Annotated in this window: 32 protein-coding genes (1 of these 32 running past the window's edge); 17 read left to right on the top strand and 15 right to left on the bottom strand. The window is 42.1% G+C overall.

Annotated features, from left to right (window positions below):
- The 7 genes from N5O98_RS14465 to N5O98_RS14435 all read right to left on the bottom strand — a co-directional run.
- Positions 1-1,466 carry the 5' portion of a pectate lyase gene (locus N5O98_RS14465; RefSeq protein ID WP_004309412.1) on the bottom strand. Its footprint begins 31 nt before the window's first position, so 1,466 of the gene's 1,497 nt are visible here — the first part of the coding sequence; it begins with the start codon at positions 1,464-1,466; its stop codon lies beyond the left edge, outside the window.
- Between the two features lie 35 nt (positions 1,467-1,501).
- Positions 1,502-3,163 carry a pectate lyase gene (locus tag N5O98_RS14460; RefSeq protein WP_269495779.1) on the bottom strand — a complete coding sequence of 554 codons (1,662 nt, stop codon included), beginning with the start codon at positions 3,161-3,163 and terminating at the stop codon, positions 1,502-1,504.
- Between the two features lie 31 nt (positions 3,164-3,194).
- The gene (locus N5O98_RS14455; RefSeq protein ID WP_004309414.1) at positions 3,195-4,778 is read right to left on the bottom strand and encodes a hypothetical protein; all 1,584 of its coding nucleotides are present in this window, start codon (positions 4,776-4,778) and stop codon (positions 3,195-3,197) included.
- Between the two features lie 93 nt (positions 4,779-4,871).
- The gene (locus N5O98_RS14450; RefSeq protein ID WP_004305292.1) at positions 4,872-6,500 is read right to left on the bottom strand and encodes a pectinesterase family protein; all 1,629 of its coding nucleotides are present in this window, start codon (positions 6,498-6,500) and stop codon (positions 4,872-4,874) included.
- A gap of 84 nt (positions 6,501-6,584) precedes the next feature.
- The gene (locus N5O98_RS14445) at positions 6,585-8,462 is read right to left on the bottom strand and encodes a DUF5123 domain-containing protein (RefSeq protein ID WP_004309416.1); all 1,878 of its coding nucleotides are present in this window, start codon (positions 8,460-8,462) and stop codon (positions 6,585-6,587) included.
- A gap of 15 nt (positions 8,463-8,477) precedes the next feature.
- A complete protein-coding gene (locus N5O98_RS14440; RefSeq protein WP_004301514.1) occupies positions 8,478-10,385 on the bottom strand; it encodes a RagB/SusD family nutrient uptake outer membrane protein in 1,908 nt (635 codons plus the stop codon).
- Positions 10,386-10,410: 25 nt separating this feature from the next.
- Positions 10,411-13,668 carry a SusC/RagA family TonB-linked outer membrane protein gene (locus N5O98_RS14435; RefSeq protein WP_004301515.1) on the bottom strand — a complete coding sequence of 1,086 codons (3,258 nt, stop codon included), beginning with the start codon at positions 13,666-13,668 and terminating at the stop codon, positions 10,411-10,413.
- A 348-nt stretch (positions 13,669-14,016) separates the two neighbouring features.
- On the opposite strand from N5O98_RS14435, the gene N5O98_RS14430 reads away from it, so the two are divergent.
- The 11 genes from N5O98_RS14430 to N5O98_RS14380 all read left to right on the top strand — a co-directional run bounded on the left by N5O98_RS14430 (position 14,017) and on the right by N5O98_RS14380 (position 32,727).
- Entirely contained in the window at positions 14,017-14,811 is a 795-nt protein-coding gene (locus tag N5O98_RS14430; RefSeq protein WP_004301517.1) for a LiaF transmembrane domain-containing protein, read from the top strand.
- A gap of 3 nt (positions 14,812-14,814) precedes the next feature.
- Positions 14,815-15,633, top strand: a complete 819-nt coding sequence (locus N5O98_RS14425; RefSeq protein ID WP_004309417.1) for a LytTR family DNA-binding domain-containing protein — start codon at positions 14,815-14,817, stop codon at positions 15,631-15,633.
- Between the two features lie 118 nt (positions 15,634-15,751).
- Positions 15,752-17,281 carry a pectate lyase gene (locus N5O98_RS14420; protein ID WP_004320967.1) on the top strand — a complete coding sequence of 510 codons (1,530 nt, stop codon included), beginning with the start codon at positions 15,752-15,754 and terminating at the stop codon, positions 17,279-17,281.
- 397 nt (positions 17,282-17,678) lie between these two features.
- Entirely contained in the window at positions 17,679-18,560 is an 882-nt protein-coding gene (locus N5O98_RS14415) for a hypothetical protein (RefSeq protein ID WP_118161412.1), read from the top strand.
- 12 nt (positions 18,561-18,572) lie between these two features.
- Positions 18,573-20,378 carry a DUF5123 domain-containing protein gene (locus tag N5O98_RS14410; RefSeq protein ID WP_004309420.1) on the top strand — a complete coding sequence of 602 codons (1,806 nt, stop codon included), beginning with the start codon at positions 18,573-18,575 and terminating at the stop codon, positions 20,376-20,378.
- A gap of 34 nt (positions 20,379-20,412) precedes the next feature.
- Positions 20,413-22,788 (top strand): BACON domain-containing protein, encoded by a 2,376-nt coding sequence (locus N5O98_RS14405; protein WP_004309421.1) that lies wholly within the window; start codon positions 20,413-20,415, stop codon positions 22,786-22,788.
- A gap of 36 nt (positions 22,789-22,824) precedes the next feature.
- Positions 22,825-26,034, top strand: a complete 3,210-nt coding sequence (locus N5O98_RS14400; protein ID WP_004309422.1) for a SusC/RagA family TonB-linked outer membrane protein — start codon at positions 22,825-22,827, stop codon at positions 26,032-26,034.
- Positions 26,035-26,058: 24 nt separating this feature from the next.
- Entirely contained in the window at positions 26,059-27,960 is a 1,902-nt protein-coding gene (locus tag N5O98_RS14395; RefSeq protein WP_004309423.1) for a RagB/SusD family nutrient uptake outer membrane protein, read from the top strand.
- Between the two features lie 18 nt (positions 27,961-27,978).
- On the top strand, positions 27,979-29,622 hold the full coding sequence (locus N5O98_RS14390; RefSeq protein WP_004309424.1) for a DUF5123 domain-containing protein: 1,644 nt from the start codon (positions 27,979-27,981) through the stop codon (positions 29,620-29,622).
- A gap of 123 nt (positions 29,623-29,745) precedes the next feature.
- Positions 29,746-31,101 (top strand): pectinesterase family protein, encoded by a 1,356-nt coding sequence (locus tag N5O98_RS14385; protein WP_022199661.1) that lies wholly within the window; start codon positions 29,746-29,748, stop codon positions 31,099-31,101.
- A gap of 48 nt (positions 31,102-31,149) precedes the next feature.
- On the top strand, positions 31,150-32,727 hold the full coding sequence (locus N5O98_RS14380; protein WP_004309426.1) for a glycoside hydrolase family 28 protein: 1,578 nt from the start codon (positions 31,150-31,152) through the stop codon (positions 32,725-32,727).
- A gap of 866 nt (positions 32,728-33,593) precedes the next feature.
- On the opposite strand, the gene xyl3A is transcribed toward N5O98_RS14380, so the two are convergent.
- Positions 33,594-36,185 (bottom strand): xylan 1,4-beta-xylosidase, encoded by a 2,592-nt coding sequence (gene xyl3A / locus N5O98_RS14375; RefSeq protein ID WP_004309427.1) that lies wholly within the window; start codon positions 36,183-36,185, stop codon positions 33,594-33,596.
- Positions 36,186-36,595: 410 nt separating this feature from the next.
- On the opposite strand from xyl3A, the gene N5O98_RS14370 reads away from it, so the two are divergent.
- Positions 36,596-37,363, top strand: a complete 768-nt coding sequence (locus N5O98_RS14370; protein WP_004309429.1) for a class I SAM-dependent methyltransferase — start codon at positions 36,596-36,598, stop codon at positions 37,361-37,363.
- Positions 37,364-37,496: 133 nt separating this feature from the next.
- On the opposite strand, the gene N5O98_RS14365 is transcribed toward N5O98_RS14370, so the two are convergent.
- Positions 37,497-41,837 (bottom strand): hybrid sensor histidine kinase/response regulator transcription factor, encoded by a 4,341-nt coding sequence (locus N5O98_RS14365; protein WP_022199657.1) that lies wholly within the window; start codon positions 41,835-41,837, stop codon positions 37,497-37,499.
- A 476-nt stretch (positions 41,838-42,313) separates the two neighbouring features.
- Here N5O98_RS14365 and N5O98_RS14360 point away from each other — a divergent pair, with 476 nt between their 5' ends.
- Genes N5O98_RS14360 through nagB form a run of 3 tightly spaced genes read left to right on the top strand, consistent with a single transcriptional unit; the run spans position 42,314 to position 45,407 of the window.
- On the top strand, positions 42,314-43,291 hold the full coding sequence (locus N5O98_RS14360; RefSeq protein ID WP_004305273.1) for a TIGR01212 family radical SAM protein: 978 nt from the start codon (positions 42,314-42,316) through the stop codon (positions 43,289-43,291).
- A gap of 58 nt (positions 43,292-43,349) precedes the next feature.
- Complete coding sequence (locus N5O98_RS14355; RefSeq protein ID WP_004309431.1) at positions 43,350-44,546, top strand: FprA family A-type flavoprotein; 1,197 nt, start codon at positions 43,350-43,352, stop codon at positions 44,544-44,546.
- Between the two features lie 48 nt (positions 44,547-44,594).
- Positions 44,595-45,407 (top strand): glucosamine-6-phosphate deaminase, encoded by an 813-nt coding sequence (gene nagB / locus N5O98_RS14350; protein WP_004309432.1) that lies wholly within the window; start codon positions 44,595-44,597, stop codon positions 45,405-45,407.
- A gap of 102 nt (positions 45,408-45,509) precedes the next feature.
- On the opposite strand, the gene N5O98_RS14345 is transcribed toward nagB, so the two are convergent.
- The 6 genes from N5O98_RS14345 to N5O98_RS14320 form a co-directional block, all read right to left on the bottom strand.
- Complete coding sequence (locus N5O98_RS14345) at positions 45,510-47,636, bottom strand: GDSL-type esterase/lipase family protein (protein ID WP_022199656.1); 2,127 nt, start codon at positions 47,634-47,636, stop codon at positions 45,510-45,512.
- Between the two features lie 145 nt (positions 47,637-47,781).
- The gene (locus N5O98_RS14340; protein ID WP_004301542.1) at positions 47,782-48,396 is read right to left on the bottom strand and encodes an L-threonylcarbamoyladenylate synthase; all 615 of its coding nucleotides are present in this window, start codon (positions 48,394-48,396) and stop codon (positions 47,782-47,784) included.
- 19 nt (positions 48,397-48,415) lie between these two features.
- Entirely contained in the window at positions 48,416-50,944 is a 2,529-nt protein-coding gene (locus N5O98_RS14335) for an AsmA family protein (protein ID WP_004309434.1), read from the bottom strand.
- Positions 50,945-51,309: 365 nt separating this feature from the next.
- Positions 51,310-53,304 carry a tetratricopeptide repeat protein gene (locus N5O98_RS14330; protein WP_004309435.1) on the bottom strand — a complete coding sequence of 665 codons (1,995 nt, stop codon included), beginning with the start codon at positions 53,302-53,304 and terminating at the stop codon, positions 51,310-51,312.
- A 2-nt stretch (positions 53,305-53,306) separates the two neighbouring features.
- The gene (locus N5O98_RS14325) at positions 53,307-54,092 is read right to left on the bottom strand and encodes a Cof-type HAD-IIB family hydrolase (protein ID WP_004301545.1); all 786 of its coding nucleotides are present in this window, start codon (positions 54,090-54,092) and stop codon (positions 53,307-53,309) included.
- Positions 54,093-54,292: 200 nt separating this feature from the next.
- Positions 54,293-54,439: a hypothetical protein gene (locus tag N5O98_RS14320; RefSeq protein WP_004301546.1), complete on the bottom strand. Its 147-nt coding sequence runs from the start codon at positions 54,437-54,439 to the stop codon at positions 54,293-54,295.
- Positions 54,440-54,771: 332 nt separating this feature from the next.
- On the opposite strand from N5O98_RS14320, the gene N5O98_RS14315 reads away from it, so the two are divergent.
- Together N5O98_RS14315 and N5O98_RS14310 are read left to right on the top strand one after the other, a co-directional pair.
- On the top strand, positions 54,772-56,043 hold the full coding sequence (locus N5O98_RS14315) for a hypothetical protein (RefSeq protein ID WP_004309437.1): 1,272 nt from the start codon (positions 54,772-54,774) through the stop codon (positions 56,041-56,043).
- A 185-nt stretch (positions 56,044-56,228) separates the two neighbouring features.
- A complete protein-coding gene (locus tag N5O98_RS14310) occupies positions 56,229-57,401 on the top strand; it encodes a MalY/PatB family protein (protein WP_004309438.1) in 1,173 nt (390 codons plus the stop codon).
- The last annotated feature ends 270 nt before the right edge of the window (positions 57,402-57,671 follow it).

Genomic DNA, 57,671 nt, shown 5'->3' with positions numbered 1-57,671 from the left:
CTGTTCATATACATTTCCAGGTTTGTATATTCCGGGCTTAATGTATATTTGGCTCCGTCTGAAGGATCATTGGGATTAAGGTTGTGTTTCTTTTCCCATTCATCGGGAATACCATCACCATCTGTATCAACAAGTGCTGTTTCTGATTTATATTCCGGCCATCCTCCTACATCAGACGGTTGGTCAATCATTCCATTCGTGCTTCCGTGAGAACCTTCGTAAGTATAAGTGCCTTTGAGAGTTTCATCTACGATGCGTTGGTCTATGGCGTCACGGCGATATGAAGCACCGGCAAACTCGAGAACATCTTTGTAGGCTTTCTTGGCAGGTTGCAAAGAAGTATGTTCGGCTATGTCAAATGCTTTTTTAGACAGTACTTCCTTTTCTGTGGCAAAGTCCTTTTTGATAACCAGTCCGTAAGAGTTATCCATATTCACTTTATAAAGAGCCTCTTTCTGCTTATCGGTCAGTTTGGGACAGGTAGGATCCATATAGTTACCTTTGAAATAGAATACACCATGAACACCTGCTTTATTGTTGTTTTTGCCATCATCGGCATACGCTGTAAACAAGCGTTTGAAAGAACCTTTTGTCGCACTGAAAGGTCCCGGTTTATAGTAGTTATTGATAAAGTTGTAGGAACCTCCTTCACCGGCATAAGCACCGTCACTGCCATAATTATAAATCACATTATTGAATAATTCCACTTTTTCATCTTCCGGACGACCCGTATAACGGCTTCCGCAAAGACGGGGTGTGCGGTTAGTGTGATGGGCGAGTAAGTTATGGTGAAAAGTAGCAGGTTGTCCACCCCAGATACCCCCATAACCATGTGCTCCCTTTTCGTGGATAGAATTGGCGAGACTTTCACTGATGATGCACCACTGAAGTGTGAAATTACGGTTATCATAGAATGTGGCACATTCGTCCGTACACCAACTCATGGAGCAGTGGTCTATGATAATGTTTTGGTGCGCTTTAGTACCATTCATTGAGTCGTCACCTTTTTGTTTGATGTCGACTCCCATACGGGAACGGATGAAACGGACGATAACATTGTCTGCCTGAATAGAGAATGTATAGTTTTTCAGGCAAATGCCATCACCCGGAGCTGTCTGTCCTGCAATGGTCACATCACCATTGCTGAGTTTTAATGCTTTTTGTAATTCAATAATTCCGCTAACCGCAAAGATAATGGTGCGGGGACCTTTCTTGCTGATAGCCCAGCGAAGTGTCCCTTCCGAACCGTCGTCTGCCAGGGACGTAACAGTGTATACAGTACCTCCGGCACCACCGGTGGTATATTTTCCTGCTCCGTCGGCACCGGGGAAGGCGAGAACTTTGGAACGATCCGGGGTAGGATAGTCCTTTGATGTTTTTTCAACCGAAATGGCAGGTTGCATGGCTTGTCCCACTAGAGGAAAAGCCAATATCAAACTACAGATTGCTAATATATTCTTTTTCATTACTAATTTATCATTTGGGTTTGAATTTACTAAAATTATTCTATAACACTGCCACCTGTCGCACCATTTACCATGATTTCGTGCACCAGACTATTGAGATACATTTCCAGATTAGTGTACTTCCCGTTTTTGTCAATAGTCGTTTCTTTTCCATCAGCAGATTTCTTGGGATTCAAACCATATTCTTCTTCCCAGTAGTCGGGAATACCGTCACCGTCCGTATCTTTCACGTTTGCATTGGTTACAGATTTCAGAACATCGTAGGGATCACTTACTCCTAAGGCTGTGCAGACATCTTTCGGGTCGTTGATATATCCACTTTTGTTTTGTGAGTAGCCGGAAAGACCTTCCCATTTGCTGGCATCTCCCGTGCAACTTGCTTTTCTGTTTTTAACGTCGCTAATTATCAACTCGTCGACTTTATCACGATAGTTGCTGGCTCCTGCATAGCTCATCACACGTTCATAAGCCTCATCCGGCGTATGAGTTCTTACATTTCCTGTCTTAACTACCGGTGAACTTGATTTTATCTGGGTATGTTGGTTCCAAAGCTCCGTAGTTGCACAGTTTTTATTATCCATTTGTTCAAATACGCCTTTTGTCCAGTTATCATTGCTAACAGTCGTATTGCCTACCACTTTATTTCCGTCGATATAAAACTTCCCCCAAGTTTGAAGCCATTTTTTGTAAGCTTCGCCGGAGTAATTTTCCGCATATACATCCGGCTTGGCGATACGGTAAGCACGGTCTGCTTTACCGCTTTCATCGGTTCCGGGGCCTGGCTTGTAGTAGTTGTTAACGATATTCACGTGTTGCGCTTCACCACCGTAGCAGCCTTCGCCTCCCCAATTGTAGTAAACATTGTTGCGCATATCCACTCGCTCTCCATCGTTGTTGTTCAGTGCTAATGTAGTATATCGGGGACCAAGGCGTGGAACACGGCTTTCGCAATGGGCTATCAGGTTATGGTGGTAAGAGGCATAGTTTCCTCCCCAGTTACCGCCATATCCGTGAGAAGCGAATTTACCTGTGGCAGCATTGATCTTTACATCAGTCACACGTAAGGCTTGATAAGCTAAACACCATTGTACGGTAGAATTTTGCATACCATAGACAGAAAGACATTCATCGCTTCCCCAGCTTACTGAACAATGATCGATGATTACATTTTGTTTGTCACAACCTCCTAATCCGTCGCAGTCTACGTTAGAGTTTCCGGGGCGAAAACGGATGAAACGAATGATGATATTGCTGGAATTAATCGTAAATGGGTAATTGGCGATACAGATACCGCCCGGTGATGTTTGTCCGGCAATGGTCAGATCATCTTTCTGGGTTTTTAATTCCGATTTCAAATAGATGGTACCCGACACATCAAATACAATCGTTTTAGGACCGTCTTGTTTCATAGCCCAGCGCAGACTTCCGCTGATACTTCCACTGGTGTCGTCTTCAAGGCTAGTCACATGATAAACTTTTCCTCCGCGTCCTCCGGTGGTATTGCGACCGTGGCCTTCGGCGTATGGGAAAGCAAGAAGTTCTCCATAATCCAGTTGCTTGACATCAGAAGATGTCCCACCTGGATTATTTGTTCCTCCACCTGTATCATCTACAGGATCGTCGGAAGAGCATGAGGTACATAATCCTGCGATGCTGAATGCAATAGCTACATAAAATAGAGATATTTTCTGCTTCATTATCTTTTAACTGTTTGGGGATATAGACGATTTATTTGTTGGGATACAACGTTTCTACCAGACTGTTGAGGTAAACCTCCAGATTGGTATACGTTTTACTTAGAGTATATTTGGCACCGTCGGCCTTACTTTTGGGGTTCAAACCGTTGGCAGTCTCCCATTCATCAGGGATGCCGTCGCCGTCGGTGTCTTTTGGACCGGTTTCCTTTTTATATTCCGGCCAGCCACCTACATCGCTGGCTTTATCAATGAGTCCCTTTTCACTGCCATTGCTGCCGTCTGCCGTATAATCTCCGTTGCGAACGTTGGCTATGATGCGTTTATCGACATCATCATATTTTAAGGAAGCACCGGCATACTTTAATACTGATTCATAAGCTTCTTTTGCCGATTGAGTGAATTCGGATGCATCTTCGGAAATAGTAAATTCGTTACTTGACTGAAGTGCTTTTTCTCCTCCATCGGGTAAAGGAACGGCTTCTGTTGCATTGGGGTGTAACCCTTGCCAGTTGTCATTGTTTACAGAAGTAAGCAGAGATTGATATTCGGCTTTCAATTCAGGACATGTGCCATCAAAATAGTTTCCTTTCAGATAAAAAGTACCCCATATACCTTTGGTGTTTTTATTTGTACCGTCATCACCGTTAGGTTGGAAGATACGGTTTACAATATTTTTCTTGGTATTGGTAACTGGTCCGGGCTTGTAGTAGTTGTTCACGAAATTATAGCTTCCTCCTTCTCCTGCATAGCCACCATTGGTCGGTCCCCAGTTATAGAAAACATTATTTCGTAAATCGAGTTTTTCATTTTCCGGTTTCCCTGTATAGCGGCTACCGCATAAACGTGGTGTACGGCTGCTGTGGTGGGCTAATAAATTGTGGTGGAATGTAGCGGGTGATCCTCCCCATATTCCTCCGTAACCGTGATTACCTTTGGTGTGTACCGAACGATTCAAACTTTCGCTGATGATACACCATTGCATGGTAAAGTTAGTGTTATCGTAGAAAGAAGCACATTCATCAGTGCTCCAACTCATCGAACAATGGTCAATGATAATATTTTTATGTTGCTTTCCCCACAATGCATCACCGCTGTCGGCTTCTGCTTCTGTTGTAAAGTTGTCCGATCCCATGCGGAAACGCATGAAACGGATGATTACGTTGTCCGCCTGTACGGATACGGGATGTCCTTTCAGGCAAATACCGTCACCCGGTGCACTCTGGCCGGCAATCGTTACATCTCCGTTGGTTATCCTCAAGGGGCTTTTCAGTTCTATCAATCCACTTACTGCAAATACGATCGTGCGCTTTCCCGTGCGATTTAATGCGTAGCGTAATGTTCCTTGTGTTGTCTTATCGTTGTCTTCAAGCGAAGTTACTATATATACATCTCCGCCTGCTCCGCCGGTAGTATAACGACCTGCACCGTAAGCACCCGGAAAGGCATAACGCGTTTCGGCAGGTGTCTCTTCTTCACCACCTTCGTTCTCATTACCACCGTTACCGGTATTCTGTCCCGGTGTTTCATCGGTGATACTTGGGTCTTCGCTGCTGCAAGCAACCGATAGGTTGATTACACAGAAGCACAATAATCCCATTTTAATAGATTTGAGCATACAAATTATCTTTTAAAAAAATAGAGTTCTTTGTCTCATACATTATATTTGCTGATGATGTGACAAAGAACTCTTTATTAAATCTTATTGGTTTTATTCGCTTACTGTACCGTACTGGCTTACAGTTTTCACTGTATAAATATTGCTTTCGTCAGTGTTGGTCAGTGTAACGGTAGTGTCTGTCGTTTGCCCTGCATAGTTACCATTCATAAAGATGAGGTAGCCGGCAGCACCGGATACTGCATCCCATGTCAGAGTGTTTCCCGACAGATTGACATTGGTAGGTGCTGCAAGGGGAGTTTCCATATACTCTTTCGGGTTCCAGCTGTCAATAGTTATTATATTCTCATATGTATATTTAGCAGCTTCGGATGCTGTTAGCACTGAACTAGTGAAGGAAACGTTTCCGGAGGTGATTGTTTTACTTTCCGCAATCATATTTCCATTCTTGTCGATAGTGTTATATTCAGCATATAGTGTAGGTACTTGTCCACCATATCCCCAGTGTGAATCTATAATATCCATTTTCAACTTGGTGTTGATCCAGACAGTTTTCGTGGTTGTGGCTTGGGAACGTCCGAATGAGAATTTTGTATCATCACCGTTTACCGTACAATCTTTTATAACATATCCGTATTTATCGCTTTCACTGGTACGCGAAGCAGTTATAACGCTACCACCGTCATTGCCTGTATTATAGAATGTACTGTTTTCGATAAGTACATCGCCACTTCCCCAGATATAATCTGTATGACCTTCAATCCATGAGTTATAAACGTATGCACGATGAGGGGTTGTATTGTTCCAATAACGGGTCCACCATGTATCCTGGTAGGAGACAAGCAAACAGTTATTCAAAGCAAAGCGGTCTTCACGGTTTATCAAGGCTTCTGCCTGTCCGTTTTTACCTAAACCACCAGTGTGACGATTTGAGAATGCACCATAAAGATTGATGATTGAAATATTTTCAGCATAAAAGTCTGTGGCTTCAATCAACACTACTGTGTTTTGGTCTTCACTATATCCGGCTTTGCGGGCTGGTGAATTTTCGTTGAAAATAGAATAAGGCCATGAGGTAGCATTACTTGAATCATCTACACGGTTTACTGCAAACTGGATTTTAACACCATCACGGCTCTCACCGATTAAATGAACAAATGGTTTATTCTTATTGATCCGGACACATTCATTATAAGTTCCGTTGGCAATGAAGATTTTATAAGGACTGGTAGGTGGGGTAGTGATGGCGTTGATTGCAGCCTGGAGAGTAGTGTAATCACCATTCCCTTTTGAATCAACAATTGCATCGAATACTTTTCCACCGCCCGAAATTTCAGATTTGGCAGTAAAGCTTAAAAAGAAGTCTTCGTCGTAAGCTCTTCCCTGCATATCCGTTAATGCTCCGGCAGGAACTTCGAAAGTACATTCTTTGTTTTCCATACCAGAGAAGGTATAACGTACTTTTTCGTAGTTGATGGATACACGCACTACTCCTCCGTTGAAATAGATTTCTGTATCCGGAGCCTGACGCATAGCTTTGCTGAAAGTCAGTTCTACATATCCGCTCGGACCTACTACATCACCATCATTGATATTCTGTGAAATCAGAACAGGGATGCTTGTATCTTCTGCATCATCGTTGTCATTACAGGAAGCACCTGTAAGAATCAACAAGAACAGAAGTAAGTATTTACTTATTGTATTGATTGAATTTGTATTCATAATATCTGTTGCTTTTTAGAGAAGATTCTCCGTCAAGTAAATGCAAATTCCAGACTTGACGGAAAACCTTGTAGTTTTATTTAGTTATTTGTTCCAACGTTGGTCACCGACTCTGTATTCTTCAGGAACATCTGCTCCAAAAGTCAAATCTTCACTTGAACCATTAGGGAATAGCTGATCGGAAGTCAGAGGAAGACTAGTATAGTCTTTTCCCCAGTCGGGTGTAACAAATGAAAAGTCAGAAGCCTTATACAAGCCGTTTACGTTCAGGGTTGTAGCTACGGAACTTGTGTTGTAGAAAGGTTTAACTCCACCTTTGGCAAACAGGGTGTTTGATATAGTTATTGTCATGTCTTTTGTATCTCTGCAGAAAGCATCACTTGCTGACATATCATAGAATGTACAATCTTTGATTGTTATTGTACCGGGTTGTCCTGACTTGTGTCTTATGAATTGAGACGCAGAAGCTCCCTTGGATACAATAATAGAAGTGTTGGAAACCACTAAATTGAGAGTTGTTAATGTTACCTTGTCAGAAAGAAGTAATCCATAATGATTGGATGTTGCTGCTCTTCCCAATCCTTTGATGATACAGTCGTCAATAGTAACAGACATAGCATTACTTGTACTTGCATTCATACGAACGATACCACGGATATTGGTAATTGTACACGAGGTAACTTCTATTTCTTTGATGCAACCTGAAGCACCGTTTTGATAAATAAGGGTTGTATTTCCTTCATCGGTAATATTCAGATTATGGAATTCTACTTTATCACATATTCCGCTGGCACCTATGCCTTTTTTAATAGTCATATTAACCTGTCCGTCTTGACTGTCACCCCAGAAAATAAGGTGAGTCACGCCAGCAGCAATGCTTTCTTTTTCTTGTGCAAATCCTTCTGTTCCGGAAACATTGATTAATACTTTTCCTGAAAGATTATCCCAGTTGGCAAGGGCATCTTCCCATGTCATTTCAGTATACCCCGTCGGTTTACCTTTCTTAGTTGTAAAGGTGATACGAGAACATATAGAGCCGTTTGCGAAAGCATAAGCCGTATATTCCGTACTGGAAGCCAAACCTGTGATTGCCACCTTATGTGCAGCAATATCTGCTGGTGATAATTGGGTTCCTGATTCAGGTACTCCTTCGGTAGAAAGAACACAAGCATATTCATCTACATCCACCGTTTCTTCCCATGAGAATACAGCTGAATTTGCTGTTATATCACTGATGGTAGATTCTATTTCCAAACCAGGGATGGTAACAGTCTGTGAACCACGCGGATTATTTCCATTATAAATAGTAATCGTGTATTCAGTGAATGACTTCAAATTTTCAACCCATGCTTCACCTGCGGCAGCTTCTGTTGACGAAATAACACGTGAAGTTGCTTCTGTGGCACCCGTTTCCATGATTTCGAAATGATCGACTGCTAATCCGGCTTCCCATGACATACGTACTTTTCCTTGACCTTCAGGTAAGTCTTCAGTAGTTGGAATATTTAGGATAGCTTCTTCCTTAACTGAAGCAAAAGTCTTTTTATAATTTACCCAACGAGATTCCTTCTCTCCGGAAATAGACTTGATACGCATATAATAAGTCGTATTTACCGCCAGATTATCCATTGTGTAAGGTGACTGCTTGATCCGGTTGGCAGGATCATTTCCATAAACGATATTTCCATTTTCTTCTGATCCCATTGGAGTTTCGTCAGTCATCTCGTTAGGACTAATCTCGATAATGTAATAGTCGGTATTGGATGTTGAGCTCCAAGTTACTACCGCTCTGGCTACTTTACTGTCTGTTTCTATACTGATTCCGTTTTCATCAGTTCCGAAAGGACGGCTATAGGAAGAGTCAATATCCCAATCACTTTTCTCTGTACACGAAGATACAGCCAAAGAGGTCAGGAGCATGAAAGCTCCCATTCCCAATATATTTTTTATATTCTTCATCATTTTACGATTTTAAGATTAATCCGAATAACCATAAGAGTTATGTAATTTACCGTTTGAGGTAGAGATGGTTGTAGAAGCTATCGGCAATAAATAACGATTCTTCACAGCCTTGTTCAATCCGCCAGAAATACTAGGCAAGTTTACTTTCAGATTCTTTTGCTCCTTGTCACTGGTTTCAGCTCCGAAAAAGCTCTTGTTTTCATATTCTCCACCTACTTTAGCTCCAAATACGAGAGAAGTCATATCGATATACATCGGATTGTCCGTGCGATATTTATAGTTCACATACTGTGGATATGTACCATTATACACTGCATTTGTATATTCGTTTTTGAATTCGTCTATTTTTTCGCTCAACAGGTTCCAACGGATTAGGTCGAACTTACGAACACCTTCTCCTGCCAGTTCCCATGCATTTTCGTCAACAATTGCATCGAAGAAGTCTTTTCCCATTAGAGCAGTCCATGCAGCATCACGTTTGGTTGCATCGGTGAAAGCACGGTCGTGTACTTCTTTCAGGGCTGCTGTGGCTGTTAATGTACAACCTTCGGCTGTTGCACCCTTACCATAAAGTTCGTTCACAACTTCGGCATACATCAGCAATACTTGCGGATAACGCATTTTCACTACGTTGATACCGGAACAAACTTTCTGATCGCTGGCCAATACAGCTGCGTACCATTCAGAGTTTTCCATCATCTTACGATAATCCCATTTTCCACAATAAAGACCGAAAGGAGCATTTCCTAACATATATTCTTTAAATACTTTGGTGTTTTTGTCTGTAGAAAGTTGTGAAATAGCACAAGTCAGATCGCGGCGGATATCTCCTTCGCCAAATGACAGATAATAAGGAGCAGTCAGTTTCAACTTACCGGATGAGTTACCTTTCGGACCAAATAGGGAACTGGCACCGTTTATACGATATCCGATAGTATATCCCAGCTCACCACTTTTGTTTAGTCCCATTGGAATCTCGAACAGGTTTTCTTGATAAGTCTGATCTAGTTGTCCGATATTTATTAAACGCCAGTATTCTTCTACAGAAGGATTCAGTTTATGTTTTCCTGAACTGACAACAGCTGCCAGATGTTTTTCGGCCAATTCGAATAGTTCTCTACGTTTGGTATCGCTGCAACGTTGAGTAGGATAAGTAGCGTCACTGTTATCTCCGGTGATATATCCGTCTTTAGCTTGTTCGCGGATAGCATATCCGGCACGTGTCATTGCAATGTTAGCCAAGAGAGCGTGAGCATAGCCTTTGCTTACATGTTCGGTTGTATAACCGTCTTCACCAGCCCAAGGTAAATATCCGATAGCTTCCTCGAGTTCAATTATCAATTCATCCATGATATCGTCACGATCTGCCTTTCCAATGTAAACATTAGACAGGTCGCTGTTGGAAGATTCTGTTTTGAAAGGAATATCACCGAACAAGCGGATCAGATCGAAATAAATCATCGCACGCAATGTCATCGCTTCTGCACGGAATCTCATCATGCTGGTACGGGTTGCTCCTGCTTGTTGTATCAGTTGGCTATTGTTTATACCATCTACTACCAGATTCGCATTCTCGATTACTCCGTACATGGCATCCCATACTTTGGAAAGTTGTGACCATCCCGGATTAGCGTTGTAGTTCATATTACCACGTTCGCTGGACGTGTTGCTTGCATCCGTACCCAAACCGTCAATCAGTTCACAGTCGGTATTGGTTCCGGCAATGATAGGTAGGAAGTTAGAATAAGTCTGGTCTTGCGTCAGGCTGCCGTAAACTTTATTAAGTGCCAATTCTGTATAATAGGCATTATTAAAAGTTGATTCATTATCCAATTCAGACGGTGAGGTCTGATTCAGGAAGTCCGAACAGGAAGACAGGGCAATTAACCCCAGCCCCAGGAATAATGTCTTATATATTTTCATACGATCAATCTGTTTAATGTTTTAATTAGAATGTAACGTTAATACCACCCACAAATGTGCGGCTCTTAGGATAAGCGGCGTAATCTATACCCGGAGTCATCGCATTTTTCTTACTGCTTGTATCGACTTCAGGGTCTGCTCCGCTGTAGTTAGTCCAACAGAACAGGTTATATCCTGTCAGATAGATTCTCACATTCTGCATAAACGCTCTCCTTACAATTGTTTTCGGAAGAGAGTATCCGATAGTAATGTTATTCAAACGCAGGAATGAGGCTTTTTCTACTGCATAATCAGTCAGCTGCATGGTAGTAGCGCTGGCCGGATTGTACATATTGGCGTTAGCGTTTATTTCATTCAGACGTAATCCTGCTGTTGTCATGTCTCCATAGGTATTGAGGACATCTGTAGAGCTGGACGACAGGTTCAAACCAGTTTCCGGATCAATCCATGTGTAACGGTTAGACAATCTGAAATCATTGTTTAAGTTATAACCGGTTCTTGAACCTGAACGGAAAGAAGCTGCCAGTTTTGTTCCATTGACAATTACATTTCCGAGAGAGTAGTTAAAGAATACATTGAAATCGAAATTACCTACACGACCATCGAATCCAAAACCTCCGGTTGTAGGAGCGATAGTGTTACCCAAACGTTGTTTGAGAGGGTTACCATCTTTATCACATTCCAGTTTCAAACCACCCGGATAGTATTTACCACCGGTGATAGTAGGACTGTTATCTTGCATTCCGTCTTTTAATCCCCATTCGCTACCTGCCCAAACCAGTTCGCCGGTAGGGTTGGTGACAGGATCATATACAGTATAATAACCGTTTGTCTTATATCCCCAAACTTCACCCAAACGTCCGCCTTTCTCTACGCGGAAGTCTTCGTATTTGGCCATTGTACTACCTGACCAGTTACTACTTTGCCAGGGAGAGTCTGTATTCAGTTTATCAATGCGGTTGCGGTTGTAAGCAATGTTGGCATTGAAGTTCAAAGAGAAATTCTTTTTATCAAATAAAACAGCACTAACAGACAATTCTACACCTTTATTGGATGTCTGTCCGAAGTTCTTGTACTGATAGTTATATCCGGAGAGAGAAGGAATTTCAGTACGCATCAATAAGTCTCTGGTTGTATTCCAGTAAAAGTCGATAGCACCGGAGATACGATTGTTCCAGAATCCATAGTCAATACCGATGTTACGGGTGACTGTTGTTTCCCACTTCAAATCGGGGTTGTATAAGTTCGTTCCATGTTCCAACATGGTAGTGCTTTCTCCGTTGAAGAAAGGATTGCGTGCATCATTACCTCCCAAAGAGTAAGTGGTGGAAAGCAAACCGGAATTGATACGGTTGTTACCGGCAGTACCGAAGCTTAAACGTAGTTTCAAAGCTGACAGCCAGTCTTGAGTGTTACTCATGAAAGCCTCGTCAGAGATACGCCATGCCAAAGCTGCTGACGGGAAAACACCCCAACGATTTCCGGAACCGAACTTGCTCGAACCGTCTGCACGTACTGTAACAGCAAGCAAGTATTTATCCATCATAGTATAGTTCACACGACCAAAGAATGATAATATGTTTTCTTTTGCAGCAATGGTAGATTGGTTGGCTAAAGCTTTGCCCGAACCCATATTTGCTTTCATATCATCGAAATTCATAGTAACAGGGAAAGCTACAGATACATTTTCTATTGATTTCCTTTGGCTGCTGCTTACTTCATGTCCGATCAATACATTGAGTTTATCACGACCTTTGAACAGTTTTTTGTTATCATAGGTCAATGTGTTGGCATTACGCCAGCTCATCGTCTTTTCTCTCAACAGGTAGGCTTGTGGCTGACCGTTATATCCATATTTAGAATTAGATACTGCATCTACTCCCCAATACTGTTCTGTATCGTCAAACTTCCATCCATATCCGAATTCGGAACGGAATGTCCAGTTCTTGAATGGTTTCCAGTTTAAACCTACATTGTAGTTCTGGTTGAAAGTATTGCGGGTTTTATCCGTTGCAAGCAGACGTTCCAATGGAGATTTCTGTTGTGCCGAACTGTTTTCTTCGTCGTCATCACTGTATTTAAGTGAATCAACCGGACGGAATACGGTAGCATTAGCCACAGTTGAATTGGCAGCATTGGATTCATTGGTATCAGCACCACCACCTAAACCGTCAATGGTAGAGTAACTTAACCGGGCGTTAAAGTCCAGTGTCATCCATTTATTCAGTTCTGATTTAATTTTTGCATTTACATTGTCTTTTTTGAAGCCGGAATTAAGCATGATACTTTTTTCTTCATTATGGGCATAGCTGACACTATAAGTCATTTGCTTGGTTCCGCCACTTACATTAATGTTATATTGTTGCTGGTTTCCAGTACGTCCGAACATCTCGTCTTGGTAATCGGTACCATCAATAGAACGCCAAATATCCATATCGGCAAAGTTTCCATAATCCAGAGAACCGATTTCACGCTGATAAGCAACGAAATCGTAAGGACTCAAGACTTCAGTCAGTTTGGTTACCTGTTTAAAACCGAAAGAAGCACCGAAGTCTACTTGCGTTTTACCTTCTTTTCCGCTCTTGGTAGTAATGATGATTACACCATTTGCACCACGGGCACCATAAATGGCTGTGGAAGAAGCATCTTTCAATACGTCGATGCTTTGAATTTCCGAGGGAGCGATATCACTAATGCTTGAAACAGGGAAACCGTCTACAATATATAAAGGAGAGTTATCCTGTGATAGTGAACCACCACCGCGAACACGGATCTTTATATCTGCATCGGGAGAACCTTCAGTAGTAGTAACACTAACTCCGGCAAGTTTACCGGTAAGGGCTTCAGATGCACTTGCTACTGGTATAGCAGCTAAGTCTTTGGCACTAACAGAGGCTACAGAACCGGTTAAATCTCTTTTATTGACCGTACCGTAACCAATTACTACGACTTCGTCCAAAGCTTTCGAGTCGTCGACCATTTGTACATTAATTGTTTTTCTACCTTGAACGGCTACTTCTTGAGTTTTCATACCTATGTATGAAATAACCAATGTTTTTTTGCCATCAACTTTAATAGAAAAATTACCATCTAAATCTGTAATCGTACCATTGGTAGTATTACCTTTTTCTACAACAGAGGCTCCAATAACAGGCTCTCCGCTGGTGTCTTTCACGTTACCTTTTACGGTAATCGTTTGCGCAGATACGCTAAGCGATATTGCTGAAAATAGTATTAGCAATAAGGAGCGCATGTTTTTCACTTTGTTAGACATTCTTTGCATGTTTATTAATTAATGGTTGTTGTTTGGATATTTCATAAAAAATCCCGATGAGAGTTCATTCATCGCTACAAAAGTATGAGAATGAAGATATAGTGATGTGCAATATTTGTTTTTCACCTCGTATTTTTTGTTTTTTAGTTTGTTGCGAGGTGTAGTTATTAGCTTTGAAGGGTGTTATTTGTGTTCTAAAGGCCGGCAAATATACGAATCAGAGATTTATAAATTGATTTTTTCACCGGTTTTTATCCGGCATTCATCGGAATTTATACCGTAAATCAACTGAAAAGCCTGTGGAAGCATAGGGAAATGATGTATCTTTGAACCATTAATCAATTAATAATAGAAACAATGGAAGAGAAACAAAATTTTCCCCGTGCTACAGGCTTTTCCGGTAAAATACTGATAGCTTTGCTTTTTATCCTTTCCGGGATTCTACTGTTTGCCCGTAATATGGGATGGATAACTTCAGAAGTATTTGATTTGATCGTATCCTGGCATTCACTCCTTATATTATTAGGTATATATGCAATGATTCGCCGCCATTTCATCGGTGGAATCATCCTTTTTCTGGCGGGTGTCTATTTTCTGATAGGAGGACTTTCCTGGTTACCGGAAAATTCACAGGCAATGGTGTGGCCCCTCGCTCTGATAATAGCAGGTGTTTTATTTATCTTCAAACCCGGCAGAAATAAGAGGGCGCAATGGGCTCGTCAGCATACAATGGAACATCGTCGGCAATGGATGAAGATGCATCAGGGTAGACCCGGCATGAACTTTGAGAGTGAGCAACAACAATCGGAATCAGTAGATGGTTTTTTGCGTTCGGAGAATGTCTGGGGAGCTGCACGTCACGTAGTACTTGATGAGTTGTTTAAAGGAGCTATGATTCGTACCTCTTTCGGGGGGACGACTATTGATCTTCGCCATACCCATATTGCACCGGGAGAAACCTATATTGATTTGGATTGCAGTTGGGGAGGAGTCGAGATTTATGTCCCGTCGGATTGGACAGTCGTCTTCAAATGCAATGCTTTCTTTGGAGGATGTGATGACAAACGCTGGCAAAATGGGAATGTAAACAAGGAGAATATATTGGTCATTCGTGGAACGCTTTCTTTCGGAGGCTTGGAAGTTAAAGACTAGCGTATGAAACCACATCCGATAATAGATTATCCATTCCGCTGGATTCCGATGCTGGTGCTGGCGTTGATTCTGGTTGCGACACAGGTGGTTTTAGTCTGTGGATATACCGGAAACGACTATCTTCCTGCTCTGGTAGATGGAGTGGCAACAATTGGTTGGCTGGCAGCCATAGCCTATTTGGCCTGGTTTGTGGTCGGTCTTGTTTCGTTGTTCCAGACGGATATAATCATGATAATCGTTGGAAGCCTGTTATGGCTGGCGGGTAGTTTTATGATCTGTGATATCATGGTGAGGATTGTAGGCATATCCTATATTCCTTTTGCGCAGACCATACCTTTCCGGTTATTGTTCGGACTGCCAACCTTGATTGCCATTACTTTATGGTATCGCCTGATTGTAACTAAAGAAGAAGTACAGAATCAGGAACTGGATAAAGAATTGGCTGCACATCAGCTAACTGTGACCGAACAACAAGGAGAACCACAGACAGAATTAATAGATCGCATTACGGTGAAAGACGGTTCCCGCATTCATCTGGTAAAGACAGACGAACTGATCTACATACAAGCCTGTGGAGATTATGTAATGTTGATAACCCCTACCGGAGAATATCTGAAAGAACAAACTATGAAATATTTTGAGACCCATCTGTCTCCTGATACTTTTGTGCGTGTGCATCGTTCTACGATTGTCAACGTAACACAAATTTCGCGGGTCGAGCTTTTTGGAAAAGAAACTTATCAGTTGTTATTGAAGACTGGCGTGAAACTTAAAGTAAGTCTTTCCGGTTACCGGTTATTAAAAGAGCGGCTGGGGATCTAAAATTTGTTCAATCTTATCATAAAAACTGATTTTTCCCCCATATCGGTCAAAAAATGAATGTCAGAATGAAAAGCTTCCACTACTTTTGTTTCCATCATCTAATAATGTGAATAAGGAAATGAAAAGAAAATTAGTTTATGTTTGTCTGCTGGCAATGGTTGCGGGAGGAATGATGTCCTTTTCCTATGACATACCCGAAAAACAGGAGACAGGCGGCCGGGAAGATCGAGTGATCTCTTTTCCCGGAGCTGAAGGACACGGTAGATACACGACAGGCGGCCGTGGTGGTAAAGTGTATCATGTGACTTCTTTGGAAGACGATGGTTCGCAGGGGACTTTACGTTGGGCTTTGAAACAAAATGGACCTAAAACGATTGTCTTTGATGTGGCAGGTACGATTCATCTGAAATCGGAATTACGAACAGGGAAAGATCATCTCACCATTGCAGGACAGACTTCTCCCGGAGGAATCTGTCTGGCTGATTATGGCTTTTCTATTAATTCTAATAATGTAATTATCCGTTTTCTTCGTTTCCGCCCCGGAGAAGCCAGTGGGAAAGAACCCGATGGGTTGGGCGGCTGTGATAAGAAAGATATTATGGTAGACCATTGCTCTGTCAGTTGGAGTGTAGATGAATGTCTTTCCGTTTATGGTATGGAAAACTCTACGGTACAATGGTGTATTGGCTCTGAAGCATTAAGAAAAGCGACTCATGTAAAAGGGGCACATGGATATGGAGGCAATTGGGGAGGACATAAAGCTTCTTATCACCATAACCTGATCGCTCACTGTGAGAGTCGCGTGCCTCGTCTGGGCCCTCGTCCTTCTACATTAGCTCTTGGCGAATGTGTTGATATCCGGAATAATGTTTTCTACAACTGGGCTGGAAACGGCTGCTATGGCGGGGAAGATCAGCATGTCAATATCGTCAATAACTATTATAAACCGGGACCGGCAACAAAACAGGCTTCCAAACAGGTGCAATATCGTATTGCCAAAGTCGGAGTTTATCCGCAAGCTTATGTTTACGTTGATGGAGAACCCAAAAAGAACTTGGCTTTTCAACCTTACCTGCAGAAATGGGGAACTTTCTATATTGATGGAAATAAGATAGAAGGTAACAACAAAGTTACTGCCGATAACTGGACGGACGGAGTCTATGCCCAGTTGAAGAATGATGAAAAAGTAGATTTCCTCTGGACAGAAGATGCCAAAGAATCTATCCGTCTGAAAGAACCTCTTGATTTTGGAGTAATCACTACTTATTCGGCTGACAAGGCTTATGAACAGGTGATGAATTATGCAGGTTGCTGTAATTATCGTGATGAAGTAGACAAACGTATCATTTCCGACACCCGGAAAGGAACGGCAACTTTCACCGGAGAAGGAAATAAACCCGGATTTATCAATAGCCCCAAAGACACAGGCGATTCTCCCTGGCCGGAATTATCAATAGCAGGTCTTTCGGCACCGGTAGATTCGGACGGTGATGGCATACCTGATGAGTGGGAAATAAAAAACGGACTTGATCCGAATAATCCCGTAGATGGAAATACAAAAACGAAAGATCCGAATGGACAATATACGAATCTTGAGGTATATTTGAATAGTTTGGTGCAACATATAGTCGATGCACAGAACAAATAGGTAATCAGCAATTCCCCGTTCAATGCGGAGAATTTAGATGATATGCCCTTCAGGTGTTTTATGATAACATTTGAAGGGCATATCTTTTTTGTGCATGGCTATACCAGAGGGGCACTTTTTTACCCCAGTCCGTTTTTTACTCCTTTTCTACTAAATCTTACTCTATCTTCTCTTGCTTAATCCTCAATTTTGCACTGGTGAAAGAACAAAGAATTCACTCTAGCGAAAAACATCATTAATGTACAATGAAAATCTAAACAGAATGAGAAACATGAATTTATTATTCCGGAGTATGAATTCTCCTTGAAAAGCGACCCTGTTCTTTGGGTGAAAAGGACCATAAAAAGGTGGTTGTATTTTTATATTGTATATCTTTAAACTGTATAAACTAATATTTATGAGACATCTAACAAGAATTTTATTTTTATTATTTCTCACCTTTTTCTCTTGTTCACAGCAGGTGGAGGATGGATGGGAGTCTGATGAGTTACCTTGTGAGCACGAAACGCATCCTGTAAGCGTTAGTTTTAGCCGTGCAAGTCTTGAAACCTTTACCGAAGAAGGCATAACGGAGATTGGCATTTATGCGTATCTGAAAGATTCTATGGTATATGGAAAGAATCTTTCTTTAAATGATGGAAACTTACAAATAGATCTTCCTCTCGGAGAAAATCTGCAAACTTTCGCTGTAGCAAATGCGGATCATCTGACCGATGTAGACAGCCTCTCTAAAGTAGTAGTGTATCAAGATATCTATGCACAAAAACAGGTGTATATTTCAGATGTTGTAGATCTGACCTCAGACTATTCTGTCAGTAATCTAAGTCTGGAACTGAAACGTTTGGTTGGACAAGCTACATTCCAGCCTAGAGAAACTGCAGATGAACTCAATGCTATTACTCGGTTTGACCAGTTGAATGTCACTTTTACGAATGTCGGTGTCGCCTATAAAGTAAAGACCGGTGCATGTGTTCAACAGGATACAACGATTAATGTGGATCGGGCTGCAGGCTTTAGTGCATCTGTTTATTCGTTTCCAACAATCAATGCAGACTTAAGAACGTCGGTAGATGTGGTATATTTGAAAGGCGGAGAAGAAGTAAACCGCACAAATAGTCCGCTTGATACAGGCATTGCCTTTGAATCGTCCAAACATTCTATAGTCTATATGCCTATATTAGAGGAAGCGTATTTACAAAATTCGTGGACTCGTAGTCTGGTCATGAGGAAAACTGATATGTTCCCCCAACCATTTACAATAGAAGAATCTGAATTTTAAAACAGGAGTCTTATGAGAAAAAATATAATTTATTCTTTAGTGGGATTGGCACTTCTGCTGGGTACGTATGCTTGCTCTGATGATGATAAGTATTCGACTTCAGTAGTAAATCAAATTGAACTATTTTTGGATGATGAACCGTGGGCAGTGAATACAGGATTGTCAACCAAACCTCTTTTTATATATAAAGATAACGGAGAGTATTTTGCTAATTATACCTCACATTATCGTTTCCAGTTACCTAATGGAAAATATAGGATTTTGTCAACAACACAGACAGATTCGATTCCTTGCCCGAGTAATTTGAATGATATTGTTATTCGGCAAGACCCGGCTGCAAAAGTGAAGTATGCTATTTCAGCTCCTGTGGAATACAGTTCCCCATTCAATGATCCGTTGAGTATTCGTATGTATAACCGGACAGGAGTGATCCGTCTGAAAGCTACAGATAAAAAAGCGGATAAGAGATATTCAACGGTACGCGCTGTGCTTTCATGTCCGATTTCCGGTTATAAAGTATCAGATGCCAGATTCATAGAAACGCCGATAGAAATTATCCGCGATAAAGCTACCAGCAGTGGTGGTGTGAATTATACAGATGATATGGTGTTGTTTGAGACACGGACGATAGGAAAAGAGATAGGTATTCGCATTGATTATTTGGATCAGCATAATAATGTGGTGCAGTCGAAAACTATTGATGGTACATTCCCTATATTGCCCGATGATACTACACAGGTGGCTTTTGCTCTTAATAACGCCGACGAACCGATGATTCAGGATTATAAAGTGACGATAGCGTCGGAAGGATGGGATGAAGAAGAAATAAATCCGGAAGCCCCGATGAGAATACCGGATGGATATAGATATGTGAATCCGGAAGAGAATCTGGAACAGATATGCAAAGCGTTGATGGCGGATGTGACTGTAACTGAAGTGAAGCTGTTCTTGAAAGCAGGGGGAGAGTATAAGTTGGGAAGACAGACTGATTTTGGAAAGAGTCTCTATATTGTAGGACAGAAACCGATAAATGGACAAGAACTGGCCCATATGGAAATGGGTAATATGAGCATATCTACCGGTGATAACAAAATTGATGCTGTTCATTTTGAAAACCTGAATATAAAAACGACAGACTCGGATTTTTTCAAGTTCAAAAATCAACATTTCCATGTGAAAGAGATTTCGCTGAAAGGGTGTGATATTAATGATTTGGGACGCACGATGTGGTATCAGGAAGTAAATGCCAAACTGGCACAAACTGTTGATAACCTTATTATTGAAGATTGCCGTTTCTTCGGCTTAAATTCAGGTAGCAGCGGATTGTTTGGGTTGTCTACTAAACAGGATGCTCCTATTTACAATATTGTGTTCAGAAATTCTACATTCCATGCAAATAATCTGACTAAAGCATTGATAACAGGTTTGAGTTCCATGACCGGTGATTTGAGTATAGCCATAGAGAATTGTACGTTCATCGGAATGGCACCTGTAGGTATGACATTCTTTGATTTGTCGCCGAAGAATACCAGCAGTTTCACATTGACAGTTAAGAATAATCTGTTCAGTGGCATATCCGAAGAAGGAAGTGGTACTTGGTTTAATTTGAGAAATGTAACAGGCAGAACATTTGCAGACAATTATCATACGCAGGGTTTCGTCATGAATACTTGGGGAGTAAACGATAATGAACTTCCGGCTGAAACAACTTCAATGAGTGCACTCTTTACGGATGTTGAGGGAAGGGATCTGACTATTAAGGACAAGAGTTCGGAAGTATATACCAAAGGAATCGGTGATCCGCATTGGATTAAATAATAGTTAAAGTATAAACGAATAAATTATATAGGATATGAGATCATTTCTAATCATATTATTGGCAGGATTGCTTGGGGCTTGTAGTTCGGATGACGAAAAGAACGAAGCAGCATTAGCTAATAACTTGGAAGTATCAAAGAATGAGGTGAAACTCACCAACGTAGGAGGTTCTTTTACTATCAATGTGACTGCAACCGGCGATTGGACAGCTAAAGTCACAGAAAGTAATAGTAGCTGGCTGACTCTTTCGAAAGAAAGTGGAAATGGAAACGGCGATCTTCGTTTATTCTTCACTGAAAACACAGATGACGCGAAGCGTGAAAGTAAGATTAAGGTTACTTTGACGAATGTTAATACGACGATTGAACAGGAAATCTCTGTAGAACAACTGGGTACTGATCCGGATATTTTGCTGGATTATTCAAAGGAAGTGATTCCATTTTTAGGAACTACTCTGATTTGTCAGGTTGTATCCAATGTGGCATGGAAAATAGAGATTGACGATCAAACCGACTGGATCAAGGAAGTCGATCAGTCTGCACAGGAGAGCCGTAGTTTTGTGACAGATAATGTTCACTTTGCTATTGCATTGAACGTGGCAGCGGAGAGAAGAGGGAATATCGTATTTAAGACAGTGGGTGATTACATCATGAGTAAGACTGTGGAGATTGTTCAGGAAGGAGTCAAAACGACTCTGGAAGTAGAGCAGGATGAATATATTATTCCTTATAAGTGTAAGGCACTAACTATTCCCGTCACTCAAGAATATGCAATAGAATATACGATGACTTCAACCGAACCCTGGATTACTTTGGATAAGGAAGCTTCGACAGAAGATGCAATCGTACTGAAAATACAAGATAATACAGATCGTTTTCCACGCACTTCTTCTGTGATCATAAAGAACAGCGTGTTGGAACAGAAGATAGAGATTTTTCAGTATGGTAAACCTGATACGAGTATTGGTGACGACCCATCGGCCGGACAACTTTTGGCTTTCCCCGGTGCGGAGGGAGGTGGACGTTTTACAACCGGAGGCCGTGGCGGTGAAATCTATCGGGTTACTAATTTGGAAGATTATGGCAAAAATGAAACTCCCATCAAAGGAAGTCTGCGTTATGGAATCGAGAAGTCCGACCAGCCTCGGAATATCATCTTTGATGTTTCGGGTATCATAGAACTGAAGCGTGGATTGTTTTTAGTAGATCATCCCAATGTAAGTATCTTGGGACAGACAGCTCCGGGCGATGGTATCACGTTGAAGAACTATAATTTCTCTTTTAATCTGTCGGCAGACAGCAAAGAAATGAATGCAATTATTCGTTTCTTACGTTGCCGTCCCGGTGACAAATACGAGGATTATGCCGAAGATGCTATTGGAGGAAGATATTTCACGAATGCGATTGTCGATCATGTTACTGCCAGTTGGGGAGTTGATGAAACTCTGTCTTTCTATGGTTGTCAGAATTTTACTGCGCAGTGGTGTATGTCAACAGAGAGCTTGAATAATTCCAATCATGCCAAAGGAGCTCATGGGTATGGAGCGATGTTTAGTGGTGATAATGCTTCTTACCATCATATTCTGATGGCACATCATAGTAGCCGTGCTCCCCGAATTTCTGATATGCCGGAACCCGGAACCCAAGGAGCCGGTGACCATATCGGATATTTTGATGTACGAAACAATGTCTATTATAACTGGAGTGAAGCCGGATTTGGCTGTTATGGTGGAAAATATGGAACGTTCAATATTGTCAACTGCTATTATAAAGCAGGACCGGCTACCGGAACAGGAAGTATGTCCTGGAGAGTTCTGTCAAGTGATCCTACCGCCAGAGCATATATCGAGGGCAACCATGTGACTGCCAGTGCAGAAGTTACGGCAGATAACTGGACGAATGGAATCTGGAGTCAATTTTGGCGCGATTTGCATCCTACAGAAGAAGAAATGCATGCAATGAGAATGGCGGAACCGCAGCCATTTAGTAAGGTGACCAGCCATACACCCGAGCAAGCCTATGAAAAGGTATTGCAATATGCCGGCGCCTCTTTGCGCAGAGATATTATTGATCAACGTATCGTGAAAGAGGTCAGAGAAGGTACTTCTACATGGACTGGTTCGAAGGATGAAAAACCGCGCCCTGGAATTATTGATACGGTGGGGGATACAGAAGGATATCCTGAAGTTAAATCGTTGAAAGCCTGGCCAGATACGGATGGCGATGGAATTCCTGATATTTGGGAAGAAGCTTACGGACTTGATCCGAATAATCCGGATGATGCTGCACAGATAAGTACGTCAGTAGATCCCAACGGGCGTTATTCCAATCTGGAAGTTTATTTTCATAACCTGGTTCAGCATATTGTTTACAATCAGAATCTGGGCGGTCAGGTTATCGAGAAGAAATAGTAAACCGTATATTTTGTAACAAAAAACTTTAGTATAATGAATAAACTAATTATAAGTATATTCACCCTGTTATTGGTGGCGGTCAGTGGTTTTGCACAGACCGTAACCGGTACGGTGACAGATAACTACGGGCCGGTAATAGGTGCCGCAGTAATGGTGCAAGGCACAAAAATAGGTACTACTACCGATATGGACGGAAACTTTACACTGACCAATGTTCCTGATGTGAATAAAGCTGTGTTGACTATCCGTTATGTCGGAATGAATGAAGTGAAAGAACCGTTGAAAGGACGTACTTCCGGAATTCATATTCAGATGACGGAAGCCGTCGGACAACTGGATGATGTGGTCGTAATCGGTTATGGTACACAGAAAAGAGGAAATCTGACTGGTTCGGTATCGAGTGTATCGGGCAAGGTTCTCGAAAAAGTACCGACTGCTTCCGTTGCAGAGGCTATTGTCGGTAAAATGCCGGGTGTGCAGGTGACAGCAGTGGATGGTTCACCGGATGCGGAAATTAAAATATTGGTGCGTGGTGGAGGTTCGATCACGCAGGACAACAGTCCGCTGATTTTGGTAGACGGATTTGAAGTGGGGAGTTTAAATGATATTCCACCGACAGATGTAGAGTCCATCGATGTCTTGAAAGATGCTGCTTCTACGGCAGTTTATGGAGCTCGCGGTGCTAATGGTGTCATTCTGGTGACTACCAAACAAGCAAAGGAAGGACGCGTATCTATCAATTTGAATACTTACTTGCAGACAAGCACATTATCAAACAAGCTGGACGTGATGGATCCCTACGAATATGTTTTGATGCAATATGAGAATGCCCGTCAAAAGAATTCCATACCCGACGATTTCTTTAATAAGTATGGACAAGCATATGAATTCTATATTTATCAGGGAGATAAAGGAACGGACTGGCAGGATGAAATTTTTGGAACGAATCCGGTATCTAAATATGTAGACCTTAGTATCAATGGCGGTACAGAGAAAACGAAGTATAAAGTGGCATTTATCCATCAAGACCGTCCTAGTGTGATGGTGGGGAACGGGTTGAAACAGAACAACCTGAATGTGAGTCTGAATACCCAGCTCTTTAAATTCCTGACTTTTGAATACCGCACCCGTTTGTTGCATAAAGAAGTGGACGGTTCCGGTACGGATGGGGTGAGTCTTTTGGATGCACTCCGTCAGGCACCTACTGAAGGATTGGATGAATATATGAAATTGCCGGAAGATGATACTTATTATGACCCTGATTTATTGGATGAGATAACCCGCTTTAACCCGAAAGAAGAATCTGAAAAGAATTATAAGAAAAGAATTAATAAGTCTCTCAATACGATAGGTGCTCTGACTTGGAATATAATGAAAGGCATGACTTTCCGTACGGAATTCGGCTTTGAAAATAATGCAGAGGAGTCTCGACGTTTTTGGGGCACTGATACATCTAACGCCAAGAATAATAATAACCAGCCAATGGCTGAGTGGAGTATGTCTCAAGGTTCCAAATGGCAATTATCCAATGTGTTTAACTACAACTTTATGTTGGATGATACGCATGATATCCAATTGATGGTCGGACAAGAAATGAAGAGTTCCCAATCCAGCCGTAAGACCTATACTACCCGCTATTTTCCGGTGAATACAACTGCGGAAAAGGCATTTGATAACCTGTCTTTGGGTACTCCTTACGAAAATAAGTCTTCTGCCGGTTCGCCCACACGCATTTCTTCTTTTTTCGGTCGTGCTTACTATGGATATAAGGATAAATATCTCGCTACTGTGACCTTGCGTGCCGATGGTTCATCGAAGTTTGCTTCAGGCAATCGTTGGGGATTTTTCCCGGCAGCGGCTGTTGCATGGCGTATGTCTAATGAGGACTTTTTGAAAGAGAGTGAAGTGGTGTCGAATCTTAAATTGAGAGTAAGTTATGGTGCTTCTGGAAATGACCGTATCTCTTCCGATATTTATCAGAAATTGTATGGTATCAGCAGCAGCCGGCCTGCGGGTTGGGAAGAAACGAGCCGGTACTATTATCAATTTTATAACACGAAAGAACTGTATAATCCCCATGTAAAATGGGAGACTACCATTACCCGTAACCTTGCCGTTGACTTCGGCTTTTTCAGAGAACGGTTAAGCGGATCATTGGAATTCTATTGGAACACGGTGAAAGACTTACTGCTTTCTTCTACTATTCCCGGCTATACAGGCTACACACATCTTATGGAGAATGTGGGGCAGACTTCAAACCGAGGGGTTGAGTTGTCTCTGACCGGTTATATCATGGACCGTCCGGACTTTACATTGAACGCGACGTTTAATATCGGTCGTAATAAAAACAAGATCGACAAACTGGCAAGTGGTGAAAAGGAAATGGTGCTTTCTTCTGGCTGGGCTGGCTCTCAACTCTTGAATTCAGATGATTATCGTGCCTACGTAGGAGGTACTACCGGTTTGATCTATGGATTTGTGAATGACGGTTTCTATACAGTGGATGATTTCAAGCCATTTGATTCAAAATCCAGAACATGGACATTGAAAGACGGAGTCGTAAACTCCAGCCCGTTGTCCGGTGACCCGCGTCCGGGTAATGCCAAATTTAAAAAACTCACTCCGGTGGATGAAAATAGTGCCAACCCGTATACGTTGACGGATGACGACCGTACTGTGATCGGTAATACTACTCCGAAGTTTTCGGGAGGATTTGGATTAAATGCAACTTTTAAAGGTTTTGATGTAAGTGCATTCTTTAATTTCATGTATGATTTCGATGTGTTCAATGCTAATAAAGTAATGATGACTACATGGGCAAGCAATAATTACAACAATTTCAGTATGGATATTTCTGCTGCGAAGCGTTGGCGTAATTTTGACGATATGGGTAATGAAATTCGTTACAGTCCGGAAATTCTTGCAGAGTTTAATAAGAATGCGACGATGTGGAATCCGACTTCTATCGGACGTCCCATTGCAATGTCATATGCAGTGGAAGACGGTTCTTTCCTGCGTCTCAATACGGCTACTATCGGCTATACACTGCCACGTGCATGGACCAATAAAGTGGGTTTGAGCAGAGTACGTTTCTATGCGTCAGGTTACAACCTCTTTACGATTACCGGATATAGCGGTTATGATCCGGAGGTAGATATTGCTACCGGATTAACGCCGAATATCGATAATAACAGATATCCGAGAAGCCGCACATACACGTTCGGTGTGCAATTGACCTTTTAATAAACTAACTAAAATGAAAGAACAATGAATAAGAAGTTATTATATTCAACCATAGCCTGCGCGATGCTCTCTTTCACATCTTGTAATGACTTTCTGGATGTGGAGCCTCCTTCAGGATTTACCCCCGGATATGTTTTTACTTCAGAAGAGGAAGCCAAAGCCTTGATGACTAAAATGTATTCTGCAATGACAGAAGACGGTATGTATGGCAGTACGCTTGCCAACAGCCTGAATACGAATACGGATGTAGAAATGTCTTCCTTTAAGAATAATACCGTAGCGGCCACCGGTGCGGATATCGGTTGTTTCGATTCCAAACCCTACTGGAATACGTTGAATAGTACATGGAACAATATGTATTCCGTGATCAATTATGCGAACGACTTCCTGCATGAAATGGAAAATTCCTCTTTGTTCTCCTTACAGATAAAAGAGGAGGGACCGACTGAAATACAACAGATGTACGGAGAGGTGAAAACACTTCGTGCGATGCTTTATCTGGATTTGATTCGTACATGGGGAGATGTCGTCTTTGTGACCGAACCTTCGAAATCCACAGATGATTTCTTTTCAGTCGGTGTGACGGAACGGAACAAGATACTGGAATACCTGATTGACGAGTTGATTGATGTAGAGCCGATGATGAAATATGCCGCCGATCTGGATTACGGGGTAGAGCGTGCTTCCCGCGAATATTGCCAGGCACTTATCGGACAACTGGCTTTGTATCGTGGAGGATGGTCTTTACGTCCCGATAAAGAGAATCCGGACAACGTGGGATATATGGAACGTGGTGACAATTTCGAGCATTATTATGATATCGCTATCACCTATCTGGGTAAAGTAATCAAGGAAAACAAGCATGATTTGAAACAGAGTTACGAAGAACTTTGGTACAATGAATGCAATTGGACGACGGCGAATAATGACGATGTGATTTTTGCTATCCCTATGCTGAAAAGTGTGACCAGCCGTTACGGGTATAATGTAGGTGTAACGATTGCCGGTGACAAGCACGAGTACGGAAGTGCCAGCAATTATCTGCATTATTGTGGTACGTATATGTTTACATTTGATGGGGATGATTTGCGTCGTGACGTTACGTGTGCTCCTTACAAATACGATAAGAACCTGAATCAGGAGATGGATATGGGAATCGCCGGCATGGGAGTAGGTAAATGGTCGAAACTTAAAATGAAGTCTCCGTTAGGCTCTTCCAGTGGTGCGGGAACGGGTATCAATAGCATACGCATGAGGTTTGCAGATGTGTTGTTGATGTATGCTGAAGCGGTGAACGAGCGGTTCGGACCGCGTGATGATGCAAAGGAAGCGATGAAGAGGGTAAGGCGGCGTGCGTTTGATTCTTCTTTGTGGGCTTCGAAAGTAGAATCTTACGTAGAAAGCCTGAATAGTGAAGACGATTTCTTCAAAGCAATCATGGACGAACGAAAATGGGAATTTGGGGGTGAAAGTATCCGTAAATATGACTTGGCCCGTTGGAATAAGTACAGTGAGGTGATCTATAATCTCTATTTTGAAATGATTAATTGGGGGTTGGTTGCCAATGGTACCTATATACCGGGTATTGATAAAGTACCTGAAAATATTTATTATAAGTCAGTCCCTGATCCGGAACATCCGGACAGAACCATTCTGGATATAGTCGGCATTGAGAAAGAAGAATTCGGAACGGGTAAACCTGCCGGTTATCAAACGTTGGCATACGCTATTGGATGGAGAGTCCTGAACTCGGAAACGCAGCAATTTGAGACCTTGAAAGAGATTTCCTGGAGTTTCAGAGGATTTATCAATCTGAATAACGACAAGAGTGTGAAACCTTCTGATCCGTTGAGATATTTGTGTCCTTATCCTTCACAAGTAATTACAGACCATAGAGGGGCTATTCAAAACTATTATGGATATTAACCAGTAAAAATGAATGTTATGATGAAGTTACTATATAGATTGACAACAGTCTTATTGCCTGCTTTGTTGTGGGGAGCGCTTTTCACAAGTTGCCAAGACGACCAATATAACAAAATAGACGATCTGTTTCAGCCCAGATTCGTATTGGAGAAACCGGAGGTGAAGAGTAATTCTATTACTTTGGTGTGGTATAAAGTAAATGATGCATCATCCTATACGGTAGAGTTGCATCAGGATACGTATTACAAAAGTTTGTTTATGTCGGTAGATACAACTGAACCATTTGTCTTTCTGGACGATATCCCTTATGGAACAACGTTCTATATTCGTGTGCGTTCGAATGCGGCAAATGCAGTCAATAATTCTCAATGGACTTATACGAATGCTTCTACAGAGGCCAGACCGGAATATGCGAAGTTATTGGAAGACGTATCAAAAACAGAGATAACAGAAAACTCTGCTATCATTCGTTGGAAAGTAGATGTACAGAATCCGGTGGACAGTATCAGCGTGATGCCGATGATGGACAAAACTTTAGCGAATGTATCCCGTTATCTGACTGAAGAGGAAAAAGCACAGGGACGTGCCGAAGTGACTGGTCTGGATAAGAATACACTGTATGCGGTTAATATTTACGATACAAGTAAGCCGAGGAAATATGACAAACCTTATAATCAGGCTACTTTCCGTACAGCGGGACCGGCTGCCGAATCTATTACGGTAGGTTGGGATGATGATTTGACGAAACTTCTGACTGATAATAATGATAATGCGGAGATTCCGGAGGGTACCGAATATTTCTTGCCGGCTGGCTCTTCTTATCGTTTGAGTCCATTTGCAATAAAGAAAGGTTTCCGTCTGGTCGGTAGCACGGAAGGCATTAAGCCTATTGTCACTATGGAATCTTCATGGAATGTGGTTGCCGGATCTTATATTTCCGGTATAGAGTTTGTAAATGTTGAATTCCGGCAGGAGATATTGAACAGTTATTTCTTTAATAGTGGTAATGCATACACGCTGGAGAATATCAGTTTCGTTAATTGCGACTTCTATGGATTCGGACGTGGATTCTGGCGTCATCAGGGAGCTAACAATAAACATCTGATGAACTTCGAAATGGAAGGCTGCAAGTTTGAACAATGCGGTTGGCAGACAGGTGCATACGGTACGTTCCATCTTGGATCGACCGATAAGGAAGGTAACTCTTATGATCATCTGGAAAGAGTTATTTTCAGGAACTGCACATTTAGTAGAGATAACAACAGTACAGACGGCTGGGGCTGGGGTAACATCTTCTATGCGCCCAATCTGGACAAACCTATTCATCTGGAATATAAAAATGTAACCTTCTACAGCTTCTGTCGCAATCAGCGTATGATTAATATACAGTCTGCTGTTGGTTCGGAATTGGTGTTGGAAGGAGTAGTCTTGGCTTCACCGTGTGGTGAAATTTATTCAATCGGTGCCAATACTACCACTAGCTTCTCTAACAATTATACAACGAAAGATTATGCGTTGGGTGGTAGTAAGATCAATGCAACCGATTTGGATATGACTGCTGCCGAACTGTTTGTTGACCCGGAAAAGGGCGATCTGACAATCAAGGATTCGAATTCTCCGATTGTCACTAATCGTTCCGGTGATACTCGTTGGATTCCATAACCGGATCATTGTCAGGACCATACTGGTTATGAACAGGTAATCGTTTTTCTGAAAACAAATGGCCCTTGGGAAAAGAAACCGGGGGCTGTTTTTTCCTCTATATAAAATTTACACAATTGAAGTATGAAGAAGATACAATGCATTTTACAGGGAGTCATCTTGCTGTTCTCCTTGTGTTCCCCAGTCTGGGGTGCTGATGGGAGGGGGCTTATAGATAGGAATCATTCCGGTGAAAGTAATTCTCCTTTTCAGGCTGTAGTGGCAAGAGATGGCAGTGGTGATTACAGAACGGTGCAAGAGGCTGTAAATGCCGCACCCGAAAATTCAAAAACACCTTGGTGCATATTTGTGAAGAATGGGTCTTATCGAGAGTACCTATTTATACCAAAGACAAAAACATTCATTCATTTGATAGGACAGGACAAAGATAAAACCATCATTCACCACAGTCTGAATGTGGGTGGCAAACCAGAGGCTACTTCGACAGATATCGACTATTGGAGATATTCTGTTCATAATCCGGAATCGGATGTCTATAAATACGATGGTAGTGTAGTGAAGATTGAAGCGTCTGATTTCTATTCGGAAAACATCTCTTATGTTAACGACTGGGGAGTGGATAGCCAGAAAGGGCCGCAAGCTTTGGCAATGAGCAGTCAGGCGGATCGTATCGCATTTAATAATTGTAACTTCCGTTCTTTTCAGGATACATGGATGACTACAGGCAATGATACTGCACGACATTACGTCAAAGATTGTTGGATTGAAGGAGCGGTAGATTATTTCTATGGCGGAGGAAATGTATTGGCGGAAAATTGTACTTTCTATAATACTCGTAGCGGTGCTATTATTGTAGCTCCTTGTCATAAGGAAGCGAAATGGGGGTATGTTTTCAGAGACTGCACGATAGATGGTAACGAAGCGGCGGCTAATGTTAAGAAGTGGGGGGTGAAACTGGGACGTCCGTGGCATAATTCGCCAAAAACGGTTTATATTCACACTACTATGAACATTCCCATTTCTCCTGAAGGTTGGGCAAATATGGGTGCGATCCCTACTTTGTTTGCCGAATATAACAGTCGGGATGCCGCGGGTAATGTCCTGCAACTGGATCAGCGTAAGACGGAATATGAGGGACGTGGTGAAAATGCTCCGAAAGGAACCAGTCGTGCGGTGATAACGGCAGAAGAGGCTGCTACTTATACTTATGAGAATATAATTCCCGGAACAGATCAGTGGAATCCCCGTATGATGATGAAAAAACTTCCTGCTCCCGAGGGGCTTAAAATAAAGGACCGGAGACTGGAGTGGAAAAGTGTGAAGGATGCGACGGGGTATATTGTTTTCAGTGGGGACAGGGTAGTAGGTATGACACGTGGAATGTATCTAACTCTTCCTCAATATCCGGTGATGATATTGCAGGTTTGTGCTGTGAATCAGTATGGTTCTTTGGGAAATAAGGCGATTCTTTCCCGTTGAAAATAAATAGTATATTTCAATAGGTTTTGATACATAATAAAGATAAGTATGAATAGATTTTTGAAAAAGGATTTCAGAGTAATGCTGGTGGGACTCTTGTTATTGGCATCTTGTCAGGCATATTCAGACTCGGAGGATAAAACGATAGAAATGGAAGATTTATATAAAGACCTTCCTTTCTCCATGCCCGCCATAGAGCGTCCCGTCTTCCCCGATTATCAGGTGAATATTTGCGATTTCGGAGCAAAAAGTAATGGCGTGACGTTGAATACGGAGGCTATTAATAATGCAATCAAAGCGGTGCATGATAAGGGAGGTGGCAAGGTAGTCATTCCGGAAGGCTTGTGGTTGACAGGACCTATTGTTTTGCAGAGTAACGTCAATTTGCATGCGGAAAAGAATGCGTTGATTGTATTTAGTAGTGATACTTCATTATATCCGATCATCACCACTTCGTTTGAGGGACTGGATGTCAAACGTTGCCAGTCGCCTATCTCGGCAATGAATGCGGAGAACATAGCCATCACCGGTTATGGTGTTTTTGATGGGGCGGGGGATAGATGGCGTCCTGTGAAGAAGGATAAGATGACGGACAGGCAATGGAAGAATCTGGTGAACTCCGGCGGCAAGGTGGATGAGAACGGAAAGGTGTGGTATCCTAATGAAGGAGCGCTGAAAGCCTCTGTTCTCATGGCCGGCAGCGAAGATAAACGGACTGAAATCACGAGTGAAGAATGGGAAGATATGAAGAGTTGGTTGCGTCCCGTATTGCTAAGTATCGTGAAGAGCAAAAAGATTCTTCTGGAAGGTGTGACCTTCAAAAACTCTCCGAGTTGGTGTCTGCATCCCTTGTCGTGCGAATCTTTGATATTGAATGATGTAAAAGTATTCAATCCCTGGTATTCGCAAAACGGTGACGCGCTGGATGTGGAATCATGCAAGAATGTATTGATTGCCAACTGTTTTTTTGATGCGGGGGATGATGCTATCTGTCTGAAGTCGGGCAAAGACGAGGATGGCCGCAGAAGGGGCGAACCTTGTGAGAATGTGATTGTGAGAAACAACACCGTTTTACATGGGCATGGCGGATTCGTGATTGGCAGTGAGATGTCCGGTGGTGTGAAGAATGTGTATGTGTCTGAATGTTCTTTTATCGGTACGGATGTCGGCTTACGGTTTAAAAGTGCCCGTGGACGCGGTGGTGTTGTGGAGAATATTTATATCAATAATATAAATATGATTGATATTCCTAATGATGCTTTGATTGCCGACTTGTATTACGCGGTCAAAAGTGCTCCCGGTGAACCGGTTCCGAGTGTGAGTGAGGAGACGCCTGCTTTCAGAAACATCTATATCTCGGATGTGTTTTGCAGGGGAGCAGGACGGGCAGCTTATCTGAACGGACTTCCCGAAATGCCGATTGAGAATATTTCCATCAAGAATATGGTGGTTACAGGTGCTAAAGAGGGTATTGTAGTGAATAAAGTGGCAAAGCTCAACATTGAGAATGTGGAAATTGACACTCCCGATCAATCTATGATACAGATAGAAAATACGACGGATATCACCATTAACGGAAAAGAGTTGGGAACGATTTCGGAGAAGCGGTTGCTGACCAAGAACTAACTGTATCATCTGTTTTTATACTGTTTTTATTGTCAATCTGTCAGAGCGGCAGTTAAAGAAATGAATTACAGTATAATACATGCTGACAATAGAAGCTGACAATAGAAGCTGACAATAGAAGCTGACAATAGGCTGACAATAAGAATTAAGTATTCTATTGTCAGCCTGTTTTTTATTGTTTGGCAAGTAAGGATACAAGTCTGTCCATTCGTACATTATAGCATTGATAGGCTGATGAGGCTATATCAATATGCCTATATCGTTCATTGATACTCTCATATCTTTATTAATATACCGATATAGTTATGCTGGCATCTTGGAATTATTGTTTCAAGGTTTTGATGTAGTTGCATTAATATGCCTGTACAGTTGAGTAAGTATGTCTGTATCGTTTGGTTAGTGTGCCTGTATAGTTGAGTTAGTGTGCCTGCATAGTTGGGCAAAGGTGCCGTTATCTTTACCTTCCCACGGTCGTGGTAACATCTTCTCACGGCCGTGGGAAGATCCTACCACAGCCGTGGAGAGATCTCGTCACGGCCGTGGAGAATTAGCAAGATCGGTGCTTTAGTGGAACAATAGCGGCACCCTGGTTGAACAATAACGGTATCTTAGCGGAATAATGCAGGCTTGGTAAATAAGGGATAATAGTTGCATAGTGTAGTTTTAAACAATAATAGGCTGACAATAAAAGACGGAAATCTTTATTGTCAGCCTATTGTCAGTTTCTATTGTCAGTGGGTAATAGCTTGAAAACAATCACTTTATGAAGCCCTAACTCTTGGCCTGACAATAAAAGCCATTTTTTATAAATTCTCAATGTAGCCTAAGTTCAACTTAGCCTCAAATTATATATGAAACGGTATTACCTATTGAATCTGAATACTGCACGTTTGCAAGTCTTTTTCATTTGAACTGTTTCCGTAAAGTATCTTATATGTTCCGTTTAAAGGACGTATGGTATTGGTCGCTGCATCAAACCATTCGAAAGAATCGTACGGAAGCTCTATCTGGACGTTCTGTGTCTTACCTTTAGCAATGCTAACCCGTTGGAAACCACGAAGAGTTTTTTGCGGACCTTCTTTGTCGTCAGGACGGCAGATGTACACTTGAACCACTTCTTCACCGTCTCTCTGCCCGACGTTACTTACCGGGATAGTAAGGATTGCTTTTTCGCCTTTGGTCAGCTTCGATTGGTTCAGGGTAGCTTTCCCATAAGAGAAACGGGTATAACTTAAACCGTAGCCGAATGGATAAAGAGGTGTTTCCGTCATGAAACGGTAGGTACGTCCTTTCATCGAATAATCTTCATAATCCGGTAATTGTTGCATGCTTTTATAGAAAGTGATAGGCAGACGTCCGGCAGGATTGTAATCTCCGAAAAGAACATCGGCAACGGCTGTTCCACCTGCCTGTCCGGGATACCATGCTTGCAGGATAGCATCGCAATTCTGCGTTTCAGGCACGATGGCCATTGCCGAACCGGAGAAGTTGACGAATACTGTTTTCTTTCCATTCTTCTTTAGAAGAGCAAGAACTTCGCGCTGGATGGCGGGCAATTCGATTTCTGTACGGTCGCCGCCTTTGAATCCGGGGTCGGATACCCGCATGGATTCTCCTTCCAATAGGGGGGAGATACCTCCGGCAAAAATAACTACATCTGCGCTTTGCAACTTGTTCAGGATTTCACGGGCATCCATTGGAGTTTGTTTTGCCAAGTCGAAGTTCAGTGCAGGGTTATCTTTAACCTGAATAAAACGCAACTCGATGTCGTAACTCTTTCCTGCTTCGTAGTTGAAAGAATACAGATTGGTATGATTCTTGATGTTGGTGGCTTCTGCTATTTGCTTGCCGTTGAGGAATAAAGTAACTCCTCCGTTAGTCATCACGCGGAAAGTGGCGGCACCGGAATCTGTTGGGCGGAAAGTGGAACGATAGATGGCGGTGAAGTTTTTCAATCCTACACCGGGAGCAAATACGGTAGAACCTTCTGCACTGAAATGGAAAGGAGTGGTCAGACGGTCGGTTGCGGCAATTTTGCCTTTATATTCGCGGTTATTCCAGTAGGTGGCGTTGAATCCGGCTTCTCCGTCGATGCTGCACTGATTGAATAGGCTGTGCAGGGTGGTGTCGTTTGTATATCCGCATACAGGTTCGTAGATGATTTGTGCGTCAGGTAGTTTGGCGCGTATTCCTTCCAGTAGAGTAACGGTATGTGAAGGGAAGCCGTTGTAGTTCCCCCATTGCATTACCGAGTCGTTGGCGTTGGGGCCGATGACTGCGACTTTCATCTGACGGTTTAATGGAAGGATGTTGTTATTGTTTTGGAGTAATACCAGACTTTCATGTGCCATTTTCAGTGCCAGTTCTTTGTGTTTGGGACAGTCGATAACAGAAAATGGAATGTTACTCCAGGGATGAGTCGAATTCATTTCTCCCAGTTCAAAGCGGGCTTTCAGTACTCTTTTGACTGATGTATTGATTTTCTCTTCCGAAATCAGGTCTTTTTTCACAGCATCGGTGATGCTTTTGAAGTTACCGCCACATTCGAGATCTGTTCCGCTTAAAACAGCGTCGGCAGAGGCATGGGCGGCATCGGGATGCGTTTCATGTTTCTTGCGTTGGAAAAAGTCTCCGATTGCTCCGCAGTCGGTGACTACGATTCCTTTGAATCCCCAGTCGTTGCGGAGAATTTGGGTTAACAGACGGTTGCTACCGCAGCAGGGATCGCCTTCGAAACGGTTGTAAGCGCACATCACTTCTTTGACTCCTGCTTTTTGTACCAGTTCCTTGAAAGCAGGAAGGTAGGTTTCCCATAAGTCTCTGGGTGCAATGTTTTCTGCGTTGAAGCTGTGACGGTTCCATTCGGGACCCGAGTGTACGGCAAAGTGTTTGGCGCAGGCATGAAGTTTGTCATATTCGGCATCTTCCGGTCCTTGCAGACCTCTGACTGCTGCCATTCCCATACGCCCGCTTAAATAAGGGTCTTCACCGTATGTTTCCTGTCCCCGTCCCCAGCGGGGGTCGCGGAAGATATTGACGTTGGGAGTCCACATGGTCAGTCCCTGATAACGTTTATATTGTCCTTTTTCATTGAATTGGCGGTTCTTGGCGCGTGCTTCGTCGGATACGGCATCAAATACTTCGTATAATAGTTCGTCGTTGAAAGAAGCGGCCATACCTATGGCTTGCGGAAAGACAGTAGCCAGTCCGGCGCGGGCAACGCCATGAAGAGCTTCGTTCCACCATTCATACGGCTTAATGCCAAGCCGGGGAATAGCCGGTGAGTTGTTTTGCATCAACGCCACTTTTTCTTCTAATGTGAGGCGTTGAAGTAAATCATCCGCCCGTTGTTCCACAGTCAGCTTCGTGTCCTGATAGGGATACTTGCTGGGTTGTTGTGCCTGTACATTTACCCCTTGAATTCCGATAAGACAGGCAATGATCCATTGCTTTTTCATTTTCTAGTTTTTTTGGTTTTTAGATTTGAGACTGCAATAGTACGCGCTTTTCATTATTTTTGTGGGGAATATCCGGTAGAAAAGGAGGATTTCCTATGCAAGGCTTATTTGGAGCCGATAAATCCATAGACCTGTTCAAAGATAAAACATTTTGTTGAATATAGCATAAGCTTTGCAATGTAAATAGATGATACCGAAATGTTGTTTTGATACTTATATCAGAGATATGTCTTGTTGAAATTTGAGTATTTAAGAGATAATTATAGCTGGATTACAGATATTTACTACATTTGCGAACGACTGGTAGTTCTTCTGGTTGTGTATAGAATATCCTTTTGGTACATTGTACGTTGGGGATATTCTCGTTTGTATAAGAAATAATCGTAAATAATGAATATTGGAGGACATAAATGAATAGTGATTATAAAGTTGGCGATTTAATTTATGATGCAAATATTTATGATGGAATGAATACCAGCATGGATGATTTGCAATTTTATAAGCGGTGGTTACCTAAAAACAAGGATGCCCGAATACTTGAGCTTTGCTGTGGAACTGGCAGACTTACTCTTCCTATTGCAAAGGATGGATATGATATAAGTGGGGTTGATTACACTGCTTCAATGCTCCATCAGGCTAAGATGAAAGCTGCCGAGGCTGGACTAAGAATCAATTTCATTCAGGCGGATATCAGGACTCTGGATTTACAGAAGAAGTACGACCTTATTTTTATTCCATTTAATTCGATCCATCATTTATATGAGAATGAAGATTTATTTAAGGTACTTCATGTCGTTAAAAATCACCTCAAAGACGGAGGCTTATTTCTGTTGGATTGTTTTAATCCGAATATTCGGTATATAGTTGAAGGTGAGAAAGAGCAGCAGGAAATAGCCACGTATACAACTGGCGATGGAAGAGAAGTCTCGATAAAGCAGACAATGCGATATGAAAATAAAACCCAGATTAATCGGATCGAATGGCATTATTTTATCAATGGTGAATTCAATTCTATTCAAAATCTGGATATGAGAATGTTTTTCCCTCAAGAGTTGGATTCATATTTGGAATGGAATGGTTTTAGTATTATTCATAAATATGGAGGATTTGAAGAAGAAATATTTAATGATGATTCGGAAAAACAGGTGTTTGTTTGTCAATGTAAGTTTGGATATTGATGTGTTGTTGACAGGCAAATCTCTTTATCTTGTATGAAAAGTCCCTTTATATCAGTTTACTCTATCGAATTTCGATTGATCGAATAATGAGACAACTGGGTATAAAGGGACTTTTTATATGCTTATCAAAGAGTTATTTTTTTCTCTCTTTGTATTCTGACGGGGTAATTCCTATCACTTTCTTGAAGCACTTGCTGAAATATTTCGGATCGTTGAACCCCGTCATATATGCTACCTGGGAGAAGTTATATTCGTCGCTGTCAATCAGTTGTACGGCACGTTTGATACGTATTTCCCGTATAAAGTCAACAGGTGTCAGTCCGACGATTGATTTTAATTTCCGGTAGAAGATTGTACGGCTAAGCATCAACTGTTCTGCAAATTCGTCAATCGTTAGTTCGGCATTGTCCATCTGTTCTTCCATGTATGCCATTACTTTTTTCATAAATTGCTCGTCGTATGGAGTAATCTGTGGTTGTGAAGGAGTCAGAGGATCGGGAGAAGAGGTATTCTTTCCTTCCATCAGCCTATTCATATAGAGCTCCTGCAATGCTTTGCGTTGTCGTAACAAGGAGGCTACACGGGTCTTTAGATAAGTAGCACTGAAAGGTTTGGTGATATAATCGTCAATGCCTTGTTCCAATCCGGCGATACGGTCGTCCAGAGAGGCTTTGGCTGATAATACAATGATGGGGATATGGCAAATATTGTTGTTCTCTTTGATTTGCCTAATCATTTCTAAACCGTCCATCACCGGCATCATAACATCGCTGATAATAAGATCGGGCAGGTCGTCAACAGCATGTTGCAATCCCTCTTCACCATTGGAAGCTGTGATTACCGTATAATTCTCCGACAAAATACTTTTCAGAAAAGCCTTTAACTCTTCATTATCTTCTACCACCAATATGGAGAAACCATCCGAATTAGTCTCAAGGTCTTCTTTTTCTTCCACCTCTTCTGGCGCTTTCATGCTATCGACGGGATGAGGTGCTGAACTCTGACTATCATTCAGGATAAATTCGACTTGTACATCCTCTTCGAAAATTTCCCGTTGTAAAGGCAAGCTTACTGTAAAACGGCTGCCTATTCCGGGTTGACTATTTACTGTAATAGTGCCATGATGCATTTCCACCATCTCTTTCACGAGAGACAGCCCGATGCCGGAAGATGGTTGCAGAATATTCTGTTTTACCAATGACTCGAAGCGTTGGAACAAGGAATGTTGCTTTTCTACTGCAATTCCGATTCCTTCGTCTGCAACCTCTATCTCTACCGTCTTCTCTTTCGTTGTGATATTGACTGTAATCGACTTGTCGGCAGGTGTATATTTGAATGCATTGGAAAGCAGATTGAAGAATATCTTTTCAAACTTATCTCTATCCACCCAGCTATATACCGACTGGATGGTAGAAGTCAGCTGATAGTTTATGTTCTTTTCTTCAGCTATCAGTTTGAAGCTACTCATCACCTTTTGCAAAAGTGGGATCAAATCGGTCTCTTCAATCAGCAGTTTCATTTTCTGATTCTGAATCTTGCGGAAATCCAGAATCTGATTCATCAGTCGGAGCATGCGCTCTGTGTTCTGATGTACCAAAGTCAAATGCTCACGGGCGGAAGGAGAAAGCGGTTCATTCTCTAATACCTCTGTCACAGGGCTACTGATTAAAGTTAGCGGAGTACGTAACTCATGAGATATGTCAGTAAAGAATCGCAGTTTGATATTTGCTAATTGTTGTTCCATATCCACTCTGTGACGTAACCGGTAGATGTAAAATAATACATATACGATGCTTGCCGTAAAGAGTATGAATAGAATGAAATAGAACAGCCATGCCCAGTAGGTTTCCCAAAAGGTGGGGAGTACATGTATAGATAGAGTCTGTACATTGTCCACCCAGACCCCGTCACTGTTTGTTGACTTTACCTGCAACTGATATTTGCCTGCAGGCAAGTTGATGTAGCTAGCGGAACGGTTATTATCTGCTTCATTCCATTCTTCTTCTAGTCCTTGCAGGCGATAGGCATATAAAATCCCTTTTGGATTGACATAATCAAGTGCAGCAAACTGGAAAGTTACATTCCTTTGAGAGGGCTCCAGTTCCAATTCTTCCAGATTGTCAATGGAGTGATCGGTAAGGTGTCCTTGAATCTTGAGTCCTGTAAACACAATAGGAGGAACATAGCTACTCTTCCGCATCTTCTCCGGAGAAACTTCCAGAAAGCCTTTATCAGTTCCTAAGATAATCTGGTTGCGGGCATTGATAATAGGAAGAGCTTCGGAGAAATTGAATTCCTGATAGATGGAACTTAATTCATAGTTCTCAAAAGTTTCTTTGGCTGGATCGAATTTGGAGAGCGCAATCTCCGAAACAACCCATAGTTGGTTCTGTGTATCTTCAATCATTGATAGTGCCAGATCGGAAGCCAGCCCGTTGTTCTTGTCGTAGTTTTTGAATTGGATATTCTCGTTCAGCAGATTGGGAGATATCACTTTATTTACTCCTCCGGTAAAGCTGACAACATAAGTCGTTTTATTCTTGTCCGTATAGATATGCATGATATCGTTGGCACTAAGACTGTTTTTATCTCCCGGTCTACGGATATTCCGGTAGAATTTAATCTCTTCCAGGCGTTCGAAGTTGTTCGAGAATGTCAGCAGTCCGTTAGTTGTTCCCACTAAAATCACTCCTCCCGGAGCTTCTGCAATATTGCGTACTTTCATACCGTAAGCTATGGGATAGTTTCTTAACTCATTATTACTATGAATAAATGAAACTTTTCCATCTTTAGCTTGTGCCAGCAGATTTAATCCGCCCCCATAACATCCTATCCAAATATTATTACGACTGTCCTGAAAGATAGCATAAATGCTATTACTGCTTAAACTATAAGGATCATTTGTCTGGTGTTCAAAATGGTGAATAGAGTAATGATTTGCTCCTGTCTTTTTAAGTTGGAAAAGTCCGATTTCTTTAGTCCCCAACCATATATTTCCATCTTTGTCTTCCAGAATTGAATATACCCCATTATAAAACGATTGTTTTTCCTTAATGATATTTCCTTGTTTGGATAAGTACCCCACCAGGTTACCATCCGGTGCGAATATCTGGATATAATTAGATTTTGATGCTGTCCATAGACGTTTATTGCTGTCTTGCAGGAATGCACGTGTTTCTGCCTCGTAATCAGTCAGGTTAAATTGATAGCTCTGTGGGAAGAAGCATAGTTTCTCTACACCACGTGCTGTTGCAAACCAACAGTTTCCCTGATTATCCAATGTATAAGACCTGACTAACGGACTGAAAATAGACTTAGGATTATTGATATCCGTAAGAAGCGGTTTGAGAGTTCTTTCTTTCCGGTCATAGTAGCAAAAGTTTCCTTCCGTGGGGAGTAACCATAAGTTTTTCGCATTGTCTTCAAAAATAAGTTTACGACTTTTACGCCCATGCTTGATAATCTCATCTTTGGGGGTGAACAGATGTTCTTTTTCATTGGTCGCGAGGTTAAGATGAACAATGCCCGGATCTTTTGAAAAAATCCAGATATCTCCCAAGTGGTCTTGATAGACAGATTCTACATCGTTGGAAGTTTGGGTAGCTGTACGGATGTCTATTTGCTGGAAACTGTTCTTCGGGATAGAATACAAAATCACTCCATTATCCGTTCCCAATGCCAGCATATCTTTTCCTATGGTAGTGACATTGTTTATTTTATGATGCGGATAAGGAATATCTACGAATTTCAGTTTTTTAGTGTGGAAGTCATATCTGGCTAACTTGTCATTTTCTGCAATCAGACAGATCGTTTCCTTTATTTGGGTGATGAACTGGAAAGGAAAGTCTGTATCCAGTGTTTTCTTTCCTATGATGGAAACACCTTTATCCGTCAATATCCATTCATCTTCTTCAGAGTCTTGATAAATGTTAAATATTTGATTTCCTTTCAGGTTGTGGTTGGAAGCTGAATAAAGTGTGATGCCTTCTCCTTTTTTGCATAATTGTTCGTCCACTCTGAATGCATATCCGCTTTCACAGAGAATCCAGGCAATCCCTTTCTCCAGTGAATAAATGCGTGTAACATTGTTAGTTTGTTTCGTGGAAAGTTCAATAGGTTGGAGAACATCAATAAACTTCTCGGTTTCCACATCAAAAAGGCAGGCTTGTCCATCGTAAGTGGGGCACCATATATCTCCGTATTTGCTTTCTGAAATAGTTCCCATGCGATTACTGCCGAATGCATATTTACTCTCTTGCGAAGTTTTATATGTCTTAAAAGTGTATCCGTCAAACTTGTTAAGCCCGTTCCAGGTACTAAACCAAACAAGCCCTTTCTGATCCTGTAAAATGCTCATTACATTACCTTGAGCGAGACCGTCACTCACGGAGAAATGTTTAACTTGGCAGATAGGTTGAGCAGCTATATTGATCGCTATTGTTAGAAGAAGAAATAAAGTATGGAGCCGTTTCATAGTAGTTACTTTAATGTTTATAGCAAAAATAAACAAAACAATGCAGAATGGAAAGTCCGATAAGTGGTTTGAACGAATAATACTCGTTTTTTCCTATTTTTTCCTCTTCATCCTATACAGCATTGATCTCTATGTTGTGTTTTGAACAAAAATAAGAGAGTAATATTAGTTAAAAAAATCCTCTTTATAATCTGAATAAGATTATAAAGAGGATAATTTTATTGACAAGAGTTGCATGGGGTATGGTGAGATGAAATCATAATTGGGGAATAAATTGCACAAGACTTTCACAAGTATCCTCCTGCCAATGCCTAAAATCATAGCAAAGCTAATTAAATAGTTTTTCGAATTGCAATATTTATTAATTTATCTTATGGTATTTATGAAATTTTTAATATATTGAAGAAATTTTGTGCCAACTTTCCGTAACTCGTTGATTTTGCTTATGTTTGTAGGTAAAATAAAGAATGAAGTGAATGAATATGTCTACACAGCTATTATATAATGATTTCCCTACTTTTTTACGGAAATATTTTCCTTACAAAGTACAAAAGATTTCATTGAATGCAGGTTTCACTTGCCCCAATCGTGATGGTACAAAAGGATGGGGTGGATGTACTTACTGCAATAACCAGACTTTTAATCCGGATTATTGTCGGACAGAGAAATCTATTGCAATTCAATTGGAAGAAGGTAAATGCTTTTTTGCCCATAAATATCCGGAAATGAAATATTTGGCCTATTTTCAGGCCTACACCAATACATATGCGGAGTTGGAAGGCTTGAAGCGTAAGTATGAGGAAGCATTGGCGGTGGATGGGGTAGTCGGGCTGGTGATTGGTACGCGTCCCGATTGTATGCCGGAAAGTTTGTTGCGTTATCTGGAAGATTTGAACAAACATACGTTTCTCATGGTAGAATATGGGATCGAAAGCACTTGTGATGAAACCTTAAAACGCATCAATCGGGGGCATACTTATGCAGATACAGTAGAAGCTGTGTGTCAGACAGCGGCCTGTGGTATCCTGACAGGTGGACATATCATCCTCGGACTTCCGGGAGAAACACATGATACAATGGTGGCACATGCCGAAATTCTTTCCGATCTGCCTTTAGCTACACTTAAAATCCATCAGTTACAGTTGATCCGTGGTACGCGAATGGCGCATGAGTATGACGTAACTCCTGCTGGCTTTCATTTGTTTAACGAGGTTGAGGAATATATTGATCTGGTGATTGATTATGTAGAACATCTCCGTCCCGATATGGTTGTGGAACGTTTTGTTTCCCAATCTCCTAAAGATTTATTAATAGCTCCGGACTGGGGATTGAAAAATTATGAATTTGTAGCTCGTTTACAAAAAAGAATGAAAGAAAGAGGTGCTTATCAAGGTAAGAAGTATAGGGATTCGGAAAAAAGGATTATTTTTGCAAACGATAAACTTACCACTTAATAAATAGCTGTTTTGCGGAGTATAGAATAGTGGAAGAAATGTTTAATGGATTTGAAAGATGGAAAGTAAAACAAGAATTAAAGGAAATGTCCACTATGTGGGAGTAAATGACCGTAACAAGCACAGATTTGAAGCGATGTGGCCATTGCCCTATGGAGTTTCATATAACTCTTATCTGATTGATGATGAAATGGTGGCATTGGTAGATACGGTAGATATCTGTTATTTTGAAGTCTACTTGCGTAAAATCAAGCAAGTGATTGGAGAACGTCCCATTAATTATTTGATTATAAATCACATGGAACCGGATCATTCGGGATCTATCCGATTGATTAAACAACATTATCCGGAAATTATTATCGTGGGTAATAAGCAAACATTCGGTATGATTGAAGGTTTCTATGGGGTAACCGGTGAACAATATCTGGTAAAGGACGGTGATTTCCTCGCTTTAGGACGTCACAAACTGCGTTTTTATATGACTCCAATGGTGCATTGGCCGGAAACGATGATGACTTTTGATGAAACGGATGGAGTTCTTTTCTCCGGTGACGGATTCGGATGTTTTGGTACTGTAGATGGCGGATTCCTGGATACCCGGATCAATGTCGATAAGTACTGGGGAGAAATGGTTCGTTACTACTCTAATATCGTTGGTAAATACGGAAGCCCCGTGCAAAGGGCTTTGCAGAAATTAGGTGGACTTCCCATTTCTGCCATTTGTTCTACTCACGGACCTGTATGGACAGAGAATATTGCAAAGGTGATCGGCATATATGATCGTTTGAGTCGTTATGATGCGGATGAAGGTGTTGTTATTGCCTACGGAAGCATGTATGGAAATACAGAGCAGATGGCGGAAGCTATTGCTGAAGAGCTTTCTGCACAGGGGGTTAAGAATATCGTTATGCATAACGTAACAAAGAGTCATCCTTCTTATATCATAGCGGATATTTTCCGTTATAAGGGATTGATTATCGGTTCTCCTACGTATAGTAATCAGATATTTCCGGAGGTGGAAGCGCTGCTTTCAAAGATTCTGCTGCGTGAGGTGAAGGGACGCTATTTGGGTTACTTCGGTTCTTTTGCATGGGCAGGTGCTGCGGTGAAACGTCTGGCGGAGTTTGCTGAAAAGAGTAAATTCGAATTGATCGGTGATCCGGTGGAGATGAAGCAGGCTATGAAAGACCTGACTTATACCCAGTGCGAAAATCTGGCACGTGCCATGGCGGACCGTTTGAAGAAAGATCGTTAAAACAGTGAATGAGATAATTTATTAACTAACCTATAAAATAATCGACTTATGAGACTTATTATTCAGCCGGACTACCAGTCCGTATCTCTGTGGGCTGCACATTACGTTGCCGCTAAAATAAAAGCTGCCAATCCAACCCTCGAGAAACCATTTGTATTGGGCTGTCCCACCGGATCATCTCCTCTGGGCATGTATAAAGCTTTGATCGACCTGAATAAGAAAGGAATCGTTTCCTTCCAGAATGTGGTAACATTCAACATGGACGAATATGTAGGATTGCCGAAAGAACATCCGGAAAGCTATTATTCTTTCATGTGGAATAACTTTTTCGGTCATATCGACATTAAACCCGAGAATACTAATATTCTGAATGGTAACGCTCCGGATCTGGATGCAGAATGTGCACGTTACGAAGAAAAGATCAAGTCATACGGTGGCATCGACCTGTTCATGGGTGGTATTGGTCCTGACGGACATATTGCATTCAACGAACCGGGATCTTCATTGACTTCACGCACTCGTCAGAAAACGTTAACAATGGATACCATCATTGCTAACTCCCGTTTCTTTGATAATGACATCAACAAAGTTCCTAAGACTTCTTTGACAGTGGGAGTAGGTACTGTGCTTTCTGCAAAAGAAGTGATGATTATTGTAAATGGTCATAACAAAGCTCGTGCTTTGTATCATGCGGTAGAAGGTGCTATCACACAGATGTGGACAATCAGTGCATTGCAAATGCATGAAAAGGGTATTATCGTTTGTGATGATGCTGCTACAGCTGAATTGAAAGTGGGTACTTACCGTTACTTCAAAGATATCGAATCTGCTCATTTGGATCCAGAATCATTGATTAAGTAATTTGTGATGAAATAATAGAAATAAGGGCTGCGCACTGAAAATGTGACGCAGCCCTTTTAATTTCTGATACTATTATGTGAAGATTAGATTTTGGATGATTGTCTAACGAGCAAGTATTTTGGCTATTTCTGTTGCTGCTACTTTATATCCTTCACCAGTGAAATGAATGTAATCATTTCCATAAAGTCCGTCTTTCATAGTTCCGTCCGCTTCGGTGAACCATTTGGTGGGATTGATATATTCAACTTTCTCGAATCGGTGATGTTGTAATATGTCATGAATCTTATCACATTGTGTGCGCACTTTACTCTGTTGTTCCTTACCGGATGGAAACAGACCTAAAAGAATGATACGTGATTCGGGGAATTGCTTCCGTACTTCATTGGCTACTGCGATAATTCCTTCAGCCGTGTTTTCAGGACTGTCTTTTCCACTTATCAGATTATTAATTCCAATGGCAATCACTATGTTTTCAGGGTGGCAACTATTGTAGTTATCATAACGGACACGCCAAAGCAGGTTTTGCGTGCGGTCGCCGGATATGCCGGCACTTTCCCAATTATCCTTTCCTATGGCATTGTCCATAGCCTCTTTGCCGGGCTTGTAAGTCACTTCTTTTCTGTTACCTCCCCAACCTTGTGTGATGGAATTTCCCAATAACAACAGTTTTAAATGTTTCCCATTGAGAGTGGCGGTTATGTCTTTTGCTACGCTGTTCCAGTCCGAGTTTTGGGTCCATCCGGCTGCCGAACGGAATTCATTTCCCGGTACAGGATGCACACGCATATTTTCCGCCCTGTTCGTAGCTTTGAGGATGAACTGCACAATAGGCTCGGGATTGTTGAGGGAGTGCGGGTGATGATCCACTCCAGGCTTATGAATAATAGTAATTGGTGCATGCAATTCCTCCATACGTTGTTCGAAAATGGCTGTGTTTTCAGCAACCGACACCACTTGATCAGCATCACCTACCACGTGCAGGATGGGGATTCCAGCTTTTGCCATTGTCGGTGCACAGTCTATCGGATTCTTTTTCCAGTTCAACGCTTCAGCTTCGTTTTTAAAACCGTAAGCATTGAGAAGTTGTTTCGTATCCATGGCGGAACCGGCAGATTTACCTTGTCCCATAGGCCAACTTTTGAAGTCCATTACGGGGGCATCTGCATAAATACATGCCACTTTTTCCGGGTTTTGTGCCGCCCAGTTATAGACAATCAGCCCGCCACGACTCATCCCTTCAAGTGCCACTTTCTTGTTGAATCCGGCTTTCACCATTCGCTTGTAAAAACTATTCCAGCGTTGAACAGCTTTATCCGAGCCATATAAGTCGGCTACATCACAGTAAACAATATGAAAGCCATGTTCCAATAATGCTATGTCAGTCTGTGGCTCATGCCCCCAAAAGCGTGCACGAATCATCCAAGGTTTTCCTATGGCTTCTTTTGCGGGCTCTACTACAAGGCATTTTACTCCCTCATTCTCAAATTCATACCCTTGGTGTCCATGGAAGTTGAATCGTTTGGCATCTTGTATTCCCAGTGATGTCTGCAGCTTTGTTGGAGAAGCTGTTGCTTTTACAGCGAGATATTTATATATCTTTTGGGCCATGACTCCTGCTCCGATAGAAGAGGGGTGCAGTTTGTCCGGTAGCATAACCGAATCCCACTGGTCGCCGAAGAGATTAAACAGATTGATAATTTCCAGTTGATTTTTCCAGGCCAATTCTTCCACCGTGGGGCGTACCTCGTTTTCTATCAGTTGTGCATTGATTTCCGAACCCTCCGGCAGGAAACAACGGATAGGAGTCAGGAGAATAATACGTGGATGTGATTTCAGATTCTGGTATGTGTCAATTAATGTCTGGTAATTGTCTTTGAATTCGTTTTTGTATTTCCAGTTTTGCGGTTTGGTATCGTTAGTACCTAATTTGATTAATACAATATCGGGCTGATATTCCAGAGATGCTTTGTAGGTATCTGTTTCGGAATATGGGTAATCTCCTTTAGACAATATAGTTCGACCAGAGGCTCCGAAGTTTTTGACCTCATACCCATCTCCCAGATAAGCTTGAAGTTGTGCCGGATAGCAGTTCATTTCCCGGTTGGGGATGAATGTTCCATAAGTAATACTGTTTCCTATGCACGCTACCCGTATGGGTTCACTTGCAAATGATTGGATAGTAATGAATAGACATACAAGAAAGATGCCGATGTGATTTAATTTTTTCATGATGAATATGATGATTTTGGTTTGTTGGGGGGATAACCAATCGTTGTTTTGCTGTGTATAAACGAACTGGCATGCTACTAATAATAAAACTTATTTATTCACGTTCCTATCATATAGCATACCAGTTCGATTCATTTTTCGGCTTTTATACCTCTTCCAGCCAGCCTTTCCCTTGCCGGATGATTTCCAGTTCGTCGTCGGTACATTTCACTACAGTGGAAGGTTCTATACCTCCGATACCTCCGTCAATGACCAGATCGACAATGTCACCGAACTTCTCATCTATCAGTTCGGGATCTGTCATATATTCCAAGTCCTCATGCTCTTCGTAAGGCAGAGTGGTCGTCATAATGGGAGCATCCAGCAGGCGTGCGATTTCGCGGATTATATTATTATCCGGCATACGGATACCCACTTCTTTCCGGTTGCGGAAGATTTTGGGTAACCGGTTGGTTCCGTTCAAAATAAAGGTGAATGGCCCCGGAAGATTATGCTTCATCAGCTTGAATATATTATTGTCTACTTTCGCATATTCGCTGATGCTACTCAAGTCATAACAGATGATAGACAGATTGTTCTTTCTAGGGTCTATCTCTTTGATCCGGCATATCCGTTCTATAGCACGTTCCTTCAAACCATGACAGCCGATGGCGTACATCGTATCAGTGGGATAGATAATCAGTCCGCCGTCATTCAGGATGTCGATGATTCGTTGTAAATCCTGCGGGTTATTATTTTTGTCATATAGCTTCAGAAGCATAATTCATTCTCCTTCTCTCTTATTTGAGTTTCTTTTTTAAGAAATCCAGTGCCTTTTCTGCTGCTTTCTCTGTCACCTTTTGTTTGATTGAATCCTTATTGGCGGTAGCGGCAGAGTCCAGTCCCAGTTTCTGTCCGAGTTTGCTGATAGCTTCATCGGCTACAGCCTCGACAGCTTGATTGGCCATGCTTTTAGTATCGACGCTGACTTTCGGAGAGGTAAATGAACCTCCGATCTTCAAGTCAAGAGTCATTAGTTTAGAGATATTGCCTACAGATGCCGGCAACTTCACTTTTCCGGAGTAGTCGATGGTTTGATCGAGGCCTGTGCTACCGGAAAGATTCAATGTGTAGTCTCCCATCTTGATATCGAACGGTTTGGTTTCTACGCGTCCGTCTTTGATGGTGAAATCCAGTGTCATATCTTTCACCTTCATGTCTTTCAGACTTGGCTGTTTAACGGCATCGGCTATTTCGTCGATTGCTTTCACTCCGCTTAAACTAAGATCACGGGTGGAAAGGCTACCATCACCTTGCATTGTATTCAGTACAGGGCTCATGGTTGCATCCAAATCTGTCAGTACATTAATACTTCCGGAGAAATTACCTTTCAGGTTTTCGAAGATAGGAGCCATCTTCTGCACCATGTCCAATTCTTTGTAAGCTTGTGCGAAACCGATATTGGAGAGTTTGAATCCGGCTTTCATTTCCGGCTTCTTTACGTTGGCAGTGGAGTAGTAGCCGTTCATGACCACGTTGCCACCCATGGTATTCATGGAGAGGTTTTTCATATCCACTTTGCCATCTTTTACCACAAGCTTGCCGTTCATATTATTGAAAGACATCTTATCGAATAACACCTGTTTCAGGTTAGCGTCCATTTGGAAGTCGATGTTGCGGGGAACTTCCATAATACCCGTGGCAGCTGTAGCTACGGAGTCGGTAGACGCAGTTTCTGATGCAGTCGCTTCATCCGCAGAAGCAGCCATGAAGTCGTTCAGATTGAAATAGTTGGAACGAATATTCAGGTTTCCTTTCAATGTAGTACCTTTCAATGCGTAACCGATATAGTTTTCAAACCGACTGTCGGCTGTGATATCATTCTTTCCGATGTTGACGGTTGTCTCGCTCAACTGGAGGTATTTCGGGGTGAAAGTGAAGAGAGACTTCTTGATTTCTACGTCCGGCATATCTTTCATTTTGAGTTTCATACCCGTCAGTCCGATAGTACCTGAAGCTTGCATACGTTCGTATTCCTCTTTTTCGATATAGGAAAGGCGTCCTGACATTTGCATATCGGCGTCAATGGTACCGTTCAACTCCATATCTCCAAGTGGATAGACTTGTTTTATCATACCTAAATTGAGAATCCCTTTAGCTTCAGCTTTAAAGTCCGGATCGCTGATCGGTGTTTTTACATTAGCCGTCAGGCTAAACGGATTTCCGGCAAGACGGAAACTGAAAGGATTGATATTGACCGTCGTCAGGTCGATATTTCCTCCCGGGTTCTGGACGTTGGCACTGATATTGATTTGATCCACTCCTGCCGGTAAAGCCGGATAGCGGAACATGGCATTCTTGACTTGCATATCAATGTTGAATGCAGGAACGGTGTCGCCTTGCAAGATACCTTTGGCCGTTGCAGTAAGCGTAGCGGTTCCGTCTGTTTTCAGACTGGAGAATTCCGTTGCATAAATGGCTGGAATCAGTGACAAGATTTCCTTAAACCCGATATCGTTCGTGTTAAGTTTCAAGTCTATGTCGATAGCCGGATCTTTCAAGGCTACCCAACCGTCGATACCTGCCTGAATGGCGTTGAGGCGGATGGTGTTGTCTTTTAATGTGTATTTGTTATTGGCAAGGTCGGCATCCACATCCATTGTTGCGGAGATATTGGCATTGGCCAGGAAAGGGATTCCATTCATCTTGTAAGTAAGTGATTTGGTTTCCGCTTCCAACTTCAGAGTAGTGCGGTCACTTCCTAAGTCTCCGGCGCAGACTGCGTTAAAGTCGCGGATATCAGCATACATCTTTCCTTGTTGATCGTCATAAATCAGGTTCATGTTTTTGATAACAAAGCGTTGTAGCTTCACTTTGAAAGGAGAAGATGCTTCTTCTTCTGAAACAGGAGCTTCGGCTGTTGCTGTTGTATCCGGTTTCATAATATCCCAGTTGGCACGTCCGTCCGGCAATACAATGGCATGTAACCGTGTATCTTCAATGAATATTTTAGAAATATCGTAACCGCTATCTCCGAAAAGAGAGAATAAGTTGACTGCGGCAGTAACTTCTCCGGCCTGTACAAGGGTGTCGTTGGCAAATTCACCAGTACCTTTTAACCAGAAATCCTCGAGAGTGACAGAAGCCTGTGGAAAGTTACGGAACAGGCTAATGTTAAGGTTCTTAAAGTCAAATTGTGCATTAAGCATCTTGTTGCCTTCTGTTTTTACAATGTCGGCTATCTTTCCCTGGAAGGCGAAAGGAAGAAGGAACATCAGAATGATGATGACTCCTACTGTGATAGCTGCGATTTTCAAACCTTTTTTCATTTGCTTCTATTTTAAGAGTTTGAGATATTACAAAGAGCAAAACTAATAAAAGTTTTTGATATAGAGGGAGAATCAGTTCCTTTTCTTTCGTCTTGATACGAAAGAAAAGGAACCAAAAAGAAAGAATCAAGGCTACGTTTTTCCGACTACTCCGGTGTTTCCTCCGGCTAAAGGGCAGAAACTCGCTACGCTCAAACAGTTTGCCCTTTTTAACGCCGGAGAAACCACCTGCGCTTGACGTCGGAAAAACGAGGCCGGGAGGCCATGCGGGGGCACTGTTTGATGGAGATATTGTGTGTAGGATGATTTTTATGTAAGTGTGTAGATGACAAAGATGGATAGGTGCGGAGGTCGGGAAGAATAGGCTATTTTTTCTTTCTAAGTTCTTCTGCAATTCTCCATTGTAAGGCGGCTTCTCCTTCTTTCCCGACTTTCAACAGAGCGTCTCCGAAGAGTTCGTGTGCACCGGCATGTTCCGGTTTCAGGCTGGTGGCCTTGTCCAGGTCGGCAATGGCACCTTCTGTGTTTTCTGTTTTTAGCCGGAGCTTTCCGCGGTTATAGACAGCTTTAAAGTTTGCCGGATAGAGGGTGACTGCAATGTTGAAGCAGTTTTCAGCATCGAAATACTCTTTGTTGTTGAAGAGAGTGATTCCTTTGCGTATCCAGGCATCCACATAATTAGGGTCGAGACTAAGTGCCTTGTCGTAGTTGGCGAGGGCGGCACGTGAGTCGTGTGCCTGGGTGATACATTCGTTACCCATTAATAGATATTCGTGAGCATATTGGCGGAGGCGTTCCTGCTGTTCGCGCATTTGCTCTTTGAGTTTCTTATTCTGCTCTTTCAAGGTGTTTATGACACCGAGTTTACGTCGGATAAAACGGCGGGGAACAGGTTTCTCAATATCATAGCGGGAATGAATGGCGCGGAAAAACTGTTCCAGACATTCCTCCATGTCTCCTTTGTCGAAAGCGCGTGAAGCAGCAGCGTATTGCACGTCGGCCTGCGCTTGTTTCAGAGCTTTGTCGATAGCCTGCCGGTCGTTGAAACGTCCGGCAAAGTTTACGATTTCGGGGCGGACGAAGACGTCAGCACGGTTAATAGGCTTTTTGAGCTGAATACCGTCCAGTGAGGTACAGCGGCTTAGTGCCACGTATGCTTGTCCACCTGCAAATACACCACCTGTGAAGTCGATGACTACACGGCTGAAAGTCAGTCCCTGACTCTTATGGACAGTGATGGCCCAAGCTAACCGAATGGGATATTGTGTGAAGCTACCTAAGACTTCTTCTTCTATTTCTTTTGTCTTTTCGTTGTAGCGATAACGGATATTGCGCCATGATTCACGCTTTACGTCACATTCTTTTCCATTGTCGGTGATAACGTAGATGGTTTCTTCTTCCTCATCAATTCCGGCAATGACACCAATGGTACCGTTTACCCACCTGCGGTCGAAATCATTTTTAATAAAGATGATTTGTGCACCGGGTTTCAGTACGAGCTCTTGTGAGGTGGGTAGACTGCTTTCGGGGAAATCTCCTTCGATGACTCCTTCAAAAGTAATTGGGTCTCCGGGAAGTTCCGCCAGTTTCTTTTCGTTGATAGAGTCTACCGTGTCTCTACGGGTGGCCAGAGTGATATACATATCAGCTTCCGATTCTTCTATCTGGCTTCCATAACGGGTGTTCAGTAGTTGCAGATCAGCCGCTCCGGCTGTATTGTTCCGGATATGGTCGAGGACGCCGACAAAAACTGGGTCTGTTTGGCGGTATACCTTTTGAAGTTCGATGGATACCAGGTCTATCTGGCCGAATACTCTGGCAGAGAAAAAATAGGGTGTAGGATAGAAGCGGTTCAATATTTCCCGTTCGTCGTTTTTTACGACGGGCTCCAGTTGGAATACGTCGCCTACCAATAACAGTTGTTTTCCTCCGAAAGGTTCACGCAGATTGTGAGAGTATACACGTAGGATTCGGTCGATGGCATCAATGATATCCGCCCTTACCATTGAAATCTCGTCGATGATGACCAGTTCTATTTGTTCCAACAGCTTCCGGTGAGGCTTGGTGTATTTGAAAAATTCATGGATACGACCACGCTGGAGACTCAAGTTCGGGTCATCCGGCAGCAGCGGATAGAAAGGGAGTTTGAAGAAACTATGCATCGTACTTCCTCCGGCATTGATAGCAGCGATGCCTGTCGGGGCGAGTACAACGTGTTTCTTTTTGGTATTTTCGCAGACGTAACGCAGGAATGTAGATTTCCCTGTACCCGCTTTCCCGGTCAGGAAAACCGATTGACGCGTATATTGAATCAGGTTCAGGGCGTCCTGAAACGCTGCGTTATTGGTGTCTACGCTCATAATCAGATAATACCAAAATGCTTCATTGCCTTGCTGATGCCATCCTCGTCGATGGGAGCTGTCACATAATCGGCAGCGGCTTTCACATCCTCTTTGGCTTGTCCCATGGCTACTCCGATGGCTGCATGGCGGAGCATGCTGATGTCATTTCCTCCGTCTCCGAAAGCCATGGTATCTTCGAGTTTAATATCAAAATAGCGGATTATTTCATCAATGCCCTTTTGCTTGGTGTCTCCTTTGGCGGTCACATCGGCAAATGCAGGATACCATCGGCCTATCTCGCAGGTAGGAATAGACGGACGGATTTCTTTTTCTTCCTCTTCCGTGATAAAGGGTGTCATTTGGATGACTTCCTTACTGGTTGCCTCCTCGAAAGATACAGTCGGAATCACATTCACGTGCAGGAAATCATAGAATATCTTTTTCACCATGTCATTGGGCTGGCAAACGGAAATGTTGTGTTCCTCTACAAAGATACAGGGAACGCCTTTTTTCTCGCAGAAATCTCCCATCGCTTTTACTTCGTCCTGGGGGATGGCACTTTTATAGATTACCTGTTCCCCGACAAAGCAGTAAGCCCCGTTCATGGTGATATATCCATCAATCAGATTCCGGTCTTGCAATTCGGAGAGGTTGTTGATAATGGCTTTCGGACGTCCCGTAGCGATAAATATCTTCAGTCCTTTTGCACGGGCGGCTTCCAGTGCCTCAATGGTAGACGACGGGATGCGGTGAGTTTCAAAACTGACCAATGTTCCGTCTATATCAAAAAATAATGCTTTCGTCATAAATTCTTTTTTGAATGGAGTACAAAAGTACTATTTTTCTATGTAAATAGCAATTAGGAGATTTCTCTTATGCTTTTTTTAAATCTCTACTCTTATCGATAGGAACACAATTATTTAAAAGTGCCTAATAAAATGATTAATTATAATAGGTTCCTTTATTCTTTTGACTAAAAAAGTTTCCCAAGCATGGCATCAAGTCTTTATTCTTCTAACGAATTCTCCTTATACTTCTCTCCATAGAGTTGCTGGTACTCCTTTTGGAAACGGTCATAAACACTTTGTGCATACGCTTTTTGTCCAAGTTTCTTGAGTGCTTTTATTTTGAAAGTCAATGCCGTTTCGCTCATTCCGTCAAACGAGAAAAGCACGTCGGACAATACGATAACCTTTCTGGGTTCATTATTCGCTTCTACGATAGGAAGCAGTTTCTCGATGATCCGGATGAAAAGTTCGTCATGGTTAATTTTGATATTGCCAAACCATTCGTAATCTACAAAAGTAGGCAGTAAGGTGCCTCGTTGCAGCAGGCCGATAAATCAGAATCCTAATTATTAATGGGATGGCAATTATGCTTCTTTCTGTTTTAATAAGACGGGATATTGCAGAACTTGATAAAACTAACAGTCTGTCCGGATATTCCCTTGGGGAGATTTAATCGGGCTTTAAAAATCTTGAATCAATGAAACAAATAAAATATTTATCCTTTATCCCTTTTCTAGCTCTTCTCTGCTTGATGACGGGATGTGAAAATGACAAAGATGTGTATTACCCTTATGTCAATGTTCCGCTTACTACGCACAATCCGGTGCTCGTTGAGGGAGAAGTCCTGCATATCGGTATTGGTTTGGACGGTGTGAATTATCGTGTAGAGAGTGATAATGAGGATGTGGTGACTGCCGAGGTGGTCGGCAACGAGATACTGTTGACAGGCGGTGACATAGGTAGCACCATCGTTCGCCTTTCGGATGATAGCTACAATCGTGTTCTCATGACGGTTGAAGTACGTAAACTTCAGGAACTGACACTCGAATCGTTCCCGGAGGGAGTGGAAGTATTGCGTCTGGATAATGACGGCGTTATTCTTCGTGAAATGAAAATCCTGACCGGTAATGGCGGTTATACAGTAACCAATTCTGCTCCTGAAGCCATCAGTGCTGAAATTGTGGAAGACCCCGACGTAACAGGAGGATATAAACTGATACTTGGCGGTAAAGCAAATGTCGATCAGGCAACGATTACTGTGACAGATTCCCGAAACAAGTCAGCTACTCTTAAAGTGCGGGTGACGAATCCGATTCGTCCTGTTCTGTTTGATAAAGAGGGGACTCTTGAGGGAGAATATGTGTACGAGGGTACGCCTCAACAGATTTCTTTCAATATTACTTCCGGTAATGGCGGCTATACCGTTAAATCTCTGAATGAAGGGGTAGCTACTGTGGCAATCTCCGGCACTACAGTAACTGTTACTGTGGTAGGTGACGGTGGTACAACTATTACTGTGACCGACCAGGAAAAGGAAAGCCGTTCCATAGATTTATGGGTACCGCTCAATCTTGACGACCCGACGCCACGTATTTATTGGGATGGTTATCGTGCCGATATTAACACGGTCGGAGTTTCCAGTACCGGATCTTATGCAACGCCAAAAGATATGTACTGGTATCAACAAAACGGTGAAGTGAAAGATACATATTATGTCTACTTTAACGGTGGTTGGGCAAACAATTTAAATAGTGTGAATGCTGCCAACCGTAATCCGAAGTTTGAAACGACTATCAATGACACTAAGACTTCGTATACAGACAAAGCAGCCTCTGCCGTTAAACTGACCGAGTTTATTTTGGAAAAACGTATCGGTACAGGTCCGACGAGCCATCCGCATATCTATTTCATCTCTTTAAAAACAGAAGATGGTAAGCGTGGATTTATAGTGCATCGTTGGAATGAATAATAAAGACAAATAGGTTCTTAGTTTTTTTTTCAGGGTATGAATATGAGGGTCGGATGCTGTATTGCTCCGGCCCTCTATGTTTTGATAGAGCATACAAAATTAGAGGCTGCCTTTCGGTAATACCACGAAAACAACTATCTTTGCTAACTGTTTATTATACACATAACCTAACAATATTATGCAGTATGAACTATAATTTTGATGAAATAATAAACCGTCATGGTACAGATTCCGTAAAATGGGATGCAGTAGAGAATCGTTGGGGACGCAATGACCTGATTCCAATGTGGGTAGCTGATATGGATTTCCGCACAGCTCCTTTTGTCATAGAGGCTTTGAAAAAACGCCTGGAGCATGAAGTACTCGGATATACATTTGCTTGCAAAGAATGGTCGGAGTCTATTATTAACTGGGTGAAGGAGCGCCATGGTTGGGTGATTCGTGAAGAGATGTTGACTTTCACTCCCGGTATTGTTCGCGGCTTGGCTTTTGTGATCCACTGCTTTACGCAAAAAGGAGATAAGATAATGGTAATGCCCCCTGTTTATCATCCTTTCTTTTTAGTCACTCAAAAGAATGAACGTGAAGTGGTATTCAGCCCGTTAGTCCTGAAAGATGAACAATATTATATTGATTTCAACCGCTTCCGTCAAGATATTCAAGGATGCAAATTGCTTATTCTAAGCAACCCTCATAACCCGGGTGGACGTGTATGGACCAAAGAGGAACTGTCTCAGATAGCCGACATCTGCTATGAAAGCGGCACATTGGTTATCTCTGACGAGATTCATGCTGACTTAACCCTGCCTCCATACAAACATCCTACCTTTGCTTTGATTTCAGAGAAGGCACGGATGAACTCTCTTGTCTTTATGTCTCCCAGCAAGGCATTCAACATGCCGGGATTGGCTAGTTCTTATGCAATTATTGAGAATGACGAACTTCGTCACCGTTTCCAGACATATATGGAAGCAAGCGAGTTTAGCGAAGGACATCTCTTTGCTTATTTAAGTGTAGCAGCTGCTTACAGTCATGGTACAGAATGGCTGGACCAAGTGGTAGCATATATTAAAGGAAATGTGGATTTCACTGAAACGTATTTGAAAGAACATATTCCTGCTATCAAGATGATCCGTCCGCAAGCCTCTTACTTGATCTTTCTGGATTGCCGCGCATTGGGACTCAATCAGGAAGAACTGAACCGTCTTTTTGTAGAAGATGCTCATCTGGCGCTGAATGATGGAACAACATTCGGTAAGGAAGGCGAGGGATTTATGCGGTTGAACGTTGCTTGTCCACGTGCTACGCTGGAAAAAGCATTGAAACAGTTGGAGCAGGCTGTAATGGATTTAAAATAGTCTTTTAAGTCCATTACCCGGTTCGGAAATAAAATCAATCCGTTCAGGGGATGAAGCTATATTTCCTGTCTCACTCTTGCTTTTTACTATTTTATTTTGTATCTTTAGTGCTTCTCATCTTCCCAAAGACAGGTAATCATATTACAAAGTGGAAGGTGTGTCAAAATGCACACCTTCTGTTTTTTACGCACAAAGCCCCGACTTTCACAAGCTGGGGCTTTGTTATTACCTAAAGATTTTGTATCTTTAGGCATAAGAATTTCACTATGA

Source organism: Bacteroides sp. LFL-34 (assembly GCF_027257075.1).
Classification (GTDB): Bacteria; Bacteroidota; Bacteroidia; order Bacteroidales; family Bacteroidaceae; genus Bacteroides; species Bacteroides ovatus.
Note: the sequence above shows the minus strand (reverse complement) of the source record. Positions and strands in the feature narration are given on the sequence as shown.

What these genes read in the sequence shown, in the direction of transcription:
- N5O98_RS14410 (WP_004309420.1), top strand. Translation starts at nt 18,573, where the DNA reads ATGAGAAAAAATATAATTTATTCTTTAGTGGGATTGGCACTTCTGCTG.
- N5O98_RS14335 (WP_004309434.1), bottom strand. Translation starts at nt 50,944, where the DNA reads ATGAAAAAAGGTTTGAAAATCGCAGCTATCACAGTAGGAGTCATCATC.
- N5O98_RS14345 (WP_022199656.1), bottom strand. Translation starts at nt 47,636, where the DNA reads ATGAAAAAATTAAATCACATCGGCATCTTTCTTGTATGTCTATTCATT.
- N5O98_RS14455 (WP_004309414.1), bottom strand. Translation starts at nt 4,778, where the DNA reads ATGCTCAAATCTATTAAAATGGGATTATTGTGCTTCTGTGTAATCAAC.
- N5O98_RS14365 (WP_022199657.1), bottom strand. Translation starts at nt 41,837, where the DNA reads ATGAAACGGCTCCATACTTTATTTCTTCTTCTAACAATAGCGATCAAT.
- N5O98_RS14310 (WP_004309438.1), top strand. Translation starts at nt 56,229, where the DNA reads ATGAACTATAATTTTGATGAAATAATAAACCGTCATGGTACAGATTCC.
- N5O98_RS14330 (WP_004309435.1), bottom strand. Translation starts at nt 53,304, where the DNA reads ATGAGCGTAGACACCAATAACGCAGCGTTTCAGGACGCCCTGAACCTG.
- N5O98_RS14445 (WP_004309416.1), bottom strand. Translation starts at nt 8,462, where the DNA reads ATGATGAAGAATATAAAAAATATATTGGGAATGGGAGCTTTCATGCTC.
- N5O98_RS14360 (WP_004305273.1), top strand. Translation starts at nt 42,314, where the DNA reads ATGAATATGTCTACACAGCTATTATATAATGATTTCCCTACTTTTTTA.
- N5O98_RS14400 (WP_004309422.1), top strand. Translation starts at nt 22,825, where the DNA reads ATGAATAAACTAATTATAAGTATATTCACCCTGTTATTGGTGGCGGTC.
- N5O98_RS14380 (WP_004309426.1), top strand. Translation starts at nt 31,150, where the DNA reads ATGAATAGATTTTTGAAAAAGGATTTCAGAGTAATGCTGGTGGGACTC.
- nagB (WP_004309432.1), top strand. Translation starts at nt 44,595, where the DNA reads ATGAGACTTATTATTCAGCCGGACTACCAGTCCGTATCTCTGTGGGCT.
- N5O98_RS14385 (WP_022199661.1), top strand. Translation starts at nt 29,746, where the DNA reads ATGAAGAAGATACAATGCATTTTACAGGGAGTCATCTTGCTGTTCTCC.
- N5O98_RS14425 (WP_004309417.1), top strand. Translation starts at nt 14,815, where the DNA reads ATGAAACCACATCCGATAATAGATTATCCATTCCGCTGGATTCCGATG.
- N5O98_RS14460 (WP_269495779.1), bottom strand. Translation starts at nt 3,163, where the DNA reads ATGAAGCAGAAAATATCTCTATTTTATGTAGCTATTGCATTCAGCATC.
- N5O98_RS14435 (WP_004301515.1), bottom strand. Translation starts at nt 13,668, where the DNA reads ATGCAAAGAATGTCTAACAAAGTGAAAAACATGCGCTCCTTATTGCTA.
- N5O98_RS14340 (WP_004301542.1), bottom strand. Translation starts at nt 48,396, where the DNA reads ATGCTTCTGAAGCTATATGACAAAAATAATAACCCGCAGGATTTACAA.
- N5O98_RS14430 (WP_004301517.1), top strand. Translation starts at nt 14,017, where the DNA reads ATGGAAGAGAAACAAAATTTTCCCCGTGCTACAGGCTTTTCCGGTAAA.
- N5O98_RS14390 (WP_004309424.1), top strand. Translation starts at nt 27,979, where the DNA reads ATGATGAAGTTACTATATAGATTGACAACAGTCTTATTGCCTGCTTTG.
- N5O98_RS14415 (WP_118161412.1), top strand. Translation starts at nt 17,679, where the DNA reads ATGAGACATCTAACAAGAATTTTATTTTTATTATTTCTCACCTTTTTC.
- xyl3A (WP_004309427.1), bottom strand. Translation starts at nt 36,185, where the DNA reads ATGAAAAAGCAATGGATCATTGCCTGTCTTATCGGAATTCAAGGGGTA.
- N5O98_RS14320 (WP_004301546.1), bottom strand. Translation starts at nt 54,439, where the DNA reads ATGAGCGAAACGGCATTGACTTTCAAAATAAAAGCACTCAAGAAACTT.
- N5O98_RS14395 (WP_004309423.1), top strand. Translation starts at nt 26,059, where the DNA reads ATGAATAAGAAGTTATTATATTCAACCATAGCCTGCGCGATGCTCTCT.
- N5O98_RS14370 (WP_004309429.1), top strand. Translation starts at nt 36,596, where the DNA reads ATGAATAGTGATTATAAAGTTGGCGATTTAATTTATGATGCAAATATT.
- N5O98_RS14450 (WP_004305292.1), bottom strand. Translation starts at nt 6,500, where the DNA reads ATGAATACAAATTCAATCAATACAATAAGTAAATACTTACTTCTGTTC.
- N5O98_RS14325 (WP_004301545.1), bottom strand. Translation starts at nt 54,092, where the DNA reads ATGACGAAAGCATTATTTTTTGATATAGACGGAACATTGGTCAGTTTT.
- N5O98_RS14420 (WP_004320967.1), top strand. Translation starts at nt 15,752, where the DNA reads ATGAAAAGAAAATTAGTTTATGTTTGTCTGCTGGCAATGGTTGCGGGA.
- N5O98_RS14315 (WP_004309437.1), top strand. Translation starts at nt 54,772, where the DNA reads ATGAAACAAATAAAATATTTATCCTTTATCCCTTTTCTAGCTCTTCTC.
- N5O98_RS14440 (WP_004301514.1), bottom strand. Translation starts at nt 10,385, where the DNA reads ATGAAAATATATAAGACATTATTCCTGGGGCTGGGGTTAATTGCCCTG.
- N5O98_RS14355 (WP_004309431.1), top strand. Translation starts at nt 43,350, where the DNA reads ATGGAAAGTAAAACAAGAATTAAAGGAAATGTCCACTATGTGGGAGTA.
- N5O98_RS14405 (WP_004309421.1), top strand. Translation starts at nt 20,413, where the DNA reads ATGAGATCATTTCTAATCATATTATTGGCAGGATTGCTTGGGGCTTGT.